The organism is Streptomyces sp. NPDC001002 (assembly GCF_053599215.1).
Genome location: NZ_JBSFLV010000015.1, coordinates 1 through 56,251 on the forward strand (window position 1 = coordinate 1; position 56,251 = coordinate 56,251).

The window sequence follows — 56,251 nt, forward strand, 5'->3', positions numbered from 1 at the left end:
CTTCTCCCTTTGTTGCTGCCCCCCCCCTCGTGCGCCCTCCCGCCCCCCCCGCGGGGGGGGGGGGGGGGGCGCCCCCCCCCCCCCCCCCCGCCCCCGTACCGCGTCCAGCCTGCGCCGCGCCGGTCCCAGGGCGCGGCGCATCCGCATGATCCCGCCCCAGGGGTCGGTACGGGCCTGGTCCAGGGCGTCCGCGATCGTCCAGCGACGGGCGCCGAGACCCGGGTCGTCGAGCTGCGTCCACGCGATGGGCGTGGCCACGGGGGCGCCGGGCCGGGCGCGGACGGAGAGCGGCGCGACCGCGGTCTGCGCGTAGGCGTTGCGCCCCACGTCGAGGTAGAGCCGATGCCCGCGGTCCTTCTTGCGCGCGGCGGTGGTGAGCCGGTCCGGGTGGGCGTCCGCGAGGTGGTCGCAGACGTCACGGGCGAACACGCGGACCTCGTCGAAGTCGCCGCGGCCGTCGAGGGGCACGATCACGTGCAGTCCCCGCGAACCGGTCGTCATCAGGGCGGACGGCAGTCCGAGCCGGTCGAGCAGCTCCCCGAGGAGCCAGGCCGCCTCGCGCACGGCGGCGAAGTCGTCGTCGGCCGGGTCGAGATCGAAGATCATCCGGTCGGGCAGTTCGATCCGCCCGGCCTTGGACAGCCACCGGTGCACGGTGAGACAGGCCTGGTCGGCGAGGTACACGAGGGTCGCGGAGTCGTCGCACACGGTGTGCAGGACGGTCCCGCCCTCCTTGGGCACCTCGACGCGGGTGATCCAGTCCGGGTAGCTCTCCGGGGTGTTCTTCTGCATGAAGCGGGGCCCGTCGACGCCGTCCGGATGCCGTTCCAGCATCAGGGGGCGGCCGCGCAGGTGCGGCACCATCAGCGGGGCGGCCGAGCGGTAGTAGTCGACGAGGTCGCCCTTGGTGTACTCCTCCGTCTTCCCGTCGCCGGGGAAGAGCACCTTGCCGGGCCGGTGCACCTCGACCGTGCGGTGCCCGGCCCGGACCCTGCGCACCTCGTCGCGCCTCACCGCACGACCGCCTCCTCGACCAGCAGCCGGCCGGCCGCAGCGATCGACTCGGCGTCGATGCCCGCCGCGTGCAGCTGCTCGGCCGGGGACGCCGAGCCCGGCATCGTCCGCACGGCAAGGCGCACCAGCCGCGGCACCGGCCGCCCGTCGAGGAAGGCGTCCAGGACGGCGTCCCCGAGGCCGCCCTCCTCGTGGTGGTCCTCCACGGTCAGCAGACAGCCGGTGTCCTCGGCGGCCCGGCGCAGGGTGAGCCGGTCGACGGGCTTGACCGAGTACAGGTCCACGACCCGGACCGCGATGTCGTGCTCCGCCAGCGCGTCGGCGGTGGCCAGCGCCTCGTGGACGGTGACGCCCGCGGCGACGATCGTCAGCCGGTCCCGGTCGGAGGACCGCAGCACCTTGCTGCCGCCGACCGGGAACTCCTCGTCGGCGCCGTAGATCACCGGGCTCTCGCCGCGCGTGGTGCGCAGATAGCGGACGCCGTCCAGGCCCGCCATCTCCGTGACGAGCCGGGCGGTCTGGTTGGCGTCGCACGGGTACAGCACGGTCGAGCCGTGCACCGCGCGCATCATCGCGAGGTCTTCGAGGCCCATCTGCGAGGGCCCGTCCTGGCCGATGGATACGCCCGCGTGCGAGCCGACGAGGTTGATGCCGGCCCCGCTGATCGACGCCATCCGCACGAAGTCGTACGCGCGCGTGAGGAACGCCGCGAACGTGGTGGCGTACGGGACCCAGCCGCGCGCGGCGAGTCCCACGGCCGTCGCGACCATCTGCTGCTCGGCGATGTAGCACTCGAAGTAGCGCTCGGGGTGTTCCTTGGCGAAGAGCTCGGCCTTGGTGGAGTCGCCGACCTCGCCGTCGAGGGCGACGACGTCGCCGCGTGCGGTGCCGAGGGCGACGAGCGCCTGCCCGAAGGCGTCACGGGTGGCCACACCCTTGCCGCTCTTGCCGTCATCTCCCTTGTCCCAGCGGGGCAGTTCGAGCACCCCACCACCGTTGACGGCATGCAACATCCGTGCGGCGGGCGGCTGTTGCACATGAACCCGGAGGTTGCGTCGCCCGCCGAGTTCGGCGATCGCCTCCTCGGGATCCGGCAGCGGCTTGCCGTGCAGGCCCTCGCGGTCCTGGACGGAGGCGACGCCCTTGCCCTTGAGGGTGCGCGCGAGGATCACGGTCGGCCGGCCGACCGTCGACTCGGCCTCGCCGTAGGCGCGTTCGATCGCGTCGACGTCGTGCCCGTCCACCTCGACGGTGTGCCAGCCGAACGCCTCGAAGCGGCGCGCGTAGGCGTGCAGATCGTGCCCGTGGCGGGTCGGCCCGCGCTGCCCGAGCCGGTTGACGTCGACGATCGCGGTGAGGTTGTCGAGATGTTCGTACGCCGCGTGCTCGGCGGCCTCCCACACGGAGCCCTCGGCCAGCTCGCTGTCCCCGCACAGCACCCATACGCGGTATCCGACGCGGTCCAGGTTCTTGCCGGCCAGCGCGATGCCGACGCCGACGGGCAGCCCCTGGCCGAGCGAGCCGGTGGCCGTCTCGACCCACGGCAGCCTGCGCGGCGTCGGATGCCCCTCCAGCCGGCTGCCCCGCGTGCGGAAGGTCAGCAGCTCGGCGTCGTCGATGGCACCGGCCGCCTTGTAGGCGGCGTAGAGGAGCGGCGAGGCATGTCCCTTGGACAGCACGAAACGGTCGTTGCCGGGGTGGGCGGGGCGATCGAAGTCGTAGTGGAAGTGGTTGGCGACGAGTACGGCCATGAGGTCGGCGGCAGACATCGAGGACGTGGGGTGTCCGGAGTTCGCCGCCGCGGCTGCCCGCACACTGTCCACGCGCAACTGCTGGGCGAGTTCGGCGAGTTCGGCGGTGTTCATGGCTCTCCTTGGGCAACGGAGGCAGTTACGGAAAGTGGTCGCTCGGTTCGACAAGCGTCACAGAAGTGGTCTATTACCTCGGTCCGGACTTATCCGCGTCCCCCTGGTGAGCGAGGTCAAACGTGTGCCCGGCTCCGGCGCGCACCGCAGCCCGCGGGGGCCGAACCCGATCGCCGGAAACGATCTCCTCCTCCCGCCGGTGCGAACTAGGCTCGTCCGCATGGACATTCTGGGAGCCACGCTGCGGATCTGCGTCGACGACCTGGAGGCCGCGGTCCCGTTCTACGAACGGCTCGCGGGCGGCACCGCCCTGCGCTTCGAACGCGCCGGCGTCCAGGTCGCCGCCGTCGGCTGCTTCCTGCTGATGAGCGGCCCCGAGGCCGAACTGGAAGTGCTGCGCAAGGTCTCCGCGACGATCGCCGTGAAGGACGTCGAGGAGGCCAACCGCGTACTCACCGAACTCGGCGCCCGCGTCATCGCGGGCCCGGTGGCCACCCCGGTGGGCCGCAACCTGATCGCGATGCATCCGGACGGTGTGGTGTACGAGTACGTGGACCGCAACTCGTAGCGACACCGGAGCCCGATCGAGAACGGCGGGCAGGCTGCTGCCACGGCGAGCGCCCCGCCCGCCCGGGTGCCGCCGAGCGAGCCCGCGCCCGGACGAGCTGCCCGGATCAGCACGCCGACGGCCCCGGCAGGCACGCACCCACCGCCCCGCCCCTCACGCCTCCCGCGGCCGCATCCGGAAGTCGTACCGCTCCGGCAGCGGCTCCTCGGCGACGCGGGCCCACAGGTGCCCGATGGCTTCCGCGCCCTCCCGCAGGTCGGCGACCTCGAAGCCGGTGTCGAAGACGGCCCGCGCCTCCTCGCGCCGGCCCTCCGCCAGGAGCAGACCCGCCTCGATCAGCCGGAACCGGCCGCGCTCCCGGGTCGCGGGATGCAGCCGCTCCCACACGGCACGCGCCTGCTCGGTACGTCGTACGGCGAGCAGCGCCTCGATCGCCTCGCGGCCCAGCGCGGCCGTGGCGGCCGTCCAGGACGCGCCGGTGTCGCGCCGCTCGTGGCACAGGTCGTCGAAGGCCTCGGTGTACCGGTCGGCGGCCCGCTCGTGGTTGCCGGCCTGCTGGTCGGCGACGGCGAGGCAGCGCAGCAACGGCCAGAGGGACGGGGCGAGTTCGAGGGCCCGTTCCCAACTGCGCACCGCCTGCGCGAAATCGCCGTCGTGCCACTGGGCGACGCCGAGGTGGTACTCGGTGAGCGGGGTGGCGGGCGCGGTCTCCAGCATGTCCCGCCAGTGCCGGGCAACGAGAGTTTCGCCGGGCGGCCGCACCCGGCGCGGGTCGGGGAAGGACCCGGCGCGCAGCAGCTGACGCCAGGGCTCCTGGTCCTCGCCCAGCGTGCTCTCGTCGAAGGGTGTGCCGGGCAACTTCCAGTCGGTGCGCAGGACTTCGAGCGCGCCCCAGCCGGAGCCGACGGCGAGGATCTCACCGGGTTCGGCGTCGGCGTGCGGCCGCCACGCCTCGTACGCGGCGTCGACGTCGGCGCGCGGCAGGACGGCTTCGAGGCGCTCCTCCACGTCGTCGGCGGTGCCCGGCGCGCTCAGCGGACCGTACGCCTCCAGCCACGACACCTCGCTCTCCGGATCCAGTCGCACATGCTCCAACTGCGTGCGGGCGAGCCCGGCCTGGATCTCGCTGTAGCCGCCGGTGCCCGGTTCGGTGAGCCACTCCTGCCAGCGCCGGCCGCCCGTGCCCTTCCCCCAGACGAAGAGCTTGCGTCCCCGCAGCACGTCGGTGGAGGTCTGCACGAGCCCGTTGCCGTCCTCGTCGAGGGCCGCGATCCAGCGTCGCCGCTCGTCGGGCAGGTCGTAGAAGTAGTCGGCGGCGTGCGGGAGTTGCTGGATCTCCGGGTGCGACGGCGCGGGCACCTTCCCCAGCCGCCGCTCGTACCCGAACCGCCACGCCTCCGCCGCCGGCACCAGCACCCGCTGCTCCTCGGGCACGGCGATGTTGGACCACCAGTAGGTGGGCACGGGCTTCTCGTGCGGATTGCGGACGCGGACACCGACGTAGAGGAAGTCGGAGTGTTCCGGCAGCCAGAGGTCCACCTGGAAGGGCAGGTCGCGCAGGCGTTCCCACTCCCACAGGCGGAGCATCTCGCCGCCGTCGGGGGCCGGGACGCGGGCCGCGTGCAAGGGGGCGACGGAGAGGGTGGTGTGGCCGGTGGCGCCGATGTTCCATTCGATGCCGCCGGAGTACCAGGCGCCGTTGAGGGCGAAGTTGGCGGGCTGGAACACCGGGTTGCGGTAGAGGAGTTCGCGTCCGGTGGGCTTGTGGAACAGCGAGGCGACCCGGCCGCCGAGGCCGGGCAGTACGGTCGCGCGCAGCCGGTCGTTCTCGATCACGAGGGCGTCGAGGTCCCGGGGCGCGCGTGCTCTGCCGTACCCGTCCCGGACGCGCGCGGGCAACAGGCTGCGCAGGGGCGCGAGTCCGACCTGCCGGGCCATGTCGCGCGGCAGTTCGTCCCGGTCCCGTTCCTCGACGCGGTGCACCTCGTCGAGCGGCCGGAGCGGGGGCAGCGGGTTGTCCGGACCAAGGTCCGCTGCGGGCAGGGTGATTACCTCACGTCGGATCGTCGTCACGATCACCATGGAAGCCGCTCGCAGGTGAGCTGGCCAGGGTCCCTGCCGGTCAGGATTGCGCAAAGGCGCGGACCTGCGGGGACGGGCGGATCGGGTGCGCGGAAAATCCGTGGGCGGGAGATCCTCGTCCCCGTACAGTCGGCCCTTCGGCGCAGAGAACGACGTAGGAGCAGGCGGATGGGCGAGCAGCACACGTACCGGGTGATCGTGCGGGGCACGTGGGACGGGCTGACCGAGCAGGCCCGGGAGCGGCTGCTCGCCGAGGCCGGCGAGCACGGGATGACGAGCATGCGGTTCACCGAGGAGGGCTCGCTGTCGTACGAGCCGGCGCCGCTGAAGCACTTCTCGATGCGGTTCGTGGTGGTGTCGGACGCGGCGGACGGCGAGGAGATGGCGGGCGCGATCGCGGAGGACCGGGCGGAGACGCTGCTGCGCGGTCTCGGTTACGGCTTCGGGGAGCTGAAGTCGACCGTCACCGACCTCGACACCATGAAGATCAACCGGAAGCCCGCATCTCGGCGGTGAGCGCCCAGCGCTCGTGGTCGCGCCAGGCGCCGTCGATGTAGATCATGTTCGGCGAGAAGCCCTCCAGCCGGAATCCGCAGGACCGGGCAAGGGCGATCGAGGCGGCGTTGCCGGGCTGCGCGTTGATCTCCAGCCGGTGCAGCCGCATCGGCCCGAAGGCGTACGCCACGACGAGTTCGAGGCCCGCGCGCATCAGCCCGCGCCCGGCGGAGTGCGCGAAGGCGCCGTAGCCGAGCGCGCCGCACTGGAAGCCGCCCTCGACGATGTTGTTGATGTTGATGAACCCGGCGATGGCCCCGTCGGCGCGGCCGGTCTCCCCGCCGTCGGCCGTCCCGTCGCTCTTCTCGCAGACCAGGAACCCGGCCTTGGTCGGGTCCTTGATCAGCCGGTTCGCGTAGGCGAGGTAGCCGTCGGAGCTGTCCGGCGGGAACAGCCACGGCTGGTGCAGGGCCTTGCTCTCCCGGGCCCGGGCGGTGAACTCGGCACCGTCCTCGTAGGCGAAGTGACGTATGCCCACGCGGGGGCCTTCGGCGAGGTAGCGGGACGCGGTGTGCGGCATCCCGACACCCTACGACGGGTCAGTCCCTGCGCCTCATGAAATAGGCCCCGCACAGGGCGCCGATGAGCCCCGTGGCCAGCAGCGCCATCCACAGCGGCAGCGTGACCTCGGGGATCAGCAGGCGGATCTTGGTGTCACGGGTGTTCTCGAAGATGAAGATCAGGGCGAGGACGGCGAGCAGGACGACGACGACCCGGGCGGGCGTCATCACCTGTCTGACCCGGCCCCCGCTCTTGGCGCCGTGCTCGGAAGTCTTCGTGCTCATGGCACCAGGGTGCGCCCGAACCGGCCGTCACGCACGGTGAGACTGTCCTGCGGGTGACCAGGCCGCCGATCACGGTAGCCGTCCGCCCCGTCACTCACCGCGACCAGGCGCCCCGGTCGGTGATCGTGGTTCAGCGGAGGGCGGGTTCGTCGAACGTCAACACGCCCGCGTCCGCGTCCAGTTCGGCCGGCACACCGAGCGGCACGGTCAACGCCCCCGCGCAGTGGCCGAATCCGAACTCCTCGGCCACCGGCACACCGAGTCCCCCGAGCCGGTCGACGAGGACCGCGCGCACCTCCTCGTACGGCCCGCACTTGTCCCAGGAGCCGAGCACGACCCCGGTGACACCGTCGAGCCAGCCGCCGCGCAGGAGTTGGGTGAGCGTCCGGTCGATGCGGTACGCCCGCTCCCCGACGTCCTCCAGCAGCAGCAGTCCGCCGCGCGCACCGGTGTGGGCGTGCGGGGTGCCGAGGTCGGTGGCGAGCAGGCTCAGACAGCCGCCCACCGTGACGCCCCGGGCCCGGCCGGGGACCAGGGCGGTGCCGCGCGAGGCGATCGAACGGACCGTCTCCGGGGCGAAGAGCGTGGCCCTCAAGTGGTCCTGCGTGCGGGGGTCCTTGAGGAAGTCGATGCCCGCGGCCGCCGGTCCGTACAGCGTGACCAGGCCCAGCCGGGTGGCGAACGCCTGGTGCAGCACCGTGACGTCGCTGAAGCCCACCAGGATCTTCGGCCCGGCCGCCCGCATCGCCTCCCAGTCGAGCAGGTCCACGATCCGCTGTGCCCCGTACCCGCCCCGCGCGCACAGCACCGCCGCCACCGACGGATCGCACCAGGCCCGTTGCAGATCGGCGGCACGGTCCGCGTCCGTGCCGGCCAGATAGTCCAACTCCCCGTGCCGGTCCAGCACATGGGGTGCCACGACCGGGTCGAGGTCCCAGCCGCGCAGTACGTCGAGCCCGGCCCGCAGCCGCTCCTCGGGCACGGGCCCGCTGGGCGCGACGACGGCCACACGGGCGCCGGGGGCGAGTCGGTGCGGCCGTACGAGTTCCCTCACGTGGACAGCTCCTGTGCCGGGATGCCTTGTGGGTGGAGCCCGAAGACCTGGGCGTACAGGGAGAGTTCGGACTCCAGGACCCGGATCATGGTCTCCGCGCGCCGGAATCCGTGCCCCTCGCCCTCGAAGGTGATGTACGCGTGCGGCACTCCGCGGCCGGCCATCCGCTCCAGGAAGCGTTCGCACTGGGCGGGCGGGCAGATCACGTCGTCCAGCCCCTGGAGCAGCAGGAAGGGCACGGTGACGCGGTCGGCGTGCTCGGCCGGCGAGCGTTCGGCGTACCGTCCTGGGACCTCGGCGAGGGGTCCGACGAGGGACTCCAGGTACTGCGACTCGAAGTCGTGGGTCTCCCCGGTGCCCCAGCCGGTCAGGTCGAGGATGGGGTAGATGATCGTGCCGCAGGCGTAGACGTCGGTCATGGCGAGGGAGGCGGCCGAGGTCCAGCCGCCCGCGCTGCCGCCGCGGATCGCGAGCCGGTCGGGGTCGGCCGTGCCCTCGTAGGCGAGGGCCTGGGCGACGGCCGCGCAGTCCTCGACGTCGACGACACCCCACTGCTCACGCAGCCGGTTGCGGTACTCGCGGCCGTACCCGGTGGAGCCGCCGTAGTTGACCTCGGCGACGCCGATGCCCCGGGAGGTGAAGTAGGCGATCTCCAGGTCGAGTACGAGCGGGACCCGGCTGGTGGGGCCGCCGTGCGCCCAGACCACGTAGGGCGGCAGTTCGTCGCCGAGGGAGACACAACCCGGGTTGTGGGGCGGGTAGATGTGCGCGTGGATGTCGCGTCCGGCGGGTCCGGTGAAGGTGCGGATCTGGGGTTCGGGGTAGTACGCCGGGTCGACCGCGTCGTCGTGCTCGGCGCCGATCACCCGGGCTCGGCCGGTGCGGGTGTCCAGCTCCACGACTTCCTGGGCGCTGCGCGGGCTGGCGCCGACGGCGACGACCCGCTCGCCGTGCACGGCGAGGGTGGCCGAGAACTCGGTCCAGGGTCCTGCCGCGTCGACGACCTCGCCGGTCTCGGGGTCCAGGACGCCGAGCGCGGAGGCGCCGCGGCCGTGCACGACGGCGATCAGTCCGCTGTCCAGCGGGGCGAACCAGCGCTGCCCGAGTTTCCACAGCGGCCCGCCGAACTCCTCCTCGCGCGGGCACACCGGGGTGCCGTCGCGGTAGAGGTTCCACCAGCCGCTGCGGTCGCTCGCGTACAGCAGGGAGCCGTCGGGCGCCCAGTCGGCCTGGGCGATCGACTCGTCCGGTCCGCCGGCGACCGTGCGCGGCTGCCGCAGGGTGCCGTCCTCGGTGACGTCGGCGACGATCAGTTCGGTGCCGTCCCACGGCATGCGCGGGTGGTCCCAGGCGAGCCAGGCGGCGCGCCGCCCGTCGGGCGAGATCCGAGGTCCGGTGACGAACCGGTGCCGCTCGTCGGTGAGTTCGCGTACGGCGTCCCGGTCCTCGGCGGCCGAGCCGTCCAACGGCACCGCGACCAGGACCCGGCGCAGATCGCTGGGCCCCTCACCGGTGAACTCCTCCAGCACGCACCACACTTCGCCGCGGTCGAGCCTCAACTGCGGCTCCGCCCAGCGCAGTCCGCCGCCCACGGAGGAGACGGGGGTGAGCGGGCGGGGGTCGCCGTCGGGCTCGTAGCGGTAGAGCCGCTGGTCGGCGAAGTTCACGAACACCACGAGCGGTTCGCCGTCCACCACGGTCCCGGCCCAGGGCTTGCCGCCGTACTCGATGACCCGGCTGCGCACGTTCCACGGAGCCGGCAGCACCGACTCCTCGCGTCCGCCGACGCGCCGCCGCACCAAGGTGCGCCGGCCGCCCTCGGTGGGTCTCGGCTCGGTCCACCAGGCCTCGTCGCCGACGAATCCGACGAACTCCGGCTGCCCGTCGTGCGCGGCGGCGAGCGCCGCGTCGATGGAAGAAGGCCACGAACCGTACGCCAGGGACCGCACGTTCTCCCCCACCTTGCTAGGCCGTCCGCAGGAAACGGTCGAGGACCCGGACGCCGAAGTGCAGCGCCTCGACCGGGACCCGCTCGTCGACCCCGTGGAACATGGCCTGATAGTCGTAGCCCTCGGGCATCTTCAGCGGGGTGAATCCGTACCCGGTGATGCCGAGGCGTGAGAACTGCTTGGCGTCGGTGCCGCCGGACATGCAGTACGCCACCGGGTGCCCCTCGGGCGCGAACTCCCGGATGGCGGCCCGCATGTTGGCGTAGGTCGGTGAGTCGAGCGGTGCCTCCAGGGCCCGCTCGTGGTGGGCGAACTCCCAGTCCACGTAGGGCCCGGTGAGCCGGTCGAGGGTGGCGCGGAACTCGTCCTCGCCGCCCGGGAGACAGCGTCCGTCGACGTACGCCACGGCCTCTCCCGGGATCACGTTGACCTTGTAACCGGCTTCCAGCATGGTCGGGTTGGCGCTGTTGCGCACGGTGGCCTCGACCAGCTTGGCCGCCGGGCCCAGCTTCTCCAGCAGCCCGTCGACGTCGTCGAAGTCCGGGTCGAAGCCGTAGAGCGCGGCGAGGTCGCTCAGGGCCGCCCGCACGGTCGGTGTGAGCCGCGTCGGCCACTCGTACTCGCCGATCCTCGTGATCGCGGCGGAGAGGCGGGTGACCGCGTTCTCCTTGTTCACCTTGGAGCCGTGCCCGGCCCGCCCGCGCGCGGTCAACTTCAGCCACGCCGTGCCGCGTTCACCGGCCGCGATCGGATAGATCTGCCGGCCGCTGCCGTCGTGGAAGGTGAACGCCCCCGACTCACTGACGCCCTCGGTGCAGCCCTCGAAGAGCCCCGCGTGCTCCTTGGCGAGGAACCCCGACCCGTCGGCGGCGCTGGCCTCCTCGTCGGCGGTGAACGCAATCACGATGTCCCGCCGGGGCCGGACGCCGTTGCGTGCCCAGTCCCGTACGACGGCCAGGATCATGGCGTCCATGTTCTTCATGTCGACCGCGCCGCGCCCCCAGACGACGCCGTCGCGGACCTCCCCGGAGAAGGGGTGCACGGTCCAGTCGTCGGCCTGCGCGGGCACGACGTCGAGGTGACCGTGGACGAGCAGCGCGTCGGCGCCGGGCTCCGTCCCCTCGATCCGCGCGACGACGTTCGTCCGCCCCTCGGTGCGTTCCAGCAGTACGGGTTCCAGCCCCGCACCGGCGAGTTGCTCGGCCGCGTACTCGGCGGCCGGCCGCTCCCGGCAGTCCCCGCCCCCGCGGTTGGTGGTGTCGATGCGGATGAGGTCGGAGGTGAACCGGACGACCTCGTCCAACGCCTGCTGGTCAGCCATACTGCTCCTCCACGGCGGCCGAGACGATCGTGGTGACCGCCTTGAAGGTACGAATGCCCTCGTACATGGTCTCGTTGGTGTACGCCACCTTCCGCTCGCCGATCCGCTCCACACCCGGCACGACGGTGGCGGCCATGGCGAGGTGCTCGGCGTCGAATTCGAGCGCGACGGTGAACGGCCCTGCCTGGACCGGTTCCTGACGGACCGTCAGCCGCGCGGCCTCCTTGGCGGCGGCCCGGATGTCGGCGGCGGTACGGGCCGGCGTACGGCACACGGCGGCGTACCGCGAGACATGGTCCTTGACGGCGACCTTCAACGCCTCGGGCGCGTACCCGAGGGCGTCCTCGCAGGCCACGTCGTCGCCGGTGACCAGGACGACGGGGACCCCGTACTCGGCGACGACATGCGCGTTCAGGAGCCCCTCGCTGGCGCGTACGTCGTTCAGCCAGACTCCGGTGATGGAGTTGGCGAGGTAGGTGTGGGCGAGGACGCCCTCCATGCCGGCGCCCGCGTGGTAGCCGACGAAAGCGATGCCGTCGACGTCTCCGTGCTGCACGCCCTCCACCATGGACAGGGACTTGTGCCGGCCGGTGAGCATCTGGGTGCGCTCGTCGAGGCGTTCGAGGAGCAGGTTGCGCATGGACCAGTGGGCCTCGTTGACCAGCACCTCGTCCGCGCCTCCGTCGTAGAAGCCCCGCACGGCCGCGTCGACGTCGGAGGTGAACATCGAGCGGCACCGCTCCCACTGCGGTGTCCCCGGCAGCACGTCGGCCGGCCAGGTGACGCCCGTGGCACCCTCCATGTCGGCGCTGATCAGGATCTTCATGGAGCGTCACGTTACGCGCCGAGGAAGGAACCTGCCACGAAGTGGTACGGAGGTTCAACCACTTTCCCGTCCTACCTGCGCCGCCAGGGCAGGACCTCCCGGTCGTGCTCGGCCGCGTCCATGCGCTGGAGCGCCGAGTTGATCGCCTCACCGACCTCAGCGAACTGACGCACCTGGTCACGGGTCAGCACGTCGAAGACCGCCCGGCGGACCGCCTCGACATGACCTGGGGCCGCCTGCTCCAGCAGCCGGCGCCCGCCCTCGGTGACCACCGCGAGCTGGTTGCGCCGGTTCGCGGGATCGTCCCGGCGCTCCACATATCCGGCCTCCTGAAGGCGGTTCACCGCATGGGTGAGCCGACTGCGGGTGATCTTCAGCCGCTCGGCCAGCTCGGACATCGTCAGTGACTGGCCCGGGAGCTCGGAGAGATGGGCAAGCAGGATGTAGTCGGTGTGCGGCACCCCCGCCTCCTGCCGCAACTGCCGGTTCAGGTAGTCGGAGAGCAACGTCGAGAACTCGACGTAGGCGAGCCAGGCCCGCCGCTCCTCGGCATCGAGCCAGCGTGGGGTCGTGGACATGCGCACAGCCTAGTCAGCCGGTGTCGGAGCACTCGCACCTACGACAACGGCATGACCTTGCGGTACGCGAACACCGCCGTCGCCGCGACCGCCACGTGCATCAGCAGCAGCGCCCCGACACCCCTCATCCCGCCGTCACCGAAGAGCAGGAAGTCGGGCACGAAGGACACCACGACGACGGTCGGCACCAGCCAACGCACCAGCGCCTCCGGGTCCTTGGACACCTTGCGCACGACGGCCCAGCCGATCGCGCCCGCCACCACCCCGACCGCCGTCAGGAAGATGTACGAGGACGCCTTCAGCGGCTCGAAGTCGTCGGGCGCGCCCGCGGCCAGGGCGAGCAGCGCGATCACCGTGTCCACCACGGAGGCCACCACGATCGCGGCCAGCACACCTCCCGCCACGACCAGCGGACCACGGCGGACGGCGACGGCATCAGAGGCAACGGACATGACCACTCCAGGGCAGGCGGCTGTGGAGAGACCTCCGGCACAACGATTGAAGTCTCAAACGAGAGTCTGGCCGAGTTCGTTTGAAACTTCAAGGTTCAGAGTGTGCGGCCGAAGAGGTCGAGCAGCGCCGCCCAGTGCCGTTCCGTCGCCTCGGCGCCGTACATCGCCGTGTCGGCCTGCGTGAAACCGTGGTGGGCACCGGCGTAGACCTCGCCGCGGTGGCGGACGCCGGCCGCGTTGAGGGCCTTGTCGAGGCGGTCGATCTGTTCGGCGGGGTTGGTGGAGTCCTGGTCGGCGTGGCCGAAGTACAGCTCGGCGGTGATGCGGTCGGCGAGCAGATGGGGGCTGTCGGGGGCGTCCGTGGCGAGGTAGGCGCCATGGAAGCCGGCCATCGCGGCGACACGGTCGGGGTGGGTGCCCGCGGTACGCAGGGCGAGTCCGGCACCCATGCAGTAGCCGGTGACGCCGGCCGGTCCCGCAGTGGTGAGCGGGGAGGAGGCGAGCCAGTCGAGGTAGGTGGCCGCGTCCCGCATGGCGCCCTCGGGGGTCAGTGACAGCGCGGCCGGGCGCAGGGCCGCGAGCAGCTCCGGGCGCTCAACAGGGTTGATGAACGCGGGCAGTTCGACCAGGGGCGCCCGGCCCGCGCGGTAGAAGACGTTCGGGACCAGGACCGTGTAGCCGGCCGCGGCGAGCCGGTCGGCCATCGACTTCAGATGCGGGCGCAGTCCGAAGCCGTCCATGTAGAAGAGGACGGCGGGATGCGGGGCGCCGTCGGCCGGGGCGGCCAGATAGGCGTCGGCGGTGCCGTCCTCGGTGGGGATGTCGACGGACGAGCTCTGCACGGCGATGTCGTTCACGATGGCGCGCCTCCATGTCATATGTGAAACTCAGTGTCACGTTAGCCATCAGGTGTCAGACCCGCAAGCAAGGACCGTCGACGCTAGGATCGCCAGGTGAGCGAAGCGGCACGCGGCAGTACGAGGGAGATCGCCAGGGCGGCCGTGCGTGCCGAACTCACCCGGGTGGCACTGGAGTTGTTCCGCCGGGACGGGTTCGCCCAGGTCACCCTGGACGACCTCGCGTCCGCCGCCGGGGTCTCCCGCAGCACCTTCCTGCGCTACTTCGGCACCAAGGAGGACGCGGTCCTCGCCGCCTTCGACGGCTCCGACCGGCGGCTCGCCGACGCCCTGCGCGCCCGCCCGGCCGACGAGGACGACTGGACGGCGCTGCGCCGGTCCCTGGACACCGTGATCGTCCGCTACCGGCAGGACCCGGCGGGCTCGCTGGCGACGACCCGGCTGGTCCGGGAGACGCCGGCACTGCGCGCCCGGAACCTGGAGAAGCAGTACACCTGGCGCCCCGCACTGGAGGCGGCCCTGGCCGAGCGGGCCGGTGCCGAACGGCCCACGCTCGCCCAGTCGGTGCGCGCGGCCGCCGCCCTGGACTGCCTGAACGTCGCCCTCGACCACTGGCTCGCCTCCGACGGCGAACTCGACCTGGTGCGACTGCTCGACGAAGCGTTCGCGGCACTCGCCCCGCGCCGGGGCCACTAGGCCGTCGCCTGCGGCTCCGAACCGGCCACCCGCAGCACCCAACCCCTCCCCCATGGCGTGAGCTTGACCTTTTTTGCTGTGCGTTGACAAAGCCCGGGAGCTTGTATTTAGGTAAGCCTTACCTAATTTCGCACCACCGAGAACCACCGCCGAGAACCACCGCTGCGAAACCTCGCCGAGAAAGGTGTGCTCCTCGTATGAGAGCCGTTCCCTCCGCAAGAACCGCCGCCCGCGCGACCGTCGCCGTCGCCGCCTCCGCCGCCCTGACCCTGGGCCTGGCCGGCTCCGCCTCCGCCGCCACCTCGACCCGCACGGTCACCGACGCGGGCACGACGTACAACCTGTCGCTCACCGCCCCCGCGACGGCCGCCGCCACCGGCCAGACGATCACCGTCTCCGGCTCCGGCTACAACACGGGCCAGGGCGTGTACGTCAGCCTCTGCGTGGTCGACGGGGCGCAGGGCGCGAGCAAGCCCACCCCTTGTCTCGGCGGCCAGGACGAGTCCGGCACCACCGGCGCCTCGCACTGGGTCAACAACACCTTCGGCGGGCTCTTCGCCAACAGCTCCAAGTTCGGCACCGGCGGCACCTTCAGCGTCTCGATCTACGTGAAGGCGACCCTGGAGGACGGCAGCGTCTGCGGCGAGGACGTCACCTGCGCCGTGGTCACCCGCGCCGACCACTTCGACAGCGAGGACCGCAAGTACGACGTCCACGTCCCGATCACCTTCCAGTGACGCGCGTCCCTCACAAGGGCCCGGCGGCGCTCCTCGGCGCCGCCGCGCTCGTGACCGCCTCGCTCGCGACCGGGTCGGCCGCCCGGGCCGCCGACACCCCGAGGACCGCGACCGGCCGCGCCGGCCAGCAACTCACCGTCTCCGCCACGGCGGACCTGGCCCCCGAGGGCGAGACCGTCCAGGTCACCGGCGCGGGCTACGACGAGACCAAGGGCATCTACGTCGCCCTCTGCAAGGACAACGGCGACGACCGTGTGCCCGGCCCGTGCGTCGGCGGCGCCGACACGAGCGGGGGCGCCGGCGCCTCCAAGTGGATCGTTCCCGACGGTGACCCGAACGAAGGTGAACTCGCCCTCGCCTACGGCCCCGGCGGCACCTTCGACGTCCAACTCGCCGTCAAGGCGAAGGACTCCAGCGTCGACTGCGCCCAGGTCGCCTGCTCGGTCGTCACCCGCGTCGACCACCGCGGCACCGGCGACCGCTCGCAGGACGTCCGCATCCCGGTCGTCTTCGCGGGTCAGACCCCGGACGACGGAGGAGACGGCGTCGACGTGCCCGCGGGCACCGTCAGCTACGCGAGAACGGCCGAGTTCACCACCGCGGGCCGGCCCCAGGACCTGCTCCTGCATCCCGACTCCGGGAAGCTGTACGTCGGTTCGGCGGACATCCCCGACACGGCCGACGTCAACGAGCGGGGCCTGTACGTCCTCGACGCGGCCGACGGCAAGGTGCTCTCGCACATCGCGCAGGCGCCCGGCTCCACCGGCGCGCTCGCTGCCCGTGTCGTCCCGCTGATCATCGCCCCGCTGTCCGGCGACGGCGTGGTCTTCCACTACCCGTTGCGCGGCATCGGCTTCGCCAAGGACGGCGACACGGCCGCGCGAGGCGTCTGGCTCACCGGCACCACGGTCACCGGCGCCGGTCCCGGCACCGAGGCGGACACCGTGCTGGTGGCCCAGGGCCCGGCCCTGTCCGAGGTCGAGACGGCCACGGGCAAGTTCCGGCGCACGGTCACCCTCGACGGCGGCTCCGCCCTGGGCGTGGATTCCGCGCACGCGGCCGCCTGGTCCGCCGGAGCCTCGGGCGGCCAACTGCGCCGCGTCGACACCGGCTCCTTCACCGTGACCGCCACGGCCCAACTCCCGGACGCCTACGTCACGTTCCTCGAAGCCGACCCGGCGACCGGCAACGTCTGGGTGGGCAGCGGGACTTCGGTGCTCGTCTTCGACAAGGACGCCGAACTGCTGGCCACGTTGGAGGGCCGGGACCGGCCCACCGCGCTGGCCTTCGACCGGGCGACCGGGCGGGCGTTCGTGCTCCGCGAGGACTTCGGCAACGCCGACGACGGCGCGGACAACGTGGGCTCCCTGGAGGTCTACGACACCGCGAAGTTCGAGCGGACGACCGAGCCGGTGGCGCTGCCGGGCAGCCGCGCGGATGCCGACGCGGGCATCGTCGTCACCCCCGGCGGAGGCACGGTCTACGTGACCGACCAGGCCGAGAGCAAGGTGCTGCGCCTGGACCGGCGGATGTCCCCGAAGGTGCTGCGCGCCCCGGCCGACCGGTCCGCCGAGGTGGGCGACGAGGTCACCTTCGTCGCCACCGCCGAGGGCATCCCGGAGCCGACCGTGCGCTGGCAGGTCAGCGGCGACGAGGGACAGACCTGGAGCGTGGTCGAGGGCGCGACGCAGACGTCGTACACCTTCATCGCTCGGGCCGAGCAGGACGGTTACCGCTACCGCGCCGAGTTCACCAACGCCGTCGGCACCACGCGCACGACGCCGGTCACCCTCACGGTGACCGAGCCGGACGACGGGGGCGACGGCGGGGCGGACGGCGGCACGGGAGACCCGGGTGACACCGGCGGCGACGGCGGGACGGACGGCGGCAGCAGCGGGTCCGGGAGCTCCGGGTCCGGAGGTTCCGGCTCGGCTTCCGGCTCCGGAGGCGGCGACTCGGGTACGACGACCGGCGGCGCCGGGAGCACCACGGGCGGCACCTCCGTCTCCGGGGCCACCGGCGCGACCACCTCCGGCGGCAGCCTCGCCGCCACCGGCGTCGGCGCGCTCACCGCCGCCGCACTCGCCGCGGCCCTGCTGGGCACGGGGTGGGCGGCATACCGCCGCGGACGCACCGCCGACTGACCTGTCCGGGATCAACTGACCCGTCCGGTCTCAACCCGCCCACCGCGCAAGCGAGTCCGCCCTTCGGCAGCACCGTCCCGAAGGGCGGACTCACCTCACGAATAGGTCGCTCGCCTCAGATCGACACCGCGACCGCGTTGAACGTCGTCTCCGGCGTCTGCGGGCTGGTGAAGCGGGCGTTGACGAGATACAGCCGGTCGCCGAACTGCGCGGCCGTGGTGGGCACGTCGAAGCGGGGGTCGGTGATCGTGCGGCGCAGCGTGGCCGTCGTGGCCTTGGCGTCGAGGTCGAACACGCTGATCAGGTTGAGGCGGTTCTGGATCACGTACAGCGTGCGGCCGATGCGCCAGAGGCCGTCGCCCGCCGCGACCGAGTCCGCGCCGACCAGGGCTATCTCGGTGGCGTACCCGGTCCTGACGCTGACGTTGTAGAGCTTGCCGGGGGTGCTGCTGACGACGATCAGGGCGCGGCCGTCGGGGGCGCCCACGATGCCGTTGGCGTTGTTGACATCGGGGGTCTGCACCCAGTCGCCGGTGAGCGGGAGCGTGCGGATGCTGCCGTCGCAGCCGCGCGGTACGCCGTAGAGGGCGGCGGCGCGCGAGTCGGTGAACCAGGCGCGGTCACCGAGCAGGGTGACGTCGTTGATGAAGTGGCCGGTGGCTTCGCTGAGTTGGTGGGTGGCGACGACCTCGCCGGTGCGGGAGTCGTGGACGCGGGCGACTCCGGTGTTGCCCGCGACGTACAGCAGGCCGTCCTGGTCGAGCTTCAGGCCGACGGCGACCTGGCCGGTGGCGCCCGCGTACAGGACCTGACCCTCGCCGGTGCGCAGGTCGGTGCGGTAGATCGCGCCGTTGGCCCGCGAGCCCATGTACGCGTAAGGCTTGCGGCCGATGGCGATGCCCTCGGGGAGCCAGCCGTTGGGGAGGGGGAACTCCGTCGGCCAGGCCGCTCTGGTGCCGGCGGTGGCCGTGCCGGTGCCGGCCGCCACCGCGAGGGTGGCCAGGGCGGCTCCGCCGAGCAGGGCCCGCCGGGACGGGTGGGGGTGGTTCGGGGTCATGGGCTCGGGCCTCCGTGAGGTGGGGAGAGGGGACGCGGCGAACTCGACATCTGTACGAACCTTGAGGACCCGATGACCCGGCCTTGGCCGAGGTTTCGAATCCTGTTCGTAGCAAACGAACCGCCGGACGCCGGAGTTCCCCCGCGCCCCACCCTCAACTCACAAACGCCTTCCCGTCACGAAGGGCGCCCCCTCAGTCCGGGCGACCGGCGACCAGCCACTTCGAGGGCAGCTCGATACGCGTCCCCTCGGGCGTGAACTCCGTGGTGGTGAGCGGGAGTTCACCGCTCGCGATGATGGTGAGACCGGCCGAGCGCACATACGCGGGCACGGCGTCGTCGGACACCTCGCCGGGTGCGATGCCGTGCCGGAAGATCGGGGCGAGCTTGGGCGGCGGGCCCTCGGGGCTCTGGGCCAGGCCCAGCAGCACGGGCTTGGCCCGCTCGGAGAGTTCGACGAGGAAGACCCGGCCGCGCTCGCCGACCAGCGTGGCGATCCCGTCCACCAGCGCCTGCCGGTCCTCCGGGTCGGCCTGGTGGAGGACCCCGCGCATGTAGACGTTGGTGTCGCCGAGTTCGGCGTGCAGCGTCTCGGTCTCGTCCTTCTCCATGGCGTCGAGCACCCGGTACGTCGCCTGTCCCGCGGGGTCGGCGTGCTGGGCGTGCTCGACGGCCGCCTCCGACAGATCGGCGCCGACGACGCGCGGGAAACGGTCGGCGAGGAACCGGGTCTGGGTGCCGTTGCCGCAGCCCAGGTCCACCATGACCAGGCCGGGGTCGGTCACGTACGGCTCGAAGAGCGCCAGGTGCAGTCCGGCGGTCAGGGGCGGTTCCGCGTCCCAGAAGACCGCGCCCTGTTCCTCCGGAGCCTCGCGCCAGAAGCCCTCCCAGGCCTCCCGGTAGCGACTCGTCACACTCATGCCCAACTCCCCAGGATGTGAAGGCCGTCCGCCGCAAGTGACGGGCGAGTACGGTCTATCGCGCCCTGGTCATGGCTACAAGCGCGCGGCGCATACCTTCACTCCGCATTCGACGGACGCACTCCCCCTGTGCGCCTCTCGCGCCCCAGGCGCCGATCAGCGGCGCGGCAGCGTCAGTTCGAACCAGACCGTCTTGCCGCTCTGCGTCCGGCTGGTGCCCCACTCGCGCGCGAGGGTGCTGACGACCCGCAGCCCGCGCCCGAGCTCGTCGGTCTCGCCGGCACTGAGCAGGTTGGGCAGCTCGTGGTCGTCGTCCTCGACTTCGCACAGCAGGGTGTCGCCGCGCACCAGGCGCAGGGCGACCGGGCGGCGGTGGGAGTGCCGTACGGCGTTGGTGACCAGCTCGCTGACCATCAGGCAGGCGTTGTCGGCGAGTTTGGCGAGCCCCCACTCATGGAGCTGTTCCCGCACGGCGGTCCGGGCGCGGCCGACCTCGACCGGGTCGAGGGAGAGCCGCCACTCGGCGACGTCCTCGGGCTCAACTCCGTTGAGCCGGGCCATCAGCAGGGCCACGTCGTCCTTGCGGCCGCCCGTGACGTTCAGTGCACGGATGATCGTGTCGCAGGCCTCGTCCATGGAGGCGGCCGGGTGGGCGGCGGACTCCGAGAGCGCCGCGAGCCCGACACCGATGTCCTCGCCGCGCACCTCGACCAGACCGTCGGTGCACATCACGAGCCGGTCGCCGGGCTCCACGCGCACGCGTACCGCCTCGAAGGGCACCCCACCCACGCCGATCGGCGCTCCGGTCGGCAGGTCGAGCAGCTCGCTGCGGCCGTCCTCGGCACGGACCAGGACGGGCGGGATGTGACCGGCGTTGGCGATGTGCAGTTCGCTCGCGATCGGGTCGTACACGGCGTACAGACAGGTCGCGAGGTACGTGTCGCCGAGGCGCTGGGCGAGGTCGTCCAGGTTGCGCAGCAGTTGCGCGGGCGGCAGGTCCAGGGCGGCCATGGTCTCCACGGCCGTCCGCAACTGGCCCATCATCGCGGCCGAGTTGAGCCCGTGGCCCATGACGTCACCGACCACCAGGGCGGTGCGGGCACCGGGCAGCTTGACGGAGTCGAACCAGTCGCCGCCGACGCGTCCCAGGAGCGTGCCGGGCAGATAGCGGGTGGCGATGTCGCAGCCCGCCATGCGCGCCGGGATGACCGGCAGCATGCTGTCCTGGAGCGTCTCGGCGACGTTCTCCTGGTAGGTGTACATGCGCGCGTTGTCGAGCACGAGGCCCGCGCGGGCGGCCAGTTCGGCACCGGTGACCCGGTCCATGTCGTTGAAGACGGGCCGCTCCGGGTGACGCAGCAGGATCATGAACCCGAGGACCACGTTGCGGGCCTTGAGCGGTACGACCAGCATCGAGCGGTTGGTGATCAGCGGCCGGATGTCCCGCTTCTCGAACTGCGAGGCGATGGCGTGGCCCATCTCCTCGCTGATCCGCGGCACCAGGACGGGCTCACCGCTGGTCATGCACTGGAAGAACGGCGTGTGCGCCGGGAACGGCATGGCCTCGCCGACCGGCACGACGTCGTCCCAGCGGCCCGGCTCATCGGTGTGTTCGAGAGCGACCCGGTGCCACATGGTGGTCGTGTCCGGTACGCCGTCGGGGAACCCCTCGCCCGCGACGACCTGTTCGCGCAGATAGGTGCCGGCCACGTCCGTGAAGCGCGGCACGACGGCTCTGCTGACCTCGACGATGGTGCGGGTCAGGTCGAGGGAGGTGCCGATGCGACCGCTGACCTCGTTCAGGAACTCCAGGTGTTCGCGGACGGCCGCGTACTCCAGGTCCTCGGCCTCGTCGGCCGCGTCCTGCGGCGTGGGCAGCCCCTCGGCCACCGCCAGGGCCGCCCGCTCGCGCCGGGCCCTGCGCTCCGCGCGCCGGGGCACGCCCCAGTCGGGGGTGACGGGCACCCGGTCGTTCTGGCTGAACTCCAGGACGGGATAGCCCAGTTCGAGGATCTGCGCGACGATCCGGGCGCTTTCGTCGACGCTCATGCTGGGCAGGATCTCGGGCAGCCTGCGGGCCAGCTCCTGGGCGCCGGGGAAGTCGGTGTGCAGGGCGAAGCCGGGCGCGATCCGCTCGTAGGCCATGTCGAGCTCGGGGTCGTCGGGCCGCAGCCCGCCGGTGTCCGCGCCGAGCACGAGCAGCCGTTCCTTGCCCGGGCCCACCAACGGGTAGGCCCACCACAGGACGTCGACGCGGTCCCGCTCGGGGACGGTGAGCCGGGCGCGGCCGGCGGCCGGGTAGGAAAGGCCGCCGTCGAGGGAGGACTCCAGGCCGGGGCCGAGTCCGTCGTAGTCGGCGTACGTCCCGTACGGCGTGACGTCCTGCTCCTCCGGCAGCGCGCCGGAGACGGGCAGCAGGTCGACCGCCGCGTGTCCGATCGCGTCCTCCTTGGGGACGCCGAAGAGACGGCGTGCGCCGGAACTCCAGTGGGACACGAGGCCGTCGCGGTCGACCACGACGACGGCCAGCGGCACACGGCCGACCGCGGTGTCCTCCACCGCTCCGCCCCCGGCTCCGCGGCTGGGAGGTGCTTCCCTCTCGGTGCCACGGTCCATGACCCAGGCCCTCTTTTCCCCACGGCTCCGCAAGATCTGTCCGCCGCCACCACCGTACGGCGCTGTTCGGTGGTGATGTGCGGCAACGGGGGAATTGGTGGCACGCGGGCGCACCGGTTCGAGGACGTGCGCCGGAAAGGCACGCCGGGGGCGCTCAACCCCCGCGCCCGTTCGGCCGGTTCGACCGCCCCGGCCGCTGAAGCCGAGTCAGTCCTCGTGTCCCAGTTGCAGGTCCCGCTCAGTACGCCCGCCGCCGGCGACCTGGAGCACGGTGGCGACCGGCGGGTAGCCCGCGGCGATCACCGTGTACTCGCCGGAGGACAGGTCGACGAACCGGAACGTTCCGTCGGCTCCCGTGGTGAGCGTGTCCACCACGTTGCCGGCCGCGTCGAGCAGTGTCACGCGCGCGTCCTCGACGGGCCGGCCGCCGCTGGCCCGCACCGTGCCGCGCAGCACGGCGCCGCCCGCGAGTTCGATGTCCTGGCGGGTCTCCCGGGAGGCCTGCACGCTGACGGGCAGGGCGGCCGGGCGGAACGCGGGGGCGCTGGCGGCGAGGGTGTACTCGCCGGCCACCAGCTCGGTGATGACGTAGCCGCCCTCGCGCCCGCTGCGGGTGCTGGCCACGACCTCGCCGTGCACGTTGGTGAGGGTGACCGCGGCCTCCCGTACGGGTGTGCCGTCGGCGGTGACCACGCTGCCCGCGAGACGTTCGGCGCCACCGAGGACGACGTCGAGTTCGACGGGCCGCTCGCCGACAGTGACGGAGACCGCCTGCGGCTGATGGCCGCCGGCCGCGGCGATCAGGACGTACGCCCCCGAACCGGGCGTGGACAGCGCGTACCGCCCGTCCTCGCCGCTCGCGCCCCGCCCGATCTGCTGCCCGGTCACGTCGATGAGCGTGAGCGCGGCCCGCGGCACGACGGTCCCGTCGGGGTGCTGCACCGTGCCGCAGACCGGGATTCCGGCCGCGTAGGACGAACGCGCCTGCGGGATCGGGGCGTTCACGGGCACTGTCTCCGTTTCGGCGGCGTTGTGGGACACCAGCGGTTTCTCCTTGAGGAAGAAGGCGATGAGCAGGCCGAGGACGAGCACCGGCACGAGGTAGAGGAAGATCCGGGGCATCGCGTCGGCGTACGCCGCGATGTAGTCGTCGCGCAGCGCCGGGGGCAGCGCGTGGACGAGCTGCGGGGTGAGGGACTCCGGGTCGGGCAGCTGGGATCCCGCGCGCGTGGAGAGCCGCTCGGCGAGGGAGTCGGCGAGCCGGTCGGCGAAGAGCGTGCCGAAGATCGCGGCTCCTACGCTGCCGCCGATCTGCCGGAAGTAGTTGTTGGCGCTGGTGGCGGTGCCGAGGTCGGCGGGGCGCACGGAGTTCTGCACGGCCAGCACGAGCACCGGCATCACCATGCCGATGCCCGTGCCCAGGACGGCCATCCAGATGCTGTACTGCAGCCGGGACGTGTCGACTTCGAGGCGGGACAGCAGCCACATGCCGACGGCGGACAGGGCGCTGCCGAGCACGGGGTAGATCCGGTAGTGCCCGGTGTGGCTGATGAGTTGGCCCGCGATGATCGAGGCGCCGACGATGCCGCCCATCATGGGGAGCATCAGCAGGCCCGACTCGGTGGCGGTGGCCCCGTCGACCATCTGCAGGAAGGTCGGCAGATAGCTGGCGGCGCCGAACAGCGCGACGCCGATCACCAGGCCCACCAGACCGGTGACGTTGAAGACGGAGTCCCTGAACAGCCGCAGCGGGATGAGGGGTTCGGCCGCGAAGTGCTCGGCGACCAGGAAGAGGACGGCGGCGGCCACGGCGCCCGCGGCCAGTCCGAGGATGACGCGCGAGTCCCAGGCGTACTCGGTGCCGCCCCAACTGGTCAGCAGGACAAGGCAGGTGGAGGCCGCGGCGAGCAGGAGCGCGCCGAGGACGTCGAGGCGCGGCTTGGTCTGCGGCTTCGGGAGCTTGAGGACGACGGTGACGACGGCCAGGGTCAGCAGGCCGAAGGGCACGTTGAAGTAGAAGCACCAGCGCCAGGTGAGGTGGTCGGTGAAGTAGCCGCCGAGCAGCGGTCCGGCGACCGAGGCGAGGCCGAAGGCGGCGCCGATCAGGCCCATGAAGCGGCCGCGCTGCCGGGGCGGCACGATGTCCGCGATGATCGCCTGGACACCGATCATCAGGCCGCCGGCGCCGACGCCCTGGACCGCGCGGAAGGCGATCAGCTGGTCCATCGTCTGCGCCCGGCCCGCGAGTGCGGAGCCGATGACGAAGACGACGATGGCGAACTGGAAGACGCCCTTGCGGCCGAGCAGGTCACCGAGCTTGCCGTAGATCGGCAGTCCGACGGTGGAGGTGAGCAGATAGGCGGTGATCGCCCAGGACATCTTGTCCAGGCCGTGCAGCTCACCGACGATCTTCGGGAGCGCGGTGGCGACGATCATCTGCTCAAGGGCCGCGAGCAGCAGCGCGAGCATCAGTCCGAGGAAGACCAACCGGACCCGGCGCGGGCTCAGTTCGGCGGCACCGGCCGCCGCGGGGAGGTGGCTCTCCGCTGCCGCCACGACCGGTTCGTCCCGTACCAGAGTCGTCCCGCCCACCTACCGCTCCCCTCGTCGCACCGCCGCACAATTGCCGCTTAAGGCGACAACTGCCAGCAAGCACGACGAGTTACGGCAGACCGGCCCCACGAGTGGAGATCCACTCGAACCGGTGAGGGGCGTCAACACCCCCGGGACGCCGGGGACTTGCCCGACGCGGGGGGACCTGCTCGACGCGGAGGCCTACTTCTCGACCTCGGTGGCCAGCTTCTCCAGGATCGCGTCGTAGATCCTGCCGAGGCCCTTCGGCGCGAAGGTCTTCTCGAAGAAGCCGCCGATGCCGCCGGCGCCGTTCCAGACGGTGCTCACGACGACGCGGGACTTGCCCTCGCCGGCCGGGGTGACCCGCCAGGTGGTGACCATCGAGGAGTTGCGGTCCTTCTCGACGAGCTCGCCGTCGGTGGGCTCGCTCACCTCCAGGAGGCAGTCCCGGATCCGCTTGCTGGTCGCCTGGAGCTTCCAGTGGACGAGGGTGCCCTCGCCGTCACCGCCCTCACGTACCTCGTACTCGCTGAACTGCTCGGGCAGCACCTTCGCGCGCGTGCCGCTGTAGTCGGCGAGCGCGTCGAACACCGTCTCCGCGTCCGCCGCGACGATGCGCTCCGTAGTGGCCTCGACCTGCGCCATCGATTTCCTCCAGGACCTGGGTTCTCGGTGTCGGGGCAAGCCAACCACCCCCGCGCACGGCCGCCCAAATCGGGGGCCCGAGGCCTTCGAGGCGATCAGAAAGAGCACTTGCACAGTAATTCGAACAAGTGTTTCACTCTGGGGGCAGGCCCACCCAAGGAGGCGTCATGCGCTGGGAGAACCTCACCGTGGAATCCGGCGGCCACAGCCGGCCGAGCGATGCCGCACTGTTCGGTGCGGACGCGGTGATCACCCGTACCTTCGACACCCCCGAGTTCCGCGGGATCACCTTCCACGAGGTGCGCGCCCGCTCGATCATCAACCGGGTGCCGGGGGCCTCCCGAATGCCGTTCGAGTGGACGGTGAACCCCTATCGCGGCTGCTCACACGCGTGCGTGTACTGCTTCGCCCGCAAGACGCACAGCTATCTGGACCTGGACACGGGGATCGACTTCGACTCCCAGATCGTGGTCAAGACGAACGCCCCGGAGCTGCTGCGCCGCCAGCTCGGCTCGCGCCGCTGGCAGGGCGACCACATAGCGATGGGCACCAACGTCGACTGCTACCAGCGCGCCGAGGGCCGCTACGGCCTGATGCCGGGGATCATCTCCGCGCTGCGCGACCACGCCAACCCCTTCTCGATCCTGACGAAGGGCACGCTGATCCTGCGCGACCTCGATCTGCTGCGGCAGGCCGCCGAGGTGACCGACGTGGGCATCTCCGTCTCGGTCGGCTTCACCGACCCCGAGCTGTGGCGCACCGTGGAGCCGGGCACGCCCGCCCCGGAGCGCCGCCTGGACGTCGTCCGCGCCCTCGCCGAGCACGGCATCGACTGCGGGGTCCTGATGGCCCCCGTGCTCCCGTTCCTGAGCGACGACCCGGCCCAACTGCGCGCCACCGTGCGCGCGATCGCCGCCTCCGGAGCCTCCTCGGTCACACCCCTGGTGCTGCATCTGCGCCCCGGCGCCCGCGAGTGGTACATGGCCTGGCTCGCCCAGCACCACCCGTATCTCGTGCGCCGCTACGAGCGGCTGTACGCGGACGGCGCGTACGCCCCGAAGTGGTACCAGCGCCGGATCACCCGTCAGGTCCACGAGCTGGCCCAGGAGTACGGGATCGGCCCCACGCGCGCGGGGATGCCCCGCCGGATCACGCCCCCTGAGCAGGTCGAGGAGCCGGTGTCCGAGCCGACCCAACTCTCGCTGATCTGAGAGCGTTCGAGCGCATCCCTCGATCCGATCGGGTCAAGTATCGGCAGAACGCGTTCTTCCGGTGCGCCTTTCCGGGACGATGCGGCGAGGACCACGAGCCCCGCGGTCCGAAACCCTCCGTCCTGGGAGGACTCCATGAGAAAACGCGCAGCAGTACTCTGCGGCGTCGCCGTCGTGGTGGCCGGAACCTTCACGGCCGTCCCCGCCGACGCGAGCGCCCCGAGCGCGGCGACCGCTCCCGCCGCGAAGCTCACCTGGAAGAAATGCGGCACCACCGACTATCCGACGCTCCAGTGCGCGTCCCTCAAAGTGCCCCTCGATCACGCGAACCCGCACGGCAAGCAGATCACCCTCGCCCTCTCGCGCGTGCCGCACACCGCGAGCAAGAGCCAGGGCCCTCTGCTGGTCAACCCCGGCGGTCCCGGCGGCAGCGGCCTCTCGCTCGCCGGCTTCGTCGCGTCCTCGCTGCCCAAGGCGGTGGCGTCCCAGTACGACGTCATCGGCTTCGACCCGCGCGGGGTCGGCGCCAGCAAGCCGGCCCTGGACTGCAAGCCGGGCTACTTCAACCCGGTGCGCCCGGACTCCGTGCCGAGCACGCCCGCCCTTGAGAAGGCCAACCTGCAGCGCGCCAAGTCCTTCGCCGCCGCCTGCGGCAAGAAGTACGCGAGCCTGCTGCCGTACATCGACACGATCAGCGCCGTGCGGGACATGGACTCGATCCGGGCCGCACTCGGCGCCAAGAAGATCAACTACTTCGGTTACTCGTACGGCACCTACCTGGGCGCGGTCTACGCGAAGCTCTTCCCGGAGCGCGTGCGGCGCCTGGTCCTGGACTCGATCGTCGACCCCACGGGCGTGTGGTACGACGACAACATCGGACAGGACTACGCCTTCAACGACCGCCAGCGCGCCCTGATGGCGTGGATCGCCAAGTACGACTCGACGTACAAGCTCGGCACCGATCCGGAGAAGATCGAGGCCAAGTGGTACGCGGCGCGCAAGGCGCTGGCCAAGAAGCCGGCGGGCGGCAAGGTGGGCGCCTCGGAGTTCGAGGACACCTTCATCCCGGGCGGCTACTACAACGGCTACTGGCCCTACCTGGCCGAGGCGTTCGCGGCGTACGTGAACGACAAGAACGCCGATCCGCTGGTCGAGGCGTACGAGAACTTCGCCGCGATCGACGCCTCCGGGGACAACGGCTACAGCGTCTACACCGCGGTGCAGTGCCGTGACGCCTCCTGGCCGCGCGACTGGAACCAGTGGCGCAAGGACAACTGGGCGGTGTACGACAAGGCGCCCTTCATGGCCTGGAACAACGCCTGGTACAACGCGCCGTGCGCGTTCTGGCCGACGGACACCAAGCGCCCGATCAACATCGCCAACGGCAAGCTGCCGCCGGTGCTGCTGTTCCAGGCGACCAACGACGCGGCCACCCCGTACGAGGGCGGCGCGACGGTCCACCGACTGCTGGCCGGCTCCAGTTTCGTGGTCGAGCAGGGCGGCGGGAACCACGGCATCACGCTGAGCGGGAACACCTGCCTGGACAAGTACCTGGCGGACTACCTGAGCACCGGCAAGGTGCCACGCGGTCACGGCGAGGTCGACGCGGTCTGCCAGAAGCTGCCGGACCCGGCACCGCTGAGCTCCGCGGCGGCGACGAAGTCCACCCGCGGTTCGACCCTGCACGGCCTGGTCGGCTTCCGCGGCTGAGCACCCACCTGTTCGGTCAGCCGGACATGAGGCCCCGTCGGGGGCGGAGATCCACGTTGTCAGACCCATGGTCCACGATGGACGCATGAGTGAGACGACCAGGATTCCCGCCCCCGACGGGGTTTTCCCCGCCGCCCAGTACAGCCACGTCGTCATCGGCACCGGCCGCTTCGTCGCGATCTCCGGCCAGCTCGCCCTCGACGAGTACGGCAAGCTCGTCGGCGAAGGCGACGCCGAGGCCCAGGCGCGCCAGGTCTTCGAGAACCTCCGCCGCTGTCTGTCCGCGGCCGGCGCGGCCTTCGACGACGTCGTCAAACTCACCTACTTCGTCACGGACATGGCCCACATGCCGGCGATCCGCGCGGCCCGCGCCGCCCACATACCCGACGACCGCCTCCCGGCCGCCTCGGCGGTCCAGGTCGCGGCGCTGGTCCGGCCGGAGTTCCTGATGGAGGTCGAGGCGTTCGCGGTCGTGGCCGAGTGAGCGCACCTGCGACCGGTCTTCAGGCCCGGGACATGACGCTCGCCGACTGCGATCCGGTCGCCGAGATCCGCGTCCGCGGCTGGCGCAGCGCCTACCGAGGGCTCATACCGCAGTCGTACCTCGACGCGATGAGCGTGCCGAAGGACGCCGACCGCCAACGCGCGCGCCTGCTCCAGGGCGACGGCACCGTGGTGAACGTCGTGGCCGAGCAGGACGGCAAAGTCGTCGGCTGGGCCTGCCACGGCCCCTACCGGGACGGTGAAGTGCCCGCCGGGGGCGTCGAGTTGTACGCGATCTACGTGGACCCGGACCACCAGGGCACGGGCGCCGGACGCGCGCTGCTCGACGAGTCGGTACGGCGGTGCGTGGCGGCCGGGGACAAACGGATGTACCTCTGGGTCCTCGAAGGGAACGCGCCCGCCCGGCGCTTCTACGAGCGCGCCGGATTCCGGGCGGACGGCACGGAGGAGCCTTTCGAAGTGGACGGGGTCGAGGTGCCGGAAGTGCGGTACGCGCGAGACCTCGCCGTCTGATCCGACGTCAGCGCTGCCTCGGAATCCGCCCCAGCGCCCCCACCGCCGCCTCCGCGAGCGCCGGATGGGCCAGCGCCTCGGTGAGTACGGGCCGGGCGCGGGCGTCCGCCAGGCTGCCGAGCCCCTCCACGCACGCGAGAGCCACGCGCCGGTACGGGTCGTGCGGGCGCAGCCGTCGCTCCAGCGTGGTGATGAGGGCGGGCACGGACTCGGGGGCACGCAGTTCGGTCAGCAGCCGGATCGGGTGCAGGGCGTAGGCGACGCGCAGTTCGTTGGTGGCGAGGGCGGCCGCCGCGCGGGCGGTGCGTGGGTCGCCGAGCCGGGCCAGGGCGTAGGCCGCGGAGGCGCAGCGCTGCGGGTCACGGTGGTTCAGGAACAGGACGAGGGACTCGAAGGCCCGCCGGTCGCCCGCGAGTCCGAGCTTGAACGCGGTCAACTCCCTGGCCCACAGCGGCTGTCCGGGCTCGGTGAGCGCGGCGGCCAGCGCGTCGGGGTCCTCGGTCACCACGAGCCGGTCGTACCCGGCGGACGCTCCCGCCTCCGTCCGTAAACGCTCCGTGAGCGATCGCAACTCTTCGTCCATGACACCGAGCGTAGGGGCGCCCGCGATCTCTCGGGACCTACATCACAAAGACGGACAACCACGAGAATCGGACAGGGGCTGGCGCGCTCGTTACTCACGGGTTAAGCTCAGACGAGCGAGTTACCCACTCGCGGTATTCCTTGCGGTGGCCTGGTGACGCAGCCGCCGTGAGAGCAAGCGGTTCGGTGCTCAACGCACCGCGGTACGACCCGGCTTGGGACAGGGCCGGTCGCTCTTCACCGTTTTCCGGGCGTGTGCGCTCGTAGCCCGTAACACCCGCACTCCTCACGCACTCGGTGCGCCACCGGTCCGGCTTCGGCCCGGTTCTCTCGGCGCACCCGGGCGTGCTCCCAGTCGTCACCCCTCATTCCTGGAGTCCCGCGATGGCCACTCCCCTGTCCCACACCCCTCTCTCCCCGATCAAAACCGTCGCCGTCATCGGCCTCGGCACGATGGGCACCGGCATCACCGAGGTCCTGGCCAAGGCCGGCCGCGAGGTCGTCGGCATCGACATCAGCGAGGCCGCGACCGCGCAGGCCGTCGCCGCCCTGGAGACCGCCACCGCCCGCGCCGTGACGCGGGGCCGGCTGACCGAGCCCGAGCGCGCCGAACTGCTCGCCCGGGTCCGCACCTCCACCGACCTGCGGGCCGCGGCCGACGCCGATCTCGTCATCGAGGTGGCGCCGGAGTCGTACGAGATCAAGCAGCAGATCTTCCGGGAGCTGGACGGGATCGTGCGGCCGGAGACGATCCTGGCGACCGGCACCAACGCCCTGTCCGTGACCCGGCTCGCCGCCGACTCGGCGCGTCCGGAGCGGGTGTTGGGCCTGCACTTCTTCAACCCGGCGCCCGCGATGCGGCTGGTCGAGGTCGTCTCGTCCGTGCTGACCGCGCCCACGGCCGTCAGCGCGGTCACCAATCTCGCCCTGGACCTCGGCAAGGAGCCGGTCGCGGTCGGCGACCGGCCCGGATTCGTCGCGGACGGGCTGCTGTTCGGGTATCTCAACCAGGCCGCCGCGATGTACGAGGCCAAGTACGCCTCTCGTGAGGACATCGACGCGGCGATGCGGCTCGGCTGCGGACTGCCCATGGGCCCGCTCGCGCTGCTCGACCTGATCGGCGTCGACACCGCCCGTACGGTCCTGGAGGCCATGTACGCCGCGTCCCACGACCGGCTGCACGCCCCCGCCCCGATCCTCAAGCAGCTCAGCGAGGCGGGCCTGACCGGCCGCAAGTCGGGCCGCGGCTTCTACACCTACGAGGCCCCGGGCAGCGCCGTCGTCGTGCGGGACGCGCTCACGCCGCTGGACGGCTCCGCCCTCACCCCCGGCCGTCCGGTCCACTCGGTCGGCGTCGCCGGCTCCGGGACCATGGCGTCCGGCATCGCCGAGGTGTTCGCCAAGGCCGGGTACGAGGTGGTGCTCGCCGCGCGCAGCGAGGAGAAGGCGCAGACCGCCAAGTCCCGTATCGGCAAGTCGCTTTCGCGCTCCGTCGACAAGGGGCGGATGACCGCCGAGGCCGCCGCCGCGACCCTGGACCGGATCACCGCGGCGGGCTCCTACGACTCCTTCGCCGACGTCGACCTCGCCGTCGAGGCGGTCGCCGAGGACCTGGAGATCAAGCAGCAGCTGTTCGCCACCCTGGACAAGGTCTGCAAGCCGGGCGCGGTCCTGGCCACCACCACCTCCTCACTGCCCGTCGTCGCCTGCGCCCGCGCCACCTCGCGCCCGCAGGACGTGATCGGCATGCACTTCTTCAACCCCGCACCGGCGATGAAGCTGGTCGAGGTGGTCCGTACGGTGCTGACCGCCGAGGACGTGCACTCGACGGTTCGCGAGGTCTGCGTCAAGATCAAGAAGCACGCCGTCGACTGCGGTGACCGGGCCGGATTCATCGTCAACGCCCTGCTTTTCCCGTACCTCAACAACGCGATCAAGATGGTGCAGGAGCACTACGCGACGCTCGACGACATCGACGCGGCGATGAAGCTGGGCGGCGGCTACCCGATGGGGCCGTTCGAACTCCTCGACGTGGTCGGGCTCGACGTCTCCTTGGCGATCGAGAAGGTCCTGCACCGCGAGTTCCGCGATCCGGGCCTGGCGCCCGCCCCGCTCCTGGAGCACCTGGTGGCCGCGGGCTGCCTCGGCCGCAAGACGGGCCGTGGCTTCCGCGAATATGCCCGGCGCTGACGGCGCCGGCGACTGGTTCGCGGCGGAGGCGGACTGGGGCGGGCTGCTCGATCCGGGTGGCCCGCACCCGCTCCAGCGGCCCGCCGTGCCCCCGCCCGTGCCGGTCCGGGGAAACCCCCGACGTGCGCACCAAGCTGCGCACATGCAGTACGTTCGGGGCATGTCCCAGCCCGCCAAGTCCTCACGTACACCAGCTACGCCCGACGCGCCGGAGAGTGCCGCGGGCACTCGCGCGGCGGCCCAGCGGCTCAAGATGCGCCGCGAGTTGGCGGCCGCGGCGATGGAGCTGTTCTCCACCAAGGGGTACGAGGCGACCACGGTCGACGAGATCGCGGCGGCGGCCGGTGTGGCCCGCCGCACCTTCTTCCGGCACTTCCGTTCCAAGGAAGAGGCGATCTTCCCGGACCACGACGACACGTTGATCCGCGCGGAGGCCGTGCTGAACGCGGCACCGGCGCACGAGCACCCGCTGGACACGGTGTGCCGGGGCATCAAGGAAGTCATGCGGATGTACGCGGCCCGGCCGGAGATCTCGGTCGCCCGCTACAAGCTCACCCGCGAGGTGCCCACCCTGCGCGAGGCGGAGATCGCGTCGGTGGCCCGCTACGAGCGCCTCTTCACCCGCTATCTGCTGGGCCACTTCGACGAGCACGCGCACGACGACGACGCCAACGACGACCCGCTGCTGGCCGAGGTCGCCGCCTCCGCCGTGGTCACGGCCCACAACCACGTCCTGCGGCGCTGGCTGCGGGCCGGCGGCCAGGGGGACGTGGAGGCCCAGCTGGACCACGCCTTCGCGATCGTGCGCAAGACGTTCGGGACGGGGATCGGCGCCGGGCGCACGGCCCCGCCGAAGCCGCCGACGCTCGCGGCGGTCTCCACCCAGGGCGAGGTCCTGGTCACCGTCGCCCGCACGGACGCTCCGCTGGACGAGGTCATGCGGACGATCGAAGAGGCACTCAGGGACCGCTGAGCGGCAGCACCTCTGCCAGCTCCCCTGTGATGACGGCCACCCCTCGGGGTGGCCGTTTTGGCATGTCAGGGCACCTTTTCGCGTGGATTTCAGGGCCCGTTCGATCGATCATCGCTCATTTGTTACGTAAAGATTTCACCTGAGAGGAATTCCTGGCACTCAGTGCCTTGCGAGGTGACACGCGGTGTCATACGTTGAAGGAGTCCGGGCGGCCGGCGTGCAGAGACCTCACGTACGCCGGCTGTCCCAGCAAGTCATCGACCTGCCCGCCCGGACGCCTGCGTCACAGGCAACCTCCCGCGCCACAAAGCGCCCTCAGCAGCACCGACGTAACCCTCAGCGTCTCCCCCTCAAGACGCCATTCGCCGGAGGCATCACCGTGACCGTGAAGGACATCCTGGACGCGATCCAGTCGCCGGACGCCACGCCGGGCGACTTCGCCGCCCTGCCGCTCCCCGACTCGTACCGCGCGATCACCGTGCACAAGGACGAGACGGAGATGTTCGCGGGCATGCAGACCCGCGACAAGGACCCGCGCAAGTCGCTCCACCTGGACGACGTGCCCCTGCCCGAACTGGGCCCGGGCGAGGCCCTGGTGGCCGTCATGGCCTCCTCGGTCAACTACAACTCCGTGTGGACCTCGATCTTCGAGCCGCTGTCGACGTTCGGGTTCCTGGAGCGCTACGGCAAGGTCAGCGAGCTCACCAAGCGGCACGACCTGCCGTACCACATCATCGGCTCCGACCTCGCGGGCGTGGTCCTGCGCACCGGCCCCGGCGTGAACGCCTGGAAGCCGGGCGACGAGGTCGTCGCGCACTGCCTGTCGGTCGAGTTGGAGTCGTCCGACGGCCACAACGACACGATGCTCGACCCCGAGCAGCGGATCTGGGGCTTCGAGACCAACTTCGGCGGCCTCGCCGAGATCGCCCTGGTCAAGTCCAACCAGCTGATGCCCAAGCCCGACCACCTGTCGTGGGAGGAGGCCGCCTCCCCGGGGCTGGTCAACTCCACCGCGTACCGCCAGCTGGTGTCCCGCAACGGCGCCGGCATGAAGCAGGGCGACAACGTCCTCATCTGGGGCGCGAGCGGCGGACTCGGCTCGTACGCAACGCAGTTCGCCCTGGCCGGCGGTGCCACGCCGATCTGTGTCGTCTCCAGCCCCGAGAAGGCCGACATCTGCCGGGCGATGGGCGCCGAGGCGGTCATCGACCGCAACGCGGAGGGCTACAAGTTCTGGAAGGACGAGCGGACCCAGGACCCGAAGGAATGGAAGCGGTTCGGCAAGCGAATCCGTGAACTCACCGGCGGCGAGGACATCGACATCGTCTTCGAGCACCCCGGCCGCGAGACCTTCGGCGCCTCCGTGTACGTGACCCGCAAGGGCGGCACCATCACCACCTGCGCCTCGACCTCGGGCTACATGCACGAGTACGACAACCGCTACCTGTGGATGTCCCTGAAGCGGATCATCGGCTCGCACTTCGCCAACTACCGCGAGGCCTGGGAGGCCAACCGGCTGATCGCGAAGGGCAAGATCCACCCCACCCTGTCGCGGGTGTACTCCCTGGAGGACACCGGCCAGGCCGCGTACGACGTGCACCGCAACCTGCACCAGGGCAAGGTCGGAGTGCTGTGCCTGGCGCCCGAGGAGGGCCTGGGCGTGCGCGACCACGAGAAGCGCGCCCAGCACGTCGACGCCATCAACCGCTTCCGGAACGTCTGAGGGCAGACATGAGCGAGCGTCAGAAGGACCGGCCGTGGCTCATGCGCACGTATGCCGGTCACTCCACGGCCGAGGCGTCCAACGAGCTGTACCGGCGCAACCTCGCCAAGGGCCAGACCGGTCTGTCGGTGGCGTTCGACCTGCCGACGCAGACCGGCTACGACTCCGACCACATCCTCGCCCGCGGCGAGGTCGGCCGAGTCGGCGTGCCGATCGCGCACCTCGGTGACATGCGCCGGCTGTTCCAGGACATCCCCCTGGAGCAGATGAACACCTCGATGACGATCAACGCCACGGCCATGTGGCTGCTGGCGCTCTATCAGGTCGTCGCCGAGGAGCAGGGCGCCGACATCACCCAGCTCTCCGGCACGACCCAGAACGACATCGTCAAGGAGTACCTGTCCCGGGGCACACACGTGTTCCCGCCGGTGCCCTCGCTCCGGCTGACGACGGACATGATCGCGTACACGGTCTCCCACCTGCCGAAGTGGAACCCGATCAACATCTGCAGCTACCACCTGCAGGAGGCGGGCGCCACGCCGGTGCAGGAGATCGCGTACGCGATGTCCACGGCGGTCGCGGTGCTCGACGCCGTGCGCGACTCGGGCCAGGTGCCCGCCGAGAAGTTCGGTGACGTGGTCGCGCGTATCTCCTTCTTCGTGAACGCCGGTGTGCGGTTCATCGAGGAGATGTGCAAGATGCGGGCGTTCGGCCGGATCTGGGACCAGGTCACGCGGGAGCGGTACGGCATCGAGGACGCCAAGCAGCGGCGCTTCCGGTACGGCGTCCAGGTCAACTCCCTGGGGCTGACGGAGGCGCAGCCGGAGAACAACGTCCAGCGGATCGTGCTGGAGATGCTGGCCGTGACGCTGTCGAAGGACGCACGCGCGCGTGCCGTGCAACTCCCGGCCTGGAACGAGGCGTTGGGGCTCCCCCGTCCCTGGGACCAGCAGTGGTCGCTGCGCATCCAGCAGGTGCTCGCCCACGAGAGCGACCTGCTGGAGTACGCGGACATCTTCGACGGCTCGCACGTCATCGAGGCGAAGGTGGCGGTGCTCGTCGAGGAGTCGCTCGCGGAGATGGAGCGGATCGAGGAGATGGGCGGCGCGATGGCCGCCGTGGAGTCGGGCTACCTCAAGTCGCAGCTCGTCTCCTCGCACGCCGAGCGCAGGGCTCGTATTGAGTCCGGTCAAGAGAAGATCGTGGGCGTCAACATCTTCGAGACGACCGAACCCAATCCACTCACCGCGGATCTCGATACAGCCATCCAGACAGTTGATCCAGCTGTCGAGGCCCGGGTCATCGCCTCGCTCCAGCACTGGCGCGACACGCGCTACCAGCCGCCCTTCAACCACCCGCGCCCGTGCAAGGCGCTGGAGCGGCTGAAGGAGGCCGCCAAGGGCACCGACAACCTCATGGAGGCCACCCTGGAGTGCGCCCGCGCGGGTGTCACGACCGGCGAGTGGGCCGGGGCCCTGCGCGAGGTGTTCGGGGAGTTCCGGGCGCCGACGGGCGTCTCGTCCGCGCCGGTGGCGGTGCCGGCCGAGGAGGGCTCGGCGATGAGCGAGGTGCGCCGCAAGGTGGACGTCACGGCCAAGGACCTCGGCGTGGGCAAGCTGCGCTTCCTGGTCGGCAAGCCGGGTCTGGACGGGCACTCCAACGGCGCCGAGCAGATCGCGGTACGCGCGCGGGACGCCGGCTTCGAAGTGGTCTACCAGGGGATCAGGCTGACGCCCGAGCAGATCGTGGACGCGGCCGTCGCCGAGGACGTGCACGCGGTCGGGCTCTCCATCCTGTCCGGCTCGCACGCGCAGCTGGTTCCGGACGTGCTGGAGCGGCTCCGTGTGGCCGGTGCCACAGATATACCCGTGATCGCCGGTGGCATCATCCCCAATGGTGACGCCGAGCAGCTGCGGGCCGCCGGAGTGGCCGCGGTCTTCACCCCGAAGGACTTCGACATCACCGGCATCATCGGCCGCATCGTCGACGAGATCCGGAAAGCGAACAAGCTCGACCCTCTGGAGGTCCCCGCATGACCACGCCCGCCCCCGTGAACCGGCTTAGGCCGCGACGTTCCTGTCTCGCGGTCCCCGGGAGCAACCCGCGCTTCCTGGAGAAGGCGCAGGGCCTCCCCGCCGACCAGGTCTTCCTCGACCTGGAGGACGCGTGCGCCCCGCTGGCCAAGCCCGAGGCGCGGCACACGATCGTCAAGTTCCTCAACGAGGGTGACTGGACGGGCAAGACGAGGGTCGTGCGCGTCAACGACTGGACGACCGAGTGGACGTACCGCGATGTCGTCACGGTCGTCGAGGGCGCGGGTCCCAACCTCGACTGCATCATGCTGCCGAAGGTCCAGGACGCCCAGCAGGTCGTGGCGCTGGACCTGTTGCTGACGCAGATCGAGAAGACGATGGGCTTCGCGGTCGGCAAGATCGGCATCGAGGCGCAGATCGAAAACGCGCAAGGTCTCAACAACGTCAATGAGATCGCTCAAGCCAGTCAACGTGTCGAGACGATCATCTTCGGCCCGGCCGACTTCATGGCGTCGATCAACATGAAGTCGCTCGTCGTGGGCGAACAGCCGCCCGGCTACCCGGCGGACGCCTACCACTACATCCTGATGAAGATCCTGATGGCGGCCCGCGCCAACAACCTCCAGGCGATCGACGGCCCCTACCTCCAGATCCGCAACGTGGAGGGCTACCGCGAGGTCGCGCGGCGCGCCGCCGCGCTCGGCTTCGACGGCAAGTGGGTGCTGCACCCGGGCCAGGTCGAGGCGTCCAACGAGATCTTCTCGCCCTCCCAGGAGGACTACGACCACGCCGAGCTGATCCTGGACGCGTACGACTACTACACGTCCGAGGCGGGCGGCAAGAAGGGCTCGGCGATGCTCGGCGACGAGATGATCGACGAGGCCAGCCGCAAGATGGCGCTGGTCATCTCCGGCAAGGGGCGCGCGGCCGGCATGAAGCGCACCACCGAGTTCGAGATTCCGGAGGCGTGAGCATGCAGTTCGGGCGCACCTACGAGGAGTTTGAGGTCGGGGCCGTCTACAAGCACTGGCCCGGGAAGACGGTCACGGAGTACGACGACCACCTGTTCTGTCTCCTCACCATGAACCACCACCCGCTCCACCTGGACGCCAACTACGCCGAGAACACGACGGACTTCGGCAAGAACGTGGTGGTCGGGAACTACATCTACTCGCTGCTGCTGGGCATGTCCGTACCGGACGTGTCCGGCAAGGCGATCGCCAACCTGGAGATCGAGTCGCTCAAGCACGTCGCGCCGACCTTCCACGGCGACACGATCTACGGCGAGACGACGGTCCTCGACAAGACGCCGTCGCGGTCCAAGTCCGACCGCGGGATCGTGCACGTCGAGACCAAGGGCTACAAGCAGGACGGCACGCTGGTCTGCGTGTTCCGCCGCAAGGTGATGGTGCCGACCGAGACGTACATCAAGGAGCGCGGCGGCGAGCAGCCGGGCCGCCCCGACCTGAAGCAGCAGGAGAAGTAGCCATGGCGCGCCTCGCCCAGACCGCGGGTCTGACCGACGTCCAGCAGGAGATCCTGTCCACCGTCCGCGACTTCGTGGACAAGGAGATCATCCCGGTCGCGACCGAGCTGGAGCACCGCGACGAGTATCCGCAGCAGATCGTCGACGGGCTCAAGGAGTTGGGCCTGTTCGGTCTGATGATCCCCGAGGAGTACGGGGGTCTTGGCGAGTCGCTCCTCACCTACGCCCTGTGCGTCGAGGAGATCGCCCGCGGGTGGATGTCGGTGTCCGGCATCATCAACACCCATTTCATCGTGGCCTACATGCTCAAGCAGCACGGCACCCAGGAGCAGCGGGAGCACTTCCTGCCGCGCATGGCGGCCGGCGACGTGCGCGGTGCCTTCTCGATGTCGGAGCCGGGTCTTGGCTCGGACGTCTCGGCCATCACCTCCAAGGCGGTCAAGGACGGTGACGAATACGTCCTGAACGGCCAGAAGATGTGGCTGACGAACGGCGGAACGTCAACTCTGGTCGCCGTACTCGTCCGAAGTGACGAAGGACACCCCGAAGGGACCGCGCCCCACAAGTCGATGACGACCTTCCTGGTCGAGAAGGAACCCGGCTTCGGTGAGGTCCGTCCCGGGCTCACGATCCCCGGGAAGATCGACAAGATGGGCTACAAGGGCGTCGACACCACCGAGTTGATCATGGATGGCCTGCGCATTCCGGCCGATCGCGTGCTCGGCGGGACGACGGGCCGAGGTTTTTACCAAATGATGGACGGGGTCGAGGTGGGCCGCGTCAACGTGGCGGCGCGTGGCTGCGGGGTCGCTCAGCGTGCCTTTGAACTGGGCGTCCGCTACGCCCAGCAACGGCACACTTTCGGCAAGCCGATCGCCCAGCACCAGGCCATCCAGTTCAAGCTGGCCGAGATGGCTACCAAGGTCGAGGCCGCCCATGCGATGATGGTCAACGCGGCACGCAAAAAGGACTCGGGGGAGCGAAACGACCTTGAGGCTGGGATGGCGAAGTACCTCGCGTCCGAGTACTGCAAGGAGGTCGTGGAGGACTCCTTCCGGATCCACGGCGGCTACGGCTTCTCCAAGGAGTACGAGATCGAGCGCCTCTACCGCGAGGCCCCGATGCTGCTGATCGGTGAAGGTACCGCCGAGATCCAGAAAATGATCATCGGTCGCAGGCTGCTCGAAGAGTATCGATTCCAGGGCTAGATGTCCGGATACGGGGTGTTTTCTTGGAGAAGAAGATCACACCCCGTCAGCGCCCTTCAGCCGCCGACTCGGCTTCCTGGCTTGCCCAGTTGTGGCCGTCGACCGGTACGATCCCGGGAAAGCCGCCGTCCCCCGTTACAGCGCGGCATCATCCGCTACGAAGGTCATCCATGCCCCACAGCCAAACCTCTGCACCACGCGACAGCCGGGCCGGCGTACGCCTCGCGCGCGGAGCATCGCCGTGGCTTCTCCCGACCGTCGCCACCGCAGCCCTCAGCCTGGTACGCGCCCGCAAGTCCGGTGCCGCCAAGGCTGTCGCCGTGCCCGCCACCGCGCTCGCGGCGGGCATGCTGTGGTTCTTCCGCGACCCCGAGCGCGAGATCGGCCCGGGCCGGGTCATCTCGCCCGCCGACGGTGTGGTGCAGAGCATCATGCCGTGGAAGGACGGTCGCACCCGCGTCGCGATCTTCATGAGCCCGCTCAACGTCCACGTCAACCGCGCGCCGCTCTCCGGCGAGGTGACGTCGGTCGAGCACATCCCCGGCGGGTTCGTTCCGGCGTTCAACAAGGAGAGCGAGAACAACGAGCGCGTAGTCTGGCATTTCGACACCGAACTCGGCGACATCGAGATGATCCAGATCGCCGGCGCGGTGGCCCGCCGCATCGTGCCCTACATCCCGCAGGGGACGAAGGTCGAGCAGGGCGACCGTATCGGTCTGATCCGCTTCGGCTCGCGCGTCGACATCTACCTGCCCGAGGGCGTGGAGGTGGCGGTCGAGGTCGGTCAGAAGACCGTGGCTGGGGTGACTCGCATTGACCGTGATTGATCCTGAGACGCAGGCCGGCTGGGTTCCTGAGGCCGATGAGGTGGACGACGAGGAGGAGATGCCCCTCTCTCTCCGCCTCTCGATAGCGGACACCCTCACCCTCGGTAACGCCACGTGCGGCTTCATGGCGGTGTACTTCACCACCACCGGCATCCTGATCCCGCACCTCACCGACAGCCAGGAATCCGGCATGGCGCGCAACAGCGCGGCCACCGCCGTGATCCTCATGCTGTGCGCTGCGGTGTTCGACCTCTTCGACGGCCTGGTCGCACGGAAGCTCCGCTCCTCCCCCATGGGCGCCGAGCTGGACAACCTCTCCGACCTGATCAGCTTCGGCCTGGCCCCGGCGTACTTCGTCCTCGTCTACGGCATGGTCGCGGACGACGCGTATCAGAAGGTGGCGGCGGTCGGCGCCGTCGTGGTGCTGCTGGCTGTGGTGCTACGTCTGGCGCGCTTCTCGTGCGTGACCCCACCGAACGGCATGTTCCAAGGCATGCCATCCCCGTTCGGTGCGCTGACGGTCGTCTCGATCGTGCTCCTTGAGCTGCCCTTCGTGGCGACGCTCCTGGCCATCCTCGGCACCGCCTGGCTGATGGTGAGCCGGGTCGAGTACCCGAAGCCGCGCGGCCGCCTCGCCGTCGCGATGCTCGCCTGGATCGTCGTGTCCATGGGCCTCCTGGCCGCCTGGGCCTTCGACGCCCCCAGCGGCCAGCTCCTGCTCCAGACGGGCTGCGCCCTGCAGCTGGTCATGGGCGCGGTCATCCCGCTGTTCGCCACGGCCCGCCGGGTGAACAACTTCCGCGACAACCGTCGCGAGGCGCGGGCGGCACAGCTGCCGTAGGACGTCTTAGCCGTAACGCTCCCGAGGGGCCCGAACCGATTCCGGTTCGGGCCCCTCGGCCGTCTCACGCGTCTACCTAGGCATCTCGGTCGCCTCAGGCCTTCGGTGTGTACGCCTCGGCCTCCTTCGACGCGCCCGCCTCCCGTACGACCTTCATGCCGCCCGTGGCGGTCTTGTCCGGCTGCAGGATCACGCTCTCCCGGGAGGACGCGACGGCCGGGTCGGTGAAGTCCTGGACCGTGCCGAAGCCGGAGTCGAAGGCGTCGAGCGTCAGCAGGGCCTTGTCGACGCCCTCGCGGGTGAGGTCCTTGCCCGCGCAGGCCTTCTTCAGGGCCTCGCCGAAGGCCGACGCGGCGGTCCAGCCGGCGACGATGCCGTTGTCGAGGGAGTCCTTCGGATAAGCCGCCTTGTAGTCGGCGACGAGCTTGGTCGCCTGCGGGGTGTCCGCGCCGATCGGCAGCGAGGGCGAGGCGACCCAGTAGTTCTTCGTCAGGGCCGGACCCGCCTGGGTGGCGAGGAGTTGGGGCGCGAACGCGGAGTTGTTGCCGATGACCGGCACGTCGAAGCCGCTCGCCGCCGCGACCCCGACCAGCGAGGCCGCCTGACGGGGTCCCGCGCTGATGACGATCGCCTTGACGCCTGCCTTCTTGAGGGCGGTGACCTGTGCGGTCATGTCGTTGTCGGTCGGCTTGATCTCCTGCTCGACGACGGACAGCCCCGCCTTGCCCGCCATGTACTTGGAGCCGACCAGCGCGCTCTCGCCGTAGTCGCCCTCGAAGTACACGTGCCCGATCTTGTCGCCCTTCTTGATCCCCTTCTCCTTGATCAGGAAGTCGACGGCGTTGATCGTCTCGATGTCGTACGTGGATCCGATGACCCGGATGTACGGGCTGCCCAGGAGCGCCGCCGACCACGCCTGCGGCAGGACGAGACCCTTGTCCTGGCCGTCGACGCGCTGCTTGACCGCCGCGACGAACGGCGAGCCGATGAACTGGGCGAAGCCCAGCACCTTCGGCGCCAGCTCGGTGTAGCCGGAGACGGCCTTCTGCGGGTCGTAGCCGTGGTCGCGGACCGTGAGCGCCACCTTGTAGCCGCAGACGCCCCCGGCCGCGTTCAGCTGCTTCACGTACAGCTGCTGGGCCTGGGTGACGCTCTTGCCGAGGGTCGCGTAGACGCCGGTCATGTCGGTGAGCGCGCCGAGCGTGATGGTCTTGCCGGAGATCCCCTGGCCGGTCTTGATCCCGCCCGCGCCCGCCTTGTCGCCGTCGCCGCTGTCACTGTCCTTGGCCTTGGAGCTGCACCCGGCCAGCACGAGCAGTGCCGCGAGGGCACCCGCCGCGGCTCTGGCCCCGTACGTCCTGTTCATCGTTCCTCCCCTGGATCGGTTCTGACGCGACGCCGGGCGGCCGTACTGACCAGGCCACCGGGCAGGAACAGCACCACCAGCACGACGGCGGCGCCGTAGAGGTACCGGGACGCCTCGCCCGGTGCGATCCCGCCCGTGCCGGGGGCGGAGACCAACGGCAGCGCATCGCTGTAGCGGGTCAGCAGCTGGGGCAGCAGGGAGACGAACACGGCCCCGGCCACCGCGCCGGAGACCGAGCCGAGCCCGCCGATGACGATCATGGCGAGGTACTCCAGAGACAGCGTGATGCCGAAGTAGTCGGGCACGGTCCGCTGGAAGACCAGCGCGAGCAGGACGCCCGCGAGGCCCGCGTACATCGACGACAGCACGAAGACGGCGGCGCGATGACGAGCCACGGGCACACCGAGGACGCCGGCGGCGACGCTGTGGTCCCGGATCGCGTTCATGGCCCGCCCCGGCCGCCCGCGCAGCACTCCACGGGCGAACAGCGCACCGCCGAGCAGCACGACCAGACCCGCGTACCAGAGCTTCTCCGCCGACCCGAACGGCACGGCGGCGACGAGGAGTTCACGGTCGTCGAAGGTGAGGCCGAACAGACTCAGGGGCGGTACGTCACGGCCGTTCGCCCCGCCGGTCAGGTCATGGGCGTTGAACATCACGTGCTGGCCGATGAAGACCAGGGCGAGCGTGGCGATCCCCAGATACGCCCCGCTGAGCCGCCCGGAGATGGGGCTGAACAGCCCGCCCGCGACCCCCGCGACCAGCACCGCGAGCACGGCCGCGAGCCAGGTCGGCAGGCCGAGCCCGGTCAGCCCGTCACCGCCGTCCGCCGCGAACACGCAGTACCCGTAGGCGCCGACGGCGAGGAAGAAGGCGTGCCCCATGGAGAGTTGACCGGTCGCGCCGGTGAGCAGGTTGATGCCGATCGCCCCGATCGCGGCGGCCATCGCGAACAGGCCGGCCTGGAGCCAGAACCGGTCGAGGTAGAAGGGGAGGGCGAGGAGGAGGACGGCTGCGACGACGGCCCAGACGTGTCCGCGGGACCGGATCACCCGCAACGGCTTGACCAGGACCTCAGACACGCGCCAGCTCCTTCGTGCCGAAGAGCCCCGCGGGCCGGATGAGCAGGATCGCGACCATGACGAGATAGGGCGCTAGGTCGCCCAGGCCGCGGCCCAGGAAGGTCAGGTCGCTCTGGTAGCCGGTGGCCAGGGACTCCGTGATGCCGACCAGCAGACCGCCCACCAGCGCTCCCGTCGTGGAGTCGAGGCCGCCGAGGATCGCCGCCGGGAACGCCTTGAGCGCGGCGAGCGAGGTGGCCCGTTCCAGGCCCGGGGTCGGGAAGACGGTGAGGAAGAGCGCGGCCACGGCGGCCAAGCCCCCGGCCACGGCCCACGCGCCCAGCGAGACCCGCCCGAGCCGTACGCCCATCAGCGCGGCGGTCTCCCCGCTCTCCGCCGCAGCCCGCATCGCCACGCCCCAGGACGTGTACCGGAAGGCGAGCAGGAACGCCGTGATGAGCAGCGCGGCGGCCACGAACGCGGCGATCCGCGTGTGCGCGAGGGAGACAGGCCCGATCTTGAGCACGGCGTCGCCCCACGGGTCGCCCAGCGGGATGACGTCCGTGCCGATACGGCGGGTCAGTTCGGTCGTGAGCAGGATGTCGACGCCGATGGTGACGATGGCCAGCACACTGTGGTCGCTGCCCCGGTAGCGCCGGATCACCAGGAACTCCACGGCGGCACCGACCAGCGCGGCCCCCGCGATCCCGACCAACAGCGCGGGCCAGAAGCCGATGTCGTCGTGCAGGGAGGCGGTGATGTAGCCGCCCGCGAGCAGCAGCGAGGCATGGGCGAAGTTGACGACCTCGGTGGCCCGGAAGACCACCACGAAGCCGAGCGCGATGAGCGCGTAGACGGAGCCCAACGAGACGCCGTTGAGCAGGACTTCGGCGAAGGTGCTCATGCTCCGGCCCCCAGGTAGGCGCGTACGACGGCCGGATCGTTCTGTACGTCGGCGGGGACGCCGTCCGCGATCAGGCGCCCGAAGTCCAGTACGGTCACCGCGTCCGCGAGCCGCATCACCACCCCCATGTCGTGTTCCACCAGCACGATCGAGATGCCGAGCCCGTCCCGAACTCCCGCGATGACGGCGGCTGTTCGGCGCCGTTCGTCGGCGGTCATGCCCGCGACCGGCTCGTCCAGGAGCAGCAGGCGCGGTTCCATGCACAGCGCGCGGGCGAGTTCGGCGAGCTTCTGCTGTCCGTACGGGAGCGAACCCGCCGGGCGGTGGAGGCAGTCGGCGATACCGACGAACTCCGCGATCTCCCGGACGCGTTCGCGATGCAGCCGTTCCTCGCGGGCCGCCGAGGGGAGCCCAAGTCCGGCCGCCAGGAAGCCCGTTCGGGTCAGTCGGTGGCGGCCGAGGAGCAGACAGTCCTCGACCGAGGCGCGGGGCGGCAGCGCGAGGTTCTGGAAGATGCGGGCGACACCGAGACCGGCGATGCGGTGCGCGGGCATGCCGGTCAGCTCGTGCGCGCCGAAGCGGACGCTGCCTGCGGTGGCCCGGTAGACCCCCGACAGCACGTTGAAACAGGTCGACTTGCCCGCGCCGTTGGGCCCGATGAGCGCGTGTACCGTGCCGGGGCGGACCGTGAAGCCGACGTCGTCCAGGGCGGTGAGTCCGGCGAACCGGACGGTGAGACCGCGGACTTCGAGGGGGTCGGTCGGGGGTGGGTCGAGCGAATCGGCACCGAGTGCGTCGAGAGAGTCGGTACGGGGTGCGTCGAGCGGATCCGTCCCGGGTGAGCCCAACTGGTCGTCCGTCCGGGGTCCGTCGGCCGGGTCGGTACGCGGCTCTTCGCGCGGCTCCATCCGGCGTCTCACCCCCGCCACCGGGTCAGCGTCCGCCGTGCGCCGCCCGCCCGTTCGGCAGCGGCGCCCGCGTCGGCGTCCGCCGCCGCGTCCTCGCCGACCACGCCCAGGTAGCGGCGGCGCACCTCGTCGGAGGCGGCCAGTTCCTCGGCCGGTCCGGACAGCGTGACCTCGCCGACTTCGAGGACGTACGCGCGTGTGGCGAGACGGAGGGCGAGGGCCGCGTTCTGTTCGACGAGGAGGACGGAGGTGCCCTGGGCGTTGATCTCGCGGACGGTGTCGGCGATGCGCTGGGCCATGAGCGGGGCGAGGCCGAGGGAGGGTTCGTCGAGGAGGAGCACCTTCGGGGCGGCCATCAACGCACGGGCGACGGCGAGCATTTGCTGTTCGCCGCCGGAGAGCAGGCCGGCGCGTTGGGCTGCGCGTTCGGCGAGGACGGGGAAGAGTTCGTGGACGCGGGCGAGGGCGGCGGCCCGGCCCGAGCGGGCGGCTCCGAGGGCGCCCGCGCGCAGGTTGTCGGCGACCGTCATGCGCGCGAACACCCGTCTCCCTTCCGGCACTTGGGACACTCCGGCGGCGACCACGCGGTCCGGCGCGAGTCCGTCGAGGCGCCGGTCGCCCAGGCTGATGCTGCCCTCGGTGATCGCGCCGCCGTGGAAGGAGAGCGTCCGGCTGACCGCCCTGAGCAGCGTGGACTTGCCCGCGCCGTTGCTGCCGAGCACGGTCACCACCGCCCCCTCGGGCACCTCAAGGGACACCCGGCGCACCGCCCGTACGGGTCCGTATCCGACCGACAGATCACGTACGACCAGTCCGGATCCGCCCATGAACTCCCCCTGTTCGACTCGGTGTGGCGCTCACCCCAGCACCGGCGGGGGCGTCCGTCCACGGCTCGTGGCGGAATCGCTGCGCGTGCCCAGCGGGTCGGGCCGGGTGTTGTGCACGCGCACAACACCGCGTGTCAGGGGCCTGTGCGGGACCGTCCCGCGATGGCATCCTCCGGCCATGGGAGCGCGAAGGCCGCGGACCGGTCATGACTGGAAGCTGCTCGCGGAGTCCTGCACGACTCTGCTGGAACGGCTGCCGCAACTCGTCGACGAGCATCTACGGCAGCTCACCGAGTACTCCCCCGTCTACGGGCAGGTGCTCCCGCCCGACCAGCAGTGGCGGGAGGCGGAGGAGGCGATGCGGATCGGCATCGAGACGCTGTCCGCACCCCGGGACTCACCACGCCGGGACCTGGAGTACGCCGAGGACGCGGGCCGGCGCCGGGCCCGGCAGGGCCTGCCGCTCGATCTCCTCGTGCACGCCTACCGCAGCGCGGGCTACCTGCTGTGGGACGCGCTCATCGACGGGGCGGCGGGCCGAGAGCCCGAGCGGCTCACGGCGCTGATGCGCTCGACGACGATGGTGTGGTCGGCGGTGGACGCGCAGGCCCAGACCGCCTCGGAGGCCTACCGGGCCACGGAGGCGGAGTTACGGCGGCGTACGGACGAGCAGTTGCAGGCGCTGCTCGACGCGCTGCTGGAGGGGCAGGCCACGCCTGGGCTCGCGGCGCGGGCGGCGGCGGGGCTCGACCTGCCGGAGCACGGGCCGTACGCCGTGGTCGTGCTGCGCGCCGAGCGACGGGAGCCTGCCGAGCGGCCGGTGCAGGGGGCCGGGTTCCGGTTCATCTGGCGGATGCGGGCCGACGGCGAGGTGGGGGTGGTGGCGCTCGCGCCCGGTCAGGGACTGGACGGCGTCGCGCGCGTGCTCGCCGGGCGCTGCTCGGGTCCTGGCGGGATCAGCCCGGTGGTGCCCGGGCTCGCCGAGCTGGGGCGGGCCCGACGGCTGGCCGAACTGGCGCTGCGCACCTGCCCGCCGGACGGGACCGCGGTCGTACGCCTGGATCAGCGGATGCCGACCGCGCTGGTGGTGAGCCAGCCGGAGCTGGCGGACCGGCTGGTGGCGGACGTGTTCGGCGCGCTCCTGGAGCTGGAGCCCGCCGACCGGGCCGTACTCCTGGAGACCCTCGACGGATGGCTGGCCTGCGAGGGCTCGGCGGGCCGGGCCGCGGCGCGGCTGTACTGCCACCGCAACACGGTCTTCAACCGATTACGGCGGCTGGAACAGCTCACGTCCCGCTCCCTGGCCAGACCCCGGGACCTGATCGAGATGACGCTGGCGCTGGACGCGTATCGGCTGTCGGGGATGCGGAGGTGAACGGGCTTGAGGCGGAAGGGAGTTGGGGGTGAGGACGTGTCTCCGACGGGCCTCGGGCGGACCCGGGAGGTGACCTGCGCGGGCCTCAGACCAGGAAGTCCCGCGCGATCTGCTCCGCGACCTTCTCCAGGATCGGCCCGGCCTCCGTGATGCACTTGGCGATGTCCGGTTCGACGCCGGTCAGCGGGTACGCCCGTCGGAAGCCGGCCTGGCCGAGTGCCTGGGGCTGGAGGGCGAGCCGTCCGCACACCGCGACGACCTCCTTGCCGGCCGCCCGCGCTGCGGTGGCGACGCCCGCGGGGGCCTTGCCGTGCAGGGTCTGTTCGTCCAGGGAGCCCTCGCCGGTGATCACCAGGTCCGCGTGCTCAAGGGCCGACGCGAAGCCGAGGACGTCGAGCATGACCTCGATGCCGGGGCGGAACCGGGCGCCGAGCAGGAGGGCGCCGTAGCCGATACCGCCCGCGGCACCCGCGCCCGGCGCGAGGGCGTACTCGGCGGCCTTGGCGCCGACCGAGTCCTCCAGCACCTTGGCGTAGTGCGCGAGGGCGGCGTCCAGGGCCTCCACGTCGTCCGGCGAGGCGCCCTTCTGCGGCCCGTAGACCGCCGGGGCGCCCTTGGGACCGGTGAGCGGGTTGTCCACGTCGCTGGCGAGCACCAGTTCGACGGAGGCGAAGCGGGGGTCAAGGGCCGACAGGTCGGCGGAGGCCAGCTCGGCCAGACCGCCGCCGCCCGGCGGGACCGGCTCCCCCTCGGCGTCCAGGAAGCGTGCGCCCAGCGCGGACAGCATGCCGGCGCCACCGTCGGTCGTGGCGCTGCCGCCGACCCCGAACACGATGGTCCGCGCGCCCGCGTCGAGCGCGGCCCGCAGCAGTTCCCCGGAGCCGTACGTGGAGGCCGTGAGCGGTGCGAAGACGCCCGCGGGCAGTCGCTGCAGTCCGCTGGCCTCGGCCATCTCGACGACCGCCGTGTCGCCGCGCAGCGCGAAGGCCGCCGTCACCTCGTGCCCGAGCGGTCCCGCGACCCGCACCTCGTGCCGTTCGAAACCGGCCGCGACCGCCGCGTCCACGGTGCCGTCACCGCCGTCGGCCACCGGGAGCGACGCCACCTGGAGCGCCGGGACGATCCGGCGCAGCCCGGTCGTCACCCGCTCGGCGACCTGTACGGCCGTCAGCGAGCCCTTGAACTTGTCCGCGGCGATGAGCACCCGCTGTGTCACCAGTTATCCCCTTGCTCTCCGGGTCCCGCACATGTCAGGACCAGTCGCGCCGCTGTGACCTTAACCGGCGGACGGCCCCGCCGTCATGCCCCGACCGTTCCCTGAGAACGGGGTGGGAACAACGTACGAGCGCGGTGGGAAACCCCTGTGCGGACCGCCGAAGGGGGGACGGACGGGCCGGATTCGGGTAAACCGGGACCATGACCCCTGTGGGCACCGCGCCAGAGCTCGCCGACCGCGTTCTCGGGGGCTGGCTGGGCCGGATCTCGGGCAACATGCTCGGCAAGCCGGTCGAGCAGGGCGACCTGTGGACGCGGGACCGGATCGACCGCTATCTGCGGCAGGCCGCCGCCCTGCCGCTCACCGACTACCTGCCCGCGCCCGCCGACGAGAGCGACGGCTTCGAACTGCGCCCCGAGTGGCGCCAGTGCGTGCGCGGCCGCATCCACGGCAGCTGCCGGGACGACGACGTCGACTACGCGATCCTCGGGCTCGACCTGCTGGAGACCCACGGTTTCGGCTTCAGCACCGAGCAGGTCGGCGATCTGTGGCTGCTGCGGCTGCCGTATCTGCAGACCTACACGGCGGAGCGGGCCGCGTACCGCAACCTCGCCAACGGGCTCAAGCCGCCGCTGACGGCGACGTACGACAACCCGTACCAGGAGTGGATCGGCGCGCTGATCCGCGCCGACATCTACGGCTGGACCTGCCCGGGCGTCCCCCGCCGCGCCGCCTCCCTGGCCCGCCGGGACGCGGTCCTGTCGCATACGGGCAACGGGGTCTACGGCGCGATGTGGGCGGCGGCGCTGATCGCTGCGGCCTTCACCGCGCCGACCGTCCGGAACGCGGTGGACCAGGCACTGGCCGTCATCCCGGCGGGCAGCCGGCTGGCCCGTACCGTGCGCCGGGTCGTCTCGCTCCACGACACCCGCATGACCTGGGAGGACACGCTCACGACGGTGTCCGAGGAGACCGCCGGACTCGGCTGGATCCACACCATCCCGAACGCGGCGGTGCTCACCGCGGGACTTCTGTACGGCGACGGCGACTTCACCCGCACCATCACCCTCACCGTCCGCGGCGGCCTGGACACCGACTCCAACGGCGCGACCGCCGGCTCGGTGGCGGGCGTACTGACCGGCGCGGACGCCATCCCGGCGCAGTGGAAGGAGCCGCTGGAGGACACGGTACGCAGCGCGGTCTTCGGCTTCGACCGGGCTCGAATCAGTGAACTGGCGGAGCGGACGGTGCAGTTGGCGGATGTCGACGCCTGATCGGCGCGAGTGCGTGAACGGGCCCGGGCCGAACCCGATCCGCTGCTCGCCCTCGCCCGGCGGTGAGTCCGATGTGCGTCCGCGCGGGCTGGTTACCCTTCCAGAATGACCACCCAAGACTTCGCCACGTACATCGCCGGACTGCCCCGCGTGCTCGCCGGTGCCGCCGCCCTCTTCCGTGACGCCGCGGGCCGGGTCCTGCTCGTCGAGCCCAACTACCGTGAGGGTTGGGCGCTTCCGGGCGGCACGATCGAGTCCGACGACGGCGAGACCCCGCGCCAGGGCGCGCGCCGCGAAACCCTTGAGGAGATCGGCCTCGACCGCGAACTCGGGCAACTCCTCGCGGTGGACTGGGTGTACCGGCCGACCTGGCCGCCGCTGGTGGCGTACCTGTACGACGGCGGAGTCCTCACCGAGGACGACTTCAAGGCGATCCGCCTCCAGGAGGAGGAGCTGCTGTCGTGGCGCCTGGTGGAGCCCGACCAGCTCGGCGAGTACCTCCAGGGCACCCTCGGTCACCGGGTCCTGGTCGCCTTGGACGTCCTCACATCGGGCTCCGGCACGGCGGAACTGGAGAACGGGCAGCGGGTCGGCTGACGGGGGCCGGCCGGCACAGTCGGCGTCCGGGTCGGCCGGTCCGATGACCGTGCTCGACAGCACCGCACCCGACCTCGGCGATATCCGTTGGCCGCGCGCGGATGCGCCGACCTACGCTCGACGCCATGAGCAGACCACTTGTCGCCCTTCTCAGCGGCGCGGGTATCTCCACCGATTCCGGCATCCCCGACTACCGCGGCCCCAACGGCCTGTGGCGGAAGGATCCCGAGGCCGAGAAGCTCGTGACGTACGAGTACTACATGAACGACCCGGAGATCCGCCGCCGTTCATGGCAGATGCGGCGCAAGAACCGCACCCTCACGGCCGAACCGAACGCCGCGCACGTGGCGGTGGCGGAGCTGGAGCGAGCCGGGGTTCCGGTGCGGGTGCTCACGCAGAACGTCGACGGGCTGCACCAGCGGGCCGGCCTGCCCGCCCGCAAAGTGCTCGAACTGCACGGCAGCGCACGGAGTTTCGTGTGCACCAAGTGCGGTGCGCGCGGGCCGATGGAGGACGCGATCGCCCGCGTCGAGGCCGGCGAGGAGGATCCGCCCTGCCTCGACTGCGGCGGCATCCTGAAGTCGGCGACCGTCTTCTTCGGCGAACACCTCGACCCGGTGGTCCTCGGCGAAGCCGCCGCCATCGCCAAGGCCTGCCAGGTGTTCATCGCCGTCGGCAGCAGCCTCCAGGTACACCCCGCGGCAGGACTCGCCGGAGTCGCCGCCGACCACGGCGCACGCCTCGTCATCGTCAACGCCGAACCGACCCCGTACGACGAACGGGCCGACGAGGTCGTACGGGAACCGATCGGCACAGCCCTGCCCGTGCTGCTGCGCCGGCTGAGCGCCTAGTACTTCAGCTGTAGATCGCGATCTTCATGCGTAAGTGGCTTGCCGTTGATAGTGGCTGGCTCGGGATCGGGCTTGGTGGCGACGTCGCCAGTGGGACCCTTCGAGTCGGTGGGCCGCGTCGTGGGTGCGTCGGACGTCCAGCGTCTGACCTGATGTTCGTCCAGTCCGGCCGGGCCCTTGCCGGACTGGAAGGTTTCCTCGACGGTCCATCTGCGTCCGACGACCCGCACCAGGGTGGACAGTGGGACCTGGGCGGCTGAGTAGCAGCGGTAGAAGGCAAGTTCCCGGGTTCGCGGGTTGCGGCGGACGAGCAGTTGGTGGCCGGTCCGGTCGTCGGCGATGTCGGCCAGGATGCGGGGACGCTGGCATCCAGTGCCCGGCCGATCATGCGGGCGGCGAGTACGGGTTTCGTGGTGAAGGCGACGCTGTCGGGTATCCCGGCGGCCTGGCAGCGGGCCGGATCATCGGTCCAGGAAAGCGGGACATACAGTTCAGGTCGATCGCCGCGTGTCCGAGCACGGTGGAGTAGGAGAGGTAGACGGCGACCTGGCTGTTCTCGATGCGCCCGGCGGTGCCGGTGTTCTGGCGCTGCACGCCCACCGTTGCGGCGCCCCACTTGGCCCTCGCCGGCAGGTGCTGCAGACCGTGCGGGGTCGCGTCCCCAACAGCACGACCACGAACCGCTGTTGGAGCACTCGCAGGTCGGTGGAGATCGCGAGGGGCCACTGTCAGTGCCGGGTGATAGGAAGCTGGCATGACCGAGACACCTGCCTTCGAAGACCTGCTGGCCCTGGTCCAAGACCGCTCCGCCGCCCTGCGCAGCAGCGTCGCGGCGTCCCCCGATCTGGATGTCCGCGTCCCCAGCTGCCCCGACTGGTCACTCCGTGACCTCGTTGAGCACCTCACCGAGGTGCACCGGTTCTGGGCGGCGGCGGTCGTAGCCGGTCCCAGCGAGAAGCCCCCGACCGTGGCACTGTCCGATGACACGCTGTCAGCCGACCTACTGGCCCGTTCGGCCGCAGCCACCCAGGAACTGGTCGCCGCCCTGCAAGCCGCAGGTCCCGCGGTGGACTGCTGGACATGGTGGGGCGACTCCGACGTCCCGACGACCAGTAGTGCCGTGGCGCGCCATCAGGTCCAGGAGGCTGCTGTCCACGCCTTCGACGCCCAGCTCGCCACCTCAACTCCCCAGCCCATCCCCACGGCTGTCGCACTCGACGGCATCGCCGAGTTCATCGGCATCAGCCATGGCACTGCCGGCCCCTGGCCGCACGAGCCGGCCCGGATCGGCCTGCACGCCGCCGAGGGCCAGTCATGGCTGCTCGAACTGACGACATCGGGCTCACACCTCATCGACGGCCACCATGAAACGAACGCCGACCTCCACGGATCCGCAAGCAACCTGTTGCTCGCCATGCACGGCCGCGTCCCCATGGACAACCTGCGAAGCGAGGGTGACCGCGCCACCCTGGAGAACCTCCTGAACTGGCCAGACTTGGGCTGATCTTTCAGCCCCGGAAACCCCCCTGCAGGCCGGCTCGCCGACGCCCCGATTACCAGGAAGCAGAACCCCGCGGCAGGACTCGCCGGAGTCGCCGCCGACCACGGCGCCCGGCTCGTCATCGTCAACGCCGAGCCGACCCCGTACGACGCACGCGCCGACGAGGTCGTACGAGAACCGATCGGCACAGCCCTGCCCGCGCTGCTGCGCCGGCTGGGCGCGGGGGACGAGTGACCGCTCGCCCGGCGGGTCTCCTAAGAGGCCCGCAGGGTCTCCTCAGGGGCCCTTGCGGGTGAAGGTCACGTGCGTGACGCCGGTGGGCGACGAGGTGGCCTCGACCGCGTAGTCCTTCTCCACGTCCTCAAGGCCGTCCCAGAGGCGTACGCCCCGGCCGAGCAGGATCGGGACCACCACGACGTGCATACGGTCGATGAGGCCGGCGGCGAGGAAGTCGCGGACCACGGTGACTCCCCCGCCGATGCGTACGTCCTGGCCGTCGGCGGCATCGCGGGCCGTCTCCAGCGCCTTGTCGGGGGACGTGTCGAGGAAGTGGAACGTCGTGCCGCCCTCCATCTCGATCGACGGGCGCGGGTGGTGGGTGAGGACGAACGTCGGTGTGTGGAACGGGGGGTTGGGCCCCCACCACCCCTTCCACTCCGGGTCCTCGTGCCAGCCGGGCGGGCCGAACTTGCCGGCGCCCATGATCTCGGCGCCGATCCCTGGCTCGAACTGGCGGGCGAAGGCGTCGTCGACGCCGCCGGTCCCGCCCGCACCTCCTGTCATGCCGTGCCAGAACCCAGTGGTGAACATCCACTGGTGCAGCCTTTCGCCGGCATGGCCGAAGGGCGCGTCCTTGCTCTGGACGTCACCGGTGCCGAAGCCGTCGAGCGAGATCGAGAAGTTGTGCACACGGGCGTGAGACATGAGTGGCGACCCCTTTCCTCTGCGGCCCAGTCTCGTCGAATCGGCCCGGTCTCGCAGAGGTAGTGGACAATGGCCGGTCGACGGTCAGCCGCCCGGTACGGCGATTGGGAGAGGTCCGGTCCCTAGGACCCGGCGGGCACTCGCGTCACCCGCACGCCCGCCTCCGCCAGCACCGCGCAAGTCGCCGCGTCCGCCGACGTGTTGGTGACCACGGTGTCCAGCTCCTCGGGGCCGCAGATCTTGACCATGCCCGTGCCGGGGAACTTGGTGTGGTCGGCGAGGAGGGTCACCTTGTCGCTGGCGGCGATCATGGCGCGCCTGGCGGGCACCTCGGCGACGGTGGTGTCCATGACCTGACCCGCGGGGCGGATGCCGCAGGCACCCATGAAGAGCCAATCGGCGTGCACCTGACGGAGGTTGTCCTCGGCCACGAAGCCGTCCAGCATGCGTGACTCACGGATGACCATGCCGCCCAGCAGCATCAGTTCGACACTGTCGTCCGGGAGGAGTTCGTCGTACACCACGAGGTTGTTGGTGATCACGGTGATCCGGCGTCCGTGCAGCCGACGGGCCAGGCGGTGGACGGTCGTGCCGGAGTCGAGGATGATCGACTGGCCGTCCTCGATCAGCGTGGCCGCGTGGGCGGCTATCGCGTCCTTCTCCGCCACCTGGGCCTCGGCGGCCTCGACGAAGGGTGCGGCACCGCCCTCTTCGATCACCGCCCCGCCGTGGACCCGGGTGAGCAGGCCGTCGTCCTCCAGTTTGAGGAGATCACGGCGTACGGTCGCGGGGCTGGCCGCAAGCTGACCCGCGAGGTCCGTCACGGTGACGGTGCCGCCGGATCGCAACGCCCGCAGGATGAGTTGGTGTCGTTGTTCAGCCAGCACGCCACGGAACACTACACGTCACCGGCCCGCACAACTCGGTTGCTGACGTGGGCGATTGAGGTACTGGGCGGCTAGAACAGCGTCGCGCCGCTCTCGACCGCACCGCCCTCGAACGCCAGCAGTCGCTGCTTGCGGTCCAGGCCGCCGCCGTAGCCCGTCAGACTGCCGCTCGCGCCGACTACCCGGTGGCAGGGGACGATGATGCCGATGGGGTTCTTGCCGTTGGCGAGGCCTACCGCGCGGGAGGCGCCCGGGTTGCCGAGGGCGTCGGCCAGATCGCCGTAGGAGCGGGTCTCGCCGTAGGGGATCAGGTTGAGCTGGTCCCAGACGCTGCGCTGGAACGGGGTGCCGATCAGCTTCAGGTCGAGGGTGAACTCCTTCAACTCGCCCGCGAAATAGGCCTCCAGTTGCTCCTCGGCCTCGCTGAAGAGCGTTTCGTCGCGGGGGCCGAAGGTCTCCTCGGGTGGTCGGTGGCGCTGTTCGGTCATGTAGAGACCGCACAGGACACCGTCGTCGGCGACGAGGGTGAGGGGGCCGTAGGGGCTGGGGATGACGGTGTGCTGCTTCATTTTCTGCGCATGCCCTTACATCTACGAATACATCCGTGAAAGCGCTTATACCGGGAGGAAGTTGATCGGGTGACTGTCGGTCGCCCACAGGTACTGGGTCGCGTACGCCCGCCAGGGGCGCCAGGCCGCCGCTCGGGTCGTGAGGGCCGCCGGTGTGGACGGGAGGCCCAACTCCTGGGCGGCGCGGCGGATTCCGAGGTCGGTGGCGAGGAACGCGTCCGGGTCGCCGAGGGCGCGCATCGCGATGACGTCGGCCGTCCAGGGGCCGAAGCCGGGAAGGGAGAGGAGCGCGGCCCGGGTCTCGGGCCAGTCGCTCTCCGGTCCCAAGTGGAGTGTGCCGTCGGCCAGTTGGCGTACGAGTGTGGTGAAGGTGATGCGGCGGGTGCGGGGCATCGCCAGGGACTCCGGGTCCAGGGCGGCGAGCGCCTCCGGGGTCGGGAAGAGGTGGGTGAGGCCGCCCTCGGGGTCCTCCACCGGGTCGCCGTGCGCGGTGACCAGGCGGGCCGCGTGCGTGCGGGCCGCGGCGGTGGAGACCTGCTGACCCAGCACGGCGCGTACGGCGAACTCCGCCTCGTCGACCGTGCGCGGGACCCGTCGGCCCGGCGCCTTGTCGACGAGCGGGGCGAGCAACGGGTCCGTGCGGAGCTGGTCGTCGATCGCGACCGGGTCGGCATCCAGGTCGAGCATGCGGCGGCAGCGGCTGATGGCGACCGTGAGGTCGCGCAGGTCGCTGAGGGTGAGCCGGCAGGCGATGTGGTCGGCGGCCGGGGTGAGCGCGACGATGCCGTGTCCGTACGGGAGACGGAGGGTGCGGCGGTAGGCGCCGTCCCGCCACTCCTCCACCCCTGGTACGGCGGTCGCCGCGAGGTGGCCGAAGAGGTTGTCGGGGTTGAGCG

Annotated in this window: 50 protein-coding genes and 3 pseudogenes (1 of these 53 cut by a window edge); 24 read left to right on the forward strand and 29 right to left on the reverse strand. The window is 71.0% G+C overall.

Going from position 1 to position 56,251, the window contains the following annotated elements; translation table 11 throughout:
* Window positions 1-90: 90 nt before the first annotated feature.
* Window positions 91-1,014 (reverse strand): annotated as a pseudogene (gene ligD / locus ACWDR3_RS09935) (non-homologous end-joining DNA ligase); the annotation flags it as partial.
* A complete protein-coding gene (locus ACWDR3_RS09940) occupies window positions 1,011-2,879 on the reverse strand; it encodes a transketolase (RefSeq protein ID WP_450351968.1) in 1,869 nt (622 codons plus the stop codon). The pseudogene ligD and the gene ACWDR3_RS09940, both read right to left, overlap by 4 nt.
* A gap of 220 nt (window positions 2,880-3,099) precedes the next feature.
* Between ACWDR3_RS09940 and ACWDR3_RS09945 the strand changes: the two genes are divergently transcribed.
* Entirely contained in the window at window positions 3,100-3,447 is a 348-nt protein-coding gene (locus ACWDR3_RS09945) for a VOC family protein (RefSeq protein WP_450351969.1), read from the forward strand.
* A 153-nt stretch (window positions 3,448-3,600) separates the two neighbouring features.
* On the opposite strand, the gene ACWDR3_RS09950 is transcribed toward ACWDR3_RS09945, so the two are convergent.
* Window positions 3,601-5,529, reverse strand: a complete 1,929-nt coding sequence (locus tag ACWDR3_RS09950) for a DUF5107 domain-containing protein (protein ID WP_450351970.1) — start codon at window positions 5,527-5,529, stop codon at window positions 3,601-3,603.
* A 168-nt stretch (window positions 5,530-5,697) separates the two neighbouring features.
* On the opposite strand from ACWDR3_RS09950, the gene ACWDR3_RS09955 reads away from it, so the two are divergent.
* On the forward strand, window positions 5,698-6,045 hold the full coding sequence (locus tag ACWDR3_RS09955; protein WP_450351971.1) for a DUF6204 family protein: 348 nt from the start codon (window positions 5,698-5,700) through the stop codon (window positions 6,043-6,045).
* Here ACWDR3_RS09955 and ACWDR3_RS09960 read toward each other — a convergent pair.
* The 9 genes from ACWDR3_RS09960 to ACWDR3_RS10000 all read right to left on the reverse strand — a co-directional run bounded on the left by ACWDR3_RS09960 (window position 6,017) and on the right by ACWDR3_RS10000 (window position 13,906).
* Window positions 6,017-6,604 (reverse strand): GNAT family N-acetyltransferase, encoded by a 588-nt coding sequence (locus tag ACWDR3_RS09960; RefSeq protein ID WP_450351972.1) that lies wholly within the window; start codon window positions 6,602-6,604, stop codon window positions 6,017-6,019. The genes ACWDR3_RS09955 and ACWDR3_RS09960 overlap by 29 nt on opposite strands.
* Before the next feature lie 19 nt (window positions 6,605-6,623).
* Window positions 6,624-6,869, reverse strand: coding sequence for a LapA family protein (locus ACWDR3_RS09965; RefSeq protein ID WP_401718490.1), 246 nt, complete (start codon window positions 6,867-6,869; stop codon window positions 6,624-6,626).
* A gap of 130 nt (window positions 6,870-6,999) precedes the next feature.
* Window positions 7,000-7,923, reverse strand: a complete 924-nt coding sequence (locus ACWDR3_RS09970) for a S66 peptidase family protein (RefSeq protein WP_450351973.1) — start codon at window positions 7,921-7,923, stop codon at window positions 7,000-7,002.
* Window positions 7,920-9,884, reverse strand: a complete 1,965-nt coding sequence (locus ACWDR3_RS09975; protein WP_450351974.1) for a dipeptidyl-peptidase 5 — start codon at window positions 9,882-9,884, stop codon at window positions 7,920-7,922. The genes ACWDR3_RS09970 and ACWDR3_RS09975 overlap by 4 nt, the downstream gene beginning before the upstream one ends.
* 4 nt (window positions 9,885-9,888) lie before the next feature.
* On the reverse strand, window positions 9,889-11,193 hold the full coding sequence (locus ACWDR3_RS09980; RefSeq protein ID WP_450351975.1) for a M20/M25/M40 family metallo-hydrolase: 1,305 nt from the start codon (window positions 11,191-11,193) through the stop codon (window positions 9,889-9,891).
* Entirely contained in the window at window positions 11,186-12,019 is an 834-nt protein-coding gene (locus tag ACWDR3_RS09985) for a M55 family metallopeptidase (RefSeq protein WP_450351976.1), read from the reverse strand. Before ACWDR3_RS09985 ends, ACWDR3_RS09980 begins: the two co-directional genes overlap by 8 nt.
* Window positions 12,020-12,090: 71 nt before the next feature.
* Window positions 12,091-12,597 carry a MarR family winged helix-turn-helix transcriptional regulator gene (locus tag ACWDR3_RS09990; RefSeq protein WP_450351977.1) on the reverse strand — a complete coding sequence of 169 codons (507 nt, stop codon included), beginning with the start codon at window positions 12,595-12,597 and terminating at the stop codon, window positions 12,091-12,093.
* A gap of 38 nt (window positions 12,598-12,635) precedes the next feature.
* Complete coding sequence (locus ACWDR3_RS09995; protein ID WP_450351978.1) at window positions 12,636-13,049, reverse strand: DUF6069 family protein; 414 nt, start codon at window positions 13,047-13,049, stop codon at window positions 12,636-12,638.
* A 95-nt stretch (window positions 13,050-13,144) separates the two neighbouring features.
* The gene (locus ACWDR3_RS10000; protein WP_450351979.1) at window positions 13,145-13,906 is read right to left on the reverse strand and encodes a dienelactone hydrolase family protein; all 762 of its coding nucleotides are present in this window, start codon (window positions 13,904-13,906) and stop codon (window positions 13,145-13,147) included.
* Between the two features lie 96 nt (window positions 13,907-14,002).
* Here ACWDR3_RS10000 and ACWDR3_RS10005 point away from each other — a divergent pair, with 96 nt between their 5' ends.
* The 3 genes from ACWDR3_RS10005 to ACWDR3_RS10015 all read left to right on the forward strand — a co-directional run bounded on the left by ACWDR3_RS10005 (window position 14,003) and on the right by ACWDR3_RS10015 (window position 17,483).
* Entirely contained in the window at window positions 14,003-14,602 is a 600-nt protein-coding gene (locus tag ACWDR3_RS10005) for a TetR/AcrR family transcriptional regulator (protein WP_450351980.1), read from the forward strand.
* Window positions 14,603-14,799: 197 nt separating this feature from the next.
* Window positions 14,800-15,339 carry a hypothetical protein gene (locus tag ACWDR3_RS10010; RefSeq protein WP_450351981.1) on the forward strand — a complete coding sequence of 180 codons (540 nt, stop codon included), beginning with the start codon at window positions 14,800-14,802 and terminating at the stop codon, window positions 15,337-15,339.
* A complete protein-coding gene (locus tag ACWDR3_RS10015) occupies window positions 15,336-17,483 on the forward strand; it encodes a hypothetical protein (protein ID WP_450351982.1) in 2,148 nt (715 codons plus the stop codon). The genes ACWDR3_RS10010 and ACWDR3_RS10015 overlap by 4 nt, the downstream gene beginning before the upstream one ends.
* 115 nt (window positions 17,484-17,598) lie before the next feature.
* Here ACWDR3_RS10015 and ACWDR3_RS10020 read toward each other — a convergent pair whose 3' ends face one another.
* From ACWDR3_RS10020 to ACWDR3_RS10040, 5 genes are all read right to left on the reverse strand, one after another.
* Window positions 17,599-18,540, reverse strand: a complete 942-nt coding sequence (locus ACWDR3_RS10020; protein ID WP_450351983.1) for an SMP-30/gluconolactonase/LRE family protein — start codon at window positions 18,538-18,540, stop codon at window positions 17,599-17,601.
* A gap of 193 nt (window positions 18,541-18,733) precedes the next feature.
* A complete protein-coding gene (locus ACWDR3_RS10025; protein ID WP_450351984.1) occupies window positions 18,734-19,459 on the reverse strand; it encodes a class I SAM-dependent methyltransferase in 726 nt (241 codons plus the stop codon).
* Window positions 19,460-19,615: 156 nt separating this feature from the next.
* Window positions 19,616-22,075 carry a SpoIIE family protein phosphatase gene (locus tag ACWDR3_RS10030; protein WP_450351985.1) on the reverse strand — a complete coding sequence of 820 codons (2,460 nt, stop codon included), beginning with the start codon at window positions 22,073-22,075 and terminating at the stop codon, window positions 19,616-19,618.
* Between the two features lie 207 nt (window positions 22,076-22,282).
* Window positions 22,283-24,667: an MFS transporter gene (locus ACWDR3_RS10035; RefSeq protein WP_450351986.1), complete on the reverse strand. Its 2,385-nt coding sequence runs from the start codon at window positions 24,665-24,667 to the stop codon at window positions 22,283-22,285.
* A 183-nt stretch (window positions 24,668-24,850) separates the two neighbouring features.
* Window positions 24,851-25,294, reverse strand: coding sequence for an SRPBCC family protein (locus ACWDR3_RS10040; protein ID WP_124001738.1), 444 nt, complete (start codon window positions 25,292-25,294; stop codon window positions 24,851-24,853).
* A 167-nt stretch (window positions 25,295-25,461) separates the two neighbouring features.
* Here ACWDR3_RS10040 and ACWDR3_RS10045 point away from each other — a divergent pair, with 167 nt between their 5' ends.
* From ACWDR3_RS10045 to ACWDR3_RS10060, 4 genes are all read left to right on the forward strand, one after another.
* Window positions 25,462-26,505: an Rv2578c family radical SAM protein gene (locus ACWDR3_RS10045; RefSeq protein ID WP_450351987.1), complete on the forward strand. Its 1,044-nt coding sequence runs from the start codon at window positions 25,462-25,464 to the stop codon at window positions 26,503-26,505.
* A 135-nt stretch (window positions 26,506-26,640) separates the two neighbouring features.
* A complete protein-coding gene (locus ACWDR3_RS10050; protein ID WP_450351988.1) occupies window positions 26,641-28,215 on the forward strand; it encodes an alpha/beta hydrolase in 1,575 nt (524 codons plus the stop codon).
* Between the two features lie 85 nt (window positions 28,216-28,300).
* A complete protein-coding gene (locus ACWDR3_RS10055) occupies window positions 28,301-28,699 on the forward strand; it encodes a RidA family protein (RefSeq protein ID WP_450351989.1) in 399 nt (132 codons plus the stop codon).
* A gap of 32 nt (window positions 28,700-28,731) precedes the next feature.
* Complete coding sequence (locus ACWDR3_RS10060) at window positions 28,732-29,232, forward strand: N-acetyltransferase family protein (RefSeq protein ID WP_450351990.1); 501 nt, start codon at window positions 28,732-28,734, stop codon at window positions 29,230-29,232.
* Between the two features lie 7 nt (window positions 29,233-29,239).
* On the opposite strand, the gene ACWDR3_RS10065 is transcribed toward ACWDR3_RS10060, so the two are convergent.
* On the reverse strand, window positions 29,240-29,815 hold the full coding sequence (locus tag ACWDR3_RS10065; protein ID WP_450351991.1) for an adenylosuccinate lyase: 576 nt from the start codon (window positions 29,813-29,815) through the stop codon (window positions 29,240-29,242).
* A 383-nt stretch (window positions 29,816-30,198) separates the two neighbouring features.
* Between ACWDR3_RS10065 and ACWDR3_RS10070 the strand changes: the two genes are divergently transcribed.
* From ACWDR3_RS10070 to pssA, 9 genes are all read left to right on the forward strand, one after another.
* Window positions 30,199-32,004, forward strand: a complete 1,806-nt coding sequence (locus tag ACWDR3_RS10070; RefSeq protein ID WP_450351992.1) for a 3-hydroxyacyl-CoA dehydrogenase family protein — start codon at window positions 30,199-30,201, stop codon at window positions 32,002-32,004.
* Between the two features lie 160 nt (window positions 32,005-32,164).
* Window positions 32,165-32,977: a TetR family transcriptional regulator gene (locus ACWDR3_RS10075; RefSeq protein WP_450351993.1), complete on the forward strand. Its 813-nt coding sequence runs from the start codon at window positions 32,165-32,167 to the stop codon at window positions 32,975-32,977.
* 385 nt (window positions 32,978-33,362) lie between these two features.
* Entirely contained in the window at window positions 33,363-34,700 is a 1,338-nt protein-coding gene (ccrA, locus tag ACWDR3_RS10080; protein ID WP_450352047.1) for a crotonyl-CoA carboxylase/reductase, read from the forward strand.
* Window positions 34,701-34,708: 8 nt separating this feature from the next.
* A complete protein-coding gene (locus ACWDR3_RS10085) occupies window positions 34,709-36,736 on the forward strand; it encodes a protein meaA (protein WP_450351994.1) in 2,028 nt (675 codons plus the stop codon).
* Window positions 36,733-37,704 (forward strand): HpcH/HpaI aldolase/citrate lyase family protein, encoded by a 972-nt coding sequence (locus ACWDR3_RS10090; protein ID WP_450351995.1) that lies wholly within the window; start codon window positions 36,733-36,735, stop codon window positions 37,702-37,704. The genes ACWDR3_RS10085 and ACWDR3_RS10090 overlap by 4 nt, the downstream gene beginning before the upstream one ends.
* 2 nt (window positions 37,705-37,706) lie before the next feature.
* Window positions 37,707-38,219 (forward strand): MaoC family dehydratase, encoded by a 513-nt coding sequence (locus ACWDR3_RS10095; RefSeq protein WP_450352048.1) that lies wholly within the window; start codon window positions 37,707-37,709, stop codon window positions 38,217-38,219.
* 2 nt (window positions 38,220-38,221) lie between these two features.
* On the forward strand, window positions 38,222-39,427 hold the full coding sequence (locus tag ACWDR3_RS10100; RefSeq protein WP_450351996.1) for an acyl-CoA dehydrogenase family protein: 1,206 nt from the start codon (window positions 38,222-38,224) through the stop codon (window positions 39,425-39,427).
* Between the two features lie 170 nt (window positions 39,428-39,597).
* On the forward strand, window positions 39,598-40,254 hold the full coding sequence (locus ACWDR3_RS10105; protein ID WP_124002280.1) for a phosphatidylserine decarboxylase: 657 nt from the start codon (window positions 39,598-39,600) through the stop codon (window positions 40,252-40,254).
* A 58-nt stretch (window positions 40,255-40,312) separates the two neighbouring features.
* Window positions 40,313-41,095, forward strand: coding sequence for a CDP-diacylglycerol--serine O-phosphatidyltransferase (gene pssA / locus ACWDR3_RS10110; RefSeq protein WP_450351997.1), 783 nt, complete (start codon window positions 40,313-40,315; stop codon window positions 41,093-41,095).
* Between the two features lie 94 nt (window positions 41,096-41,189).
* Here the strand turns inward: pssA and ACWDR3_RS10115 are convergent, their stop codons facing one another.
* Genes ACWDR3_RS10115 through ACWDR3_RS10135 form a run of 5 tightly spaced genes read right to left on the reverse strand, consistent with a single transcriptional unit; the run spans window position 41,190 to window position 46,161 of the window.
* Window positions 41,190-42,461, reverse strand: a complete 1,272-nt coding sequence (locus ACWDR3_RS10115; RefSeq protein WP_450351998.1) for an ABC transporter substrate-binding protein — start codon at window positions 42,459-42,461, stop codon at window positions 41,190-41,192.
* A complete protein-coding gene (locus ACWDR3_RS10120) occupies window positions 42,458-43,543 on the reverse strand; it encodes a branched-chain amino acid ABC transporter permease (RefSeq protein ID WP_450351999.1) in 1,086 nt (361 codons plus the stop codon). The genes ACWDR3_RS10115 and ACWDR3_RS10120 overlap by 4 nt, the downstream gene beginning before the upstream one ends.
* A complete protein-coding gene (locus ACWDR3_RS10125) occupies window positions 43,536-44,426 on the reverse strand; it encodes a branched-chain amino acid ABC transporter permease (RefSeq protein ID WP_450352000.1) in 891 nt (296 codons plus the stop codon). Before ACWDR3_RS10125 ends, ACWDR3_RS10120 begins: the two co-directional genes overlap by 8 nt.
* The gene (locus ACWDR3_RS10130; RefSeq protein ID WP_450352001.1) at window positions 44,423-45,334 is read right to left on the reverse strand and encodes an ABC transporter ATP-binding protein; all 912 of its coding nucleotides are present in this window, start codon (window positions 45,332-45,334) and stop codon (window positions 44,423-44,425) included. The genes ACWDR3_RS10125 and ACWDR3_RS10130 overlap by 4 nt, the downstream gene beginning before the upstream one ends.
* A gap of 8 nt (window positions 45,335-45,342) precedes the next feature.
* Window positions 45,343-46,161, reverse strand: coding sequence for an ABC transporter ATP-binding protein (locus ACWDR3_RS10135; RefSeq protein WP_450352002.1), 819 nt, complete (start codon window positions 46,159-46,161; stop codon window positions 45,343-45,345).
* A gap of 178 nt (window positions 46,162-46,339) precedes the next feature.
* Here ACWDR3_RS10135 and ACWDR3_RS10140 point away from each other — a divergent pair, with 178 nt between their 5' ends.
* A complete protein-coding gene (locus tag ACWDR3_RS10140; RefSeq protein ID WP_450352003.1) occupies window positions 46,340-47,536 on the forward strand; it encodes a PucR family transcriptional regulator in 1,197 nt (398 codons plus the stop codon).
* Between the two features lie 85 nt (window positions 47,537-47,621).
* Here ACWDR3_RS10140 and ACWDR3_RS10145 read toward each other — a convergent pair whose 3' ends face one another.
* On the reverse strand, window positions 47,622-48,740 hold the full coding sequence (locus tag ACWDR3_RS10145) for a glycerate kinase (protein WP_450352049.1): 1,119 nt from the start codon (window positions 48,738-48,740) through the stop codon (window positions 47,622-47,624).
* A 212-nt stretch (window positions 48,741-48,952) separates the two neighbouring features.
* Here ACWDR3_RS10145 and ACWDR3_RS10150 point away from each other — a divergent pair, with 212 nt between their 5' ends.
* The 3 genes from ACWDR3_RS10150 to ACWDR3_RS10160 all read left to right on the forward strand — a co-directional run bounded on the left by ACWDR3_RS10150 (window position 48,953) and on the right by ACWDR3_RS10160 (window position 51,474).
* On the forward strand, window positions 48,953-50,026 hold the full coding sequence (locus ACWDR3_RS10150) for an ADP-ribosylglycohydrolase family protein (protein ID WP_450352004.1): 1,074 nt from the start codon (window positions 48,953-48,955) through the stop codon (window positions 50,024-50,026).
* Between the two features lie 105 nt (window positions 50,027-50,131).
* Window positions 50,132-50,623, forward strand: coding sequence for an NUDIX domain-containing protein (locus ACWDR3_RS10155; RefSeq protein ID WP_450352005.1), 492 nt, complete (start codon window positions 50,132-50,134; stop codon window positions 50,621-50,623).
* A gap of 125 nt (window positions 50,624-50,748) precedes the next feature.
* Window positions 50,749-51,474 carry an SIR2 family NAD-dependent protein deacylase gene (locus ACWDR3_RS10160; RefSeq protein ID WP_450352006.1) on the forward strand — a complete coding sequence of 242 codons (726 nt, stop codon included), beginning with the start codon at window positions 50,749-50,751 and terminating at the stop codon, window positions 51,472-51,474.
* A 24-nt stretch (window positions 51,475-51,498) separates the two neighbouring features.
* Here ACWDR3_RS10160 and ACWDR3_RS10165 read toward each other — a convergent pair.
* Window positions 51,499-52,041: pseudogene (locus ACWDR3_RS10165) on the reverse strand (transposase); the annotation flags it as partial.
* 187 nt (window positions 52,042-52,228) lie between these two features.
* Between ACWDR3_RS10165 and ACWDR3_RS10170 the strand changes: the two are divergent.
* Entirely contained in the window at window positions 52,229-52,978 is a 750-nt protein-coding gene (locus tag ACWDR3_RS10170; RefSeq protein WP_450352007.1) for a maleylpyruvate isomerase family mycothiol-dependent enzyme, read from the forward strand.
* Between the two features lie 63 nt (window positions 52,979-53,041).
* Window positions 53,042-53,209, forward strand: a pseudogene (locus ACWDR3_RS10175) (NAD-dependent deacetylase); the annotation flags it as partial.
* A gap of 42 nt (window positions 53,210-53,251) precedes the next feature.
* Here the strand turns inward: ACWDR3_RS10175 and ACWDR3_RS10180 are convergent.
* The 4 genes from ACWDR3_RS10180 to ACWDR3_RS10195 form a co-directional block, all read right to left on the reverse strand.
* Complete coding sequence (locus tag ACWDR3_RS10180) at window positions 53,252-53,899, reverse strand: dihydrofolate reductase family protein (protein WP_450352008.1); 648 nt, start codon at window positions 53,897-53,899, stop codon at window positions 53,252-53,254.
* Window positions 53,900-54,021: 122 nt separating this feature from the next.
* The gene (locus ACWDR3_RS10185) at window positions 54,022-54,786 is read right to left on the reverse strand and encodes a DeoR/GlpR family DNA-binding transcription regulator (RefSeq protein WP_450352009.1); all 765 of its coding nucleotides are present in this window, start codon (window positions 54,784-54,786) and stop codon (window positions 54,022-54,024) included.
* Between the two features lie 71 nt (window positions 54,787-54,857).
* Window positions 54,858-55,355: a methylated-DNA--[protein]-cysteine S-methyltransferase gene (locus ACWDR3_RS10190; RefSeq protein WP_450352010.1), complete on the reverse strand. Its 498-nt coding sequence runs from the start codon at window positions 55,353-55,355 to the stop codon at window positions 54,858-54,860.
* Between the two features lie 45 nt (window positions 55,356-55,400).
* A protein-coding gene (locus tag ACWDR3_RS10195) for an AlkA N-terminal domain-containing protein (RefSeq protein ID WP_450352011.1) crosses the window boundary here: on the reverse strand, window positions 55,401-56,251 show its 3' portion. It continues 622 nt past the right edge of the window; 851 of the gene's 1,473 nt are visible here — the last part of the coding sequence; the start codon falls outside the window, past its right edge — the gene reads right to left on this strand; the stop codon is at window positions 55,401-55,403.

Bases quoted from the DNA above. Each gene is read 5' to 3' on its own strand.
- ACWDR3_RS09940 (WP_450351968.1), bottom strand. From the start codon at position 2,879: ATGAACACCGCCGAACTCGCCGAACTCGCCCAGCAGTTGCGCGTGGAC.
- ACWDR3_RS09945 (WP_450351969.1), top strand. From the start codon at position 3,100: ATGGACATTCTGGGAGCCACGCTGCGGATCTGCGTCGACGACCTGGAG.
- ACWDR3_RS09950 (WP_450351970.1), bottom strand. From the start codon at position 5,529: ATGGTGATCGTGACGACGATCCGACGTGAGGTAATCACCCTGCCCGCA.
- ACWDR3_RS09955 (WP_450351971.1), top strand. From the start codon at position 5,698: ATGGGCGAGCAGCACACGTACCGGGTGATCGTGCGGGGCACGTGGGAC.
- ACWDR3_RS09960 (WP_450351972.1), bottom strand. From the start codon at position 6,604: ATGCCGCACACCGCGTCCCGCTACCTCGCCGAAGGCCCCCGCGTGGGC.
- ACWDR3_RS09965 (WP_401718490.1), bottom strand. From the start codon at position 6,869: ATGAGCACGAAGACTTCCGAGCACGGCGCCAAGAGCGGGGGCCGGGTC.
- ACWDR3_RS09980 (WP_450351975.1), bottom strand. From the start codon at position 11,193: ATGGCTGACCAGCAGGCGTTGGACGAGGTCGTCCGGTTCACCTCCGAC.
- ACWDR3_RS09985 (WP_450351976.1), bottom strand. From the start codon at position 12,019: ATGAAGATCCTGATCAGCGCCGACATGGAGGGTGCCACGGGCGTCACC.
- ACWDR3_RS09990 (WP_450351977.1), bottom strand. From the start codon at position 12,597: ATGTCCACGACCCCACGCTGGCTCGATGCCGAGGAGCGGCGGGCCTGG.
- ACWDR3_RS09995 (WP_450351978.1), bottom strand. From the start codon at position 13,049: ATGTCCGTTGCCTCTGATGCCGTCGCCGTCCGCCGTGGTCCGCTGGTC.
- ACWDR3_RS10010 (WP_450351981.1), top strand. From the start codon at position 14,800: ATGAGAGCCGTTCCCTCCGCAAGAACCGCCGCCCGCGCGACCGTCGCC.
- ACWDR3_RS10020 (WP_450351983.1), bottom strand. From the start codon at position 18,540: ATGACCCCGAACCACCCCCACCCGTCCCGGCGGGCCCTGCTCGGCGGA.
- ACWDR3_RS10025 (WP_450351984.1), bottom strand. From the start codon at position 19,459: ATGAGTGTGACGAGTCGCTACCGGGAGGCCTGGGAGGGCTTCTGGCGC.
- ACWDR3_RS10030 (WP_450351985.1), bottom strand. From the start codon at position 22,075: ATGGACCGTGGCACCGAGAGGGAAGCACCTCCCAGCCGCGGAGCCGGG.
- ACWDR3_RS10040 (WP_124001738.1), bottom strand. From the start codon at position 25,294: ATGGCGCAGGTCGAGGCCACTACGGAGCGCATCGTCGCGGCGGACGCG.
- ACWDR3_RS10045 (WP_450351987.1), top strand. From the start codon at position 25,462: ATGCGCTGGGAGAACCTCACCGTGGAATCCGGCGGCCACAGCCGGCCG.
- ACWDR3_RS10050 (WP_450351988.1), top strand. From the start codon at position 26,641: ATGAGAAAACGCGCAGCAGTACTCTGCGGCGTCGCCGTCGTGGTGGCC.
- ACWDR3_RS10055 (WP_450351989.1), top strand. From the start codon at position 28,301: ATGAGTGAGACGACCAGGATTCCCGCCCCCGACGGGGTTTTCCCCGCC.
- ACWDR3_RS10060 (WP_450351990.1), top strand. From the start codon at position 28,732: ATGACGCTCGCCGACTGCGATCCGGTCGCCGAGATCCGCGTCCGCGGC.
- ACWDR3_RS10065 (WP_450351991.1), bottom strand. From the start codon at position 29,815: ATGGACGAAGAGTTGCGATCGCTCACGGAGCGTTTACGGACGGAGGCG.
- ACWDR3_RS10070 (WP_450351992.1), top strand. From the start codon at position 30,199: ATGGCCACTCCCCTGTCCCACACCCCTCTCTCCCCGATCAAAACCGTC.
- ACWDR3_RS10075 (WP_450351993.1), top strand. From the start codon at position 32,165: ATGTCCCAGCCCGCCAAGTCCTCACGTACACCAGCTACGCCCGACGCG.
- ACWDR3_RS10085 (WP_450351994.1), top strand. From the start codon at position 34,709: ATGAGCGAGCGTCAGAAGGACCGGCCGTGGCTCATGCGCACGTATGCC.
- ACWDR3_RS10090 (WP_450351995.1), top strand. From the start codon at position 36,733: ATGACCACGCCCGCCCCCGTGAACCGGCTTAGGCCGCGACGTTCCTGT.
- ACWDR3_RS10095 (WP_450352048.1), top strand. From the start codon at position 37,707: ATGCAGTTCGGGCGCACCTACGAGGAGTTTGAGGTCGGGGCCGTCTAC.
- ACWDR3_RS10100 (WP_450351996.1), top strand. From the start codon at position 38,222: ATGGCGCGCCTCGCCCAGACCGCGGGTCTGACCGACGTCCAGCAGGAG.
- ACWDR3_RS10105 (WP_124002280.1), top strand. From the start codon at position 39,598: ATGCCCCACAGCCAAACCTCTGCACCACGCGACAGCCGGGCCGGCGTA.
- pssA (WP_450351997.1), top strand. From the start codon at position 40,313: ATGCCCCTCTCTCTCCGCCTCTCGATAGCGGACACCCTCACCCTCGGT.
- ACWDR3_RS10115 (WP_450351998.1), bottom strand. From the start codon at position 42,461: ATGAACAGGACGTACGGGGCCAGAGCCGCGGCGGGTGCCCTCGCGGCA.
- ACWDR3_RS10125 (WP_450352000.1), bottom strand. From the start codon at position 44,426: ATGAGCACCTTCGCCGAAGTCCTGCTCAACGGCGTCTCGTTGGGCTCC.
- ACWDR3_RS10130 (WP_450352001.1), bottom strand. From the start codon at position 45,334: ATGGAGCCGCGCGAAGAGCCGCGTACCGACCCGGCCGACGGACCCCGG.
- ACWDR3_RS10135 (WP_450352002.1), bottom strand. From the start codon at position 46,161: ATGGGCGGATCCGGACTGGTCGTACGTGATCTGTCGGTCGGATACGGA.
- ACWDR3_RS10140 (WP_450352003.1), top strand. From the start codon at position 46,340: ATGGGAGCGCGAAGGCCGCGGACCGGTCATGACTGGAAGCTGCTCGCG.
- ACWDR3_RS10150 (WP_450352004.1), top strand. From the start codon at position 48,953: ATGACCCCTGTGGGCACCGCGCCAGAGCTCGCCGACCGCGTTCTCGGG.
- ACWDR3_RS10155 (WP_450352005.1), top strand. From the start codon at position 50,132: ATGACCACCCAAGACTTCGCCACGTACATCGCCGGACTGCCCCGCGTG.
- ACWDR3_RS10160 (WP_450352006.1), top strand. From the start codon at position 50,749: ATGAGCAGACCACTTGTCGCCCTTCTCAGCGGCGCGGGTATCTCCACC.
- ACWDR3_RS10170 (WP_450352007.1), top strand. From the start codon at position 52,229: ATGACCGAGACACCTGCCTTCGAAGACCTGCTGGCCCTGGTCCAAGAC.
- ACWDR3_RS10180 (WP_450352008.1), bottom strand. From the start codon at position 53,899: ATGTCTCACGCCCGTGTGCACAACTTCTCGATCTCGCTCGACGGCTTC.
- ACWDR3_RS10190 (WP_450352010.1), bottom strand. From the start codon at position 55,355: ATGAAGCAGCACACCGTCATCCCCAGCCCCTACGGCCCCCTCACCCTC.